This window comes from Streptomyces sp. NPDC040545 (genome assembly GCF_055595065.1).
In genome coordinates this window covers 293373-347647 of the sequence record NZ_JBVIWA010000005.1, presented here as the reverse complement: position 1 = coordinate 347647, position 54275 = coordinate 293373, and the positions used below count along the sequence as shown (strand labels likewise).

The following is a 54275-nucleotide window of genomic DNA, read 5'->3' as shown; positions in this document are numbered from 1 at the left end:
CAAAAAAACCAAACCCCCCCCCCCCCCCCCCCCCCCCCCCCCCCCCCTTCCCCCTCCCCCCCCCCCCCCCCCCCCCCCCCCCCCCCCCCCCCCCACCTCACCGATGAATCAGCTGCCTTCGGTGATCTGCGGGGCCGGGTCGGCCTTGTAGTCGGCGGGACCGAGGTTCGCGTCCACGGCCTTCTGCCAGGAGCCGTCCTCGACCATCTTCTTCAGCGCGGCGTTGACCTTGGTCTGCAGGTCCTTGTCGCCCTTCTTCAGACCGATGCCGTAGGGCTCGTCGCTGAGCTTCAGTCCGGCGAGCTTGAACTTGCCCTTGTTCTTCTCCTGAGCGGCGTAGCCGGCCAGGATCGAACCGTCCGTGGTCACCGCGTCGACGGCCTTGTTCTCGAGGCCGGTGAGGCACTCGGAGTAGCCCGGGTACTCACGCAGGTCGGCGTCGGGGGCCAGCTTGGTCTTGACGTTCTGCGCGGAGGTGGAGCCGGTGACCGAGCAGAGCTTCTTCTTGTTCAGGTCCTCGGCCTTGGTGATCCCGGTCTCGTCCGAGCGGACCAGCAGGTCCTGGTGGGCCAGGAAGTACGGGCCGGCGAAGTCGACCCGCGCCTTGCGCTTGTCGTTGATGGTGTACGTCGCGACGACCAGCTTGACGTCGCCGTTCGAGATCAGGTTCTCGCGCTCGGCGCTGACCGCCTGCTTGAACTCGATCTGGTTCGGCTGGTAGCCGAGCTCCTTGGCGACGTAGGTCGCGACGTCGACGTCGAAGCCCGTGAACTTGCCGTCCGGGGTCTTCAGGCCGAGACCGGGCTGGTCGAACTTGATGCCGATGACGATCTTTTCGTTGCTCCCCCCGGTGGTGCCGCCATCGCTCGCCTTGTCGGCGCCACCGCCACAGGCGGTCGCGGTCAGGGAAAGGGCTACGGCTACGGCCGCGGCCGCAGCGGCCTTGGAGATCTTCATGATGAACTTCCCTCGGATGAGACGTTGTTGAACGACGGGCGACGCATACGGCGCACGCACGGCCGACAGGAACGATCCGGCGGTGATCCGCATACGGATGACTACCAGACGGAAACCTCAGTGGTGCAGGATCTTCGACAGGAAGTCCTTCGCCCGATCGCTGCGCGGGTTGCTGAAGAACTGCTCGGGAGTCGCCTCTTCGACGATCTTTCCGTCGGCCATGAAGACGACCCGGTTGGCGGCGGAGCGGGCGAACCCCATCTCGTGCGTCACGACCACCATGGTCATGCCCTCCCGGGCGAGCTGCTGCATGACCTCCAGCACCTCGTTGATCATCTCCGGGTCCAGCGCCGAGGTCGGCTCGTCGAAGAGCATCACCTTCGGCTCCATGGCCAGCGCCCGGGCGATCGCCACACGCTGCTGCTGACCACCGGAGAGCTGCGCCGGGTACTTGTCGGCCTGAGTGCCGACGCCCACCCGCTCCAGCAGGGACAGCGCCTTCGCCTTGGCCGCCGCCTGGTCGGTCTTGCGGACCTTCAGCTGGCCCAGCATGACGTTCTGCAGCACCGTCTTGTGCGCGAAGAGGTTGAACGACTGGAAGACCATGCCGACGTCGGCGCGCAGCCGGGCGAGTTCCTTGCCCTCCGAGGGCAGTTCCTTGCCGTCGAGCGTGATGGTGCCCGAGTCGATGGTCTCCAGGCGGTTGATCGTCCGGCACAGCGTGGACTTGCCCGATCCCGAAGGACCGATCACCACGACCACCTCACCGCGGGCAATGCTCAGATCGATGTCCTGAAGCACGTGCAGCGCGCCGAAGTGCTTGTTGACGTTGCTCAGTACGACCAGGTCGTCTGCGGCACCGGCCGCGTCCTGCACGTCCTTGGTCACTGATACTCCGCTCATCGGCTTCTTGCTCCGTCCTCCTCGGTTGGGAGGACAGTAGTGACGTGACGCGCACAACGTCATCACATCTGAGGGAGAATTGAGGATAACGATCCGGCCTCTTCCGGATACGCTCCGTGCGCACCACCGATGTGATCGATCATGGACGCGTACCGGGTGCATAACGGAAGGCGCGCCGGGGCGGGACCCCCTTGACGTGGGACTCCGCATGGGCGTGGATGCATGGTGGCCCTACGTGCGGCCCTGCGTGTGACCATGCGTGGTGAAGCCCGAGCGAGACAAGAGGAGAGGGGGACGGCATGAGACTGCTGCTCGTCGAGGACGACGATCACGTCGCGGCAGCCCTGTCCGCGATCCTCGCCCGCCACGGCTTCCAGGTCACCCACGCCCGCAACGGCGAAGAGGCCCTGCAGGCGCTCCTGGCCGCCGGCGCCCCGGCCTCCCCCCAGCCCTACGGTGTGATCCTGCTCGACCTCGGCCTGCCCGACCAGGACGGCTACGAGGTGTGCGGCAAGATCCGCAAGCGCACCGCCACACCCGTGATCATGGTGACGGCGCGGGCCGACGTACGCTCCCGCATCCACGGCCTGAACATGGGCGCCGACGACTACGTGGTCAAGCCCTACGACACCGGCGAGCTCCTCGCCCGGATCCACGCCGTCGCCCGGCGCACCGGAGCCGCCGACGAGGCCGCCGCCCCCGGCACCGGTACGCCCGCGACCGTCCGCCTCGGCCCCGTCAGCATCGAGCTGCCCACCCGCCGGGTCAGCGTGGACGGCGCCGACGTACCCCTCACCCGCAAGGAGTTCGACCTGCTGGCCCTGCTCGCGCAGCGGCCCGGCGTCGTCTTCCGCCGCGAGCAGATCATCAGCGAGGTGTGGCGCACGAGCTGGGAGGGGACCGGGCGCACCCTGGAGGTCCACGTCGCCTCGCTGCGCTCCAAGCTGCGCATGCCCGCCCTCATCGAGACCGTCCGAGGGGTGGGCTACCGGCTCGTCGCCCCGGCCGCTCCCTAGGGGCCCCCTGCCGTGCGTGCCCGTCTGCTCCCGCTGCTCGTCATCCTGATGGCGGGCACGCTGCTCGCCCTCGGCTTCCCGCTCGCGGTGAGCCTGGCCGCCGGCCAGCAGCAGCGGGTGGTGGTCGACCGGATCGACGACAGCGCCCGCTTCGCCGCCCTCGCGCAGTTCTTCATCGATGCCGAGGGCTCGGGATCCGCCACCGGAGCCGAAGAGCGCCGCGATGCCCTCGGGCTCGAACTCGCCCGCTACCAGACCCTGTACGGAATCCGCGTCGGCATCTTCCACCGCAACTACAACGCCCTGGCCCGGTCCCCGGGGTGGTGGCAGCTCCCGGAATCGGCCGAGGGCCGCCGGGCCTTCGCGGAGGCGCTGGCCGGCCGGCGCAGCCATGATCCCCCGCAGGTGTGGCCCTGGCAGACCGACGGCAAACTGCTCGTCGTCTCCCCGGTCGTCCTCGACGGCGACGTGGTCGCGGTCGTCGCCACCGAATCGCCGACCGACCAGATGCGCGCCCGCATCCTGAAGGGCTGGCTGCTGATCGCGGGCGGGCTCGCCGCCGCCATGCTGGTCGCCTTCGGTGCCGCCCTCAAGCTCACCAGCTGGGTGCTCAAGCCCGTGCAGACCCTGGACGCGGCCGCCCACGGCATCGCCACCGGACGGATGAACTCGCGCGTCGCGGCCGCCGGCGGGCCGCCGGAACTCCAGCGCCTGGCCCACTCGTTCAACGAGATGGCCGACAACGTCGAAGAGGTCCTGGAACAGCAGCGGGCGTTCGTCGCCGACGCCTCCCACCAGCTGCGCAACCCGCTCGCGGCGCTGCTCCTGCGGATCGAGCTGCTCGCCCTGGAGCTGCCCGAGGGGAACGAGGAGATCGCCTCCGTGCGCGCCGAGGGCAAGCGCCTGACCCAGGTCCTGGACGACCTGCTGGACCTGGCGCTGGCCGAGCACGCCTCCGCCGAGATCAGCCTCACCGACGTCGGGGCCCTGGCGGCCGAGCGGGTCGCCGCGTGGCGCCCGTACGCCGAGGAGAAGGGCGTACGGCTCACCGAGACGGGCCGGACCGCCATCACCGGCTGGGCCGACCCCATCGCCCTGTCCAGCGCGCTCGACGCGGTCATCGACAACGCCCTCAAATTCACCCCCACGGGTGAGGAGGTCGAAGTCTCCGTCTCCAGCGAGGGGCGCTCCGTCCGGGTGGTCGTCGCCGACCGCGGTCCCGGCCTCACCGAGGACGAGCTGCTCCGCGTCGGCGACCGGTTCTGGCGCAGCGGCCGCCACCAGAACGTCAAGGGCTCCGGGCTCGGCCTGTCGATCTCCCGTGCCCTGCTCGCCGCGGGCGGCGGGACCCTCTCCTACGAGAAGAACCCGCCGCACGGGCTGCGGGTGACGGTGGCCGTCCCGCGCACCGACCCCCACGGCGCCTGACCCCCACGGCGGCCGACCCCCACGGCGGCCGACCCCGGGCCTGGTGGGTCCGGCTACCAGACGAGGGTGGTGCGGGCCGCCTCCGACACCGCGTACAGCTCGTCGACGGCCCGGACCTCGAAGGCGGCTGCCCGCTCCCGCCCGGCGCGCGGGACGGCGGGCAGGTACAGGGCGGTGCCGCAGGTGCCCCCGAGGAAGCGCCGGGTGCCGTCGGGGAGGACCCGCCACACCTCGTAGTGGCGCGGCCGCCCGCCGGGACCGGCCGCCGCCCGCCAGGACAGGCGCAGCCAGGCCCGGTCGCCCTGCCGGGACGAGGCGTCCACGACCGGCGCGGTGGGCGGGGCCGGGCGCCGGGTGCGGGTCTCGTCGCGCACCGACACGGCGCCGATCCGCCACACCACAGGCTTCTTCCCGAGCGCGGTGATCCGTACCGCCAGGCCGTACGCGGTCCTGCCCGCCAGCGACGCCAGCCCGGCCCGTGTCGTGCGCCAGCCCTGCCCGGCGTCCCGGGTCCCGGCCGGCAGCCACGTGTACGGGACCGGCTCGCCGGGGCCCGACGGCTCGCTCACGGCCACGCCGACCTCCACCGCGATCTGTGCCGGGACCTCTGCCGGGACCGGTTCCGGTCCGGTGGCGTGCACCAGCTCCAGGACCGACCTGCGGGTCAGCGGCAGCCGTGTGGAATGCAGCCCGATGATCACGGGCGCGGTCGGCGCGCCTTCGACGAGGAGGCTGGAGCCGCCGCGCCAGGCGTCCGCGAAGTCCAGGGTGACCGAGGGGCGCGCCCCGGCGGTGTCCACCGCCCAGCGGCGGCCGGGGAGCCGGTCCTGGAGCCCGAGGTGGTTCCAGGGCGCGTCCGAGACGACCCTGCCGCCGTCGTACCAGCGCAGCCCGTGCCCGGTGTTGAAGGAGCAGGCGAAGGGGAGCCCGGTGACGGTCGACCGGTCGGCGACGACCGTCGCGGGGGCCCGCCAGCGGGACCCGGACCCGGATTCGGGTGCGGGCCGGGCCGGGTCCAGGGACTCGCCCGTCCAGAACCGGTCGTCGGCGCGGTGGAAGGCCCCGGGGGAGCGGTCGGTGAGGTGGTTGCGGGTCCACTCGGGCCGGTAGAAGCCGTAGCTGACGACGTGGTCCCGCCCGCGCGGGACGAACGCGTCCCAGTCGACGGCGGAGTCCCAGCCGCGGGACTCGGTGTCCACCGCGGCCCACAGCTCGTGGCGGGAGCGGCCGAGGCGGCCGGCGAGCGTGCCCGAGGCGGCCAGGGTGTCCGGGGTCCAGCGGAAGTCCACGAACATCGTGTCCGAGACCTTCCCGGCCCGGTCCTCGAAGAACTCCTGGTTGAGCGCGTTGAGGGCGCCCTGCCAGCCCACCCGGCCGGTGCTGTTCATGGCGTCGTACCAGGTGATGCGCAGACCGTGGGGCTCGCCGGCCGCCCGCAGGGCGCGCAGGAACTCCCGCATCCGGGTGGCGAGCGCACTGTCCCCGCCGTCGGTCTCGGCGTTCACGAACCAGCCGTCGAAGCCGCAGGTCCGCGCCACCTGGACGAGCTTGTCGGCGATCGGGAAGCGGCCGAGGGAGTCCTGGCGCACCAGGTCGCGGGTCCACCGGAGGTCGCCGCCGTAGGCGACGGGCGGCAGGAACACGTTGCCCAGCACCCGGACCCCGTTGCGGTGGGCGGCGTCGACCACGGGCGCGTTCGGCGCGAGCACGATGCCCTCGCCGGCGGAGCCGCCCCAGAAGACCAGCTCGTCGATGTACGCCCAGTGCGTGAGCGCGTAGTGGTCGGCGGTCGGGGAGCCCTGGGACGGGTTCCCCGCCGTGGGCCCGAAGGAGACCAGGGAGGAGATACGGGCCTGGCCGGCGCGGGCGTCCCGGTTCGCCGGGACCGGGGTGAACCGTTCCGCCAGGGGCACGGTCGAGGTGTTGTGGGCGAGATCGGGGTCGCTCTCGGGGGTCCACCGGCTGAGCGAGCGCCACACGATCCCGGGGCCGGGGGTCCCCGACGGGAGGGAGTCCGGGAACCAGTACGAGGCGTACGGGGCCAGGCCGGCCGGGGCCGGTGCCGGCGTTCCCACGGGTGAGGGGGCGGGCGCGGCGGCGGCCCGGGCGCGGCCCGCCAGGCCCAGCAGCGCGGCGGCCCCGGCCCCGGCGGCCAGCACCCTGCGCCGGGTCGGCCGTACCGGGGCGGGCGGCGTGCGGGGATCGACGCCGTTGTCGGTCTCGGGCATGCGGGGCTCCTCACGAAGAGATCGGTGGATCGAAGGATCGGGGGATCACTCGGTCAGGTCAGGTCAGGTCACGCCGGGTCAGGTCAGGTCACGCCGGGTCTGGGCCGGTCAGGGCAGGTCGGATCACGTCACGTCACGTCACGTCGCGTACGCGCAGCACGTCGGTGATGCCGCGCGCGGCCAGATGGGCGGGGTCCGCGGCACGTTCCGCCAGGACCACCGCAGGGCGCACCCCCTGGGCCGTCAGCGAGGCCCAGGCTTCGAAGAACGCGCCGCCCGGGGCGCACACCGAGCGTCCCGGAGCCCCCGCCGCCCCGCCGGTGTCAGCGCCCGCGACCCCGTCCGCACCCGCATCCGCGCCGACGTCCACGGCGAGCGCGGTGGACCGCGGGGCCGGGCGGTGCGCGCGGCCCCGCCACCGCGCGGCGATCCGGGAGACGGCGGCGCCGGCCTGCTTGGTCCGGCGGTCGTTGGTGAGCAGGCCGAGGCCGTACTCCAGCTCCGGGAAGTCCGCGAGCTCCCGGGACACGTCGTGCGAACACCACCAGGTCACGCCCCACAGGTCCGGGCAGTCCAGAGCGTTCGTGACGGTGGCCTCGGTGAAGTGCGCCGCGTGCTCGGGCGGGATCAGCGGCGCCGGGGCGCCGACCTCCTGGAGCCACACCGGGCGGTGCGGGTCCAGGGCCCAGGCCTTGGACAGCTCGATCAGGTACGCGGCGTGGTGCTCGGTCGCCGTCCCCCTCCGGCCGTGGCGCTGCGCGGTGCCGTTGAACACCCAGGAGTGCACGGCGGTGGCCCCGCCCAGCCGGGCCGCCTGGGCCGCGGTGAAGGGGTGCCCGTCCTGGTACCAGGCCGCGTCGTACTCGGCATGCAGATGCAGCCGCCCCGGGGCGCCCTCCTCGCAGGCGGCGAGCATCCGCTCCAGCCAGCGGGCGGCCTGGTCCGGGGTGATCCGGTCGGGATCGGGGTGCGGGGCCCCGGAGAACTGGTTGATCTCGTTGCCGACCGTCATGCCCAGGAAGTTCGGCCGGTCGGCGAGGGCTGCGGCCAGCGTGCGCAGATACTCCACCTGCCCGGCGACCACCTCCGGGTCGGTGAAGATGCTGCGCCGGTGCCAGGTCCGGGTCCAGGCGGGCAGGAAGTCGAAACTCGACAAGTGCCCCTGCAGGCCGTCCACGTTGACGTCGAGCCCGTGCTCGGCGGCCGCGTCGGCGAGCGCGACGAGCTGCTCGACGGCGCGCGGCCGGATCAGCGTCCGGTTCGGCTGGAAGACCGGCCACAGGGGGAAGACGCGGATGTGGTCCAGCCCGAGCGCGGCGATCGAATCGAGATCGGCCCGCACCTCGGCGAGGTCGAAGTCCAGCCAGTGGTGGAACCAGCCGCGGGCCGGCGTGTAGTTGGCACCGAAGCGGAGCGCGTCATCGGGCACAGGGCGTCCTGGAGTTCTGGAGTACGCGAGTACTGGCGGAATTCACCGGATGCGGCACAACCTGCCGGTGCGGGTGAGGAAAGTCAACAGGGCACCCGTGGGTGTACTTATGCGCTTCAGCCCGGTTGACACAAGGGTTCTGCGCAGAAGAGCCTGAGGAAACTAATGCGCTTTAGTTGTGGTTGACGGCAAGGAACTGCGTGGAAATGGACAGTGGTATCAGCGGTATTTCGGTCACGGCGGCCGTCACCTTGGCCAGGGCTGTGCTGCGCGCGCTGCGGAGCCGCGGCCGCGGCCGCGACCTCACCGGGTTCCGGGACCCGCCGGCTCCGGCGTGCGCCGGGTCACCGGTGGAACTCGCCCGGGCCGTCGCAGCCTCGGGCCGCCTGGAGGCCGCCGGGCAGCCGGCCGGGGTGGCCGGGCGCGAAGCTCCGTACACGTATGTGATGACGTGTCACGGAGTCCCGTCCGCCGCTCGACAGCCCTCCCGGAAACCAATGGATCGTCATAAAAGCGGCCTGTCAGGGCAGGATCGCGTACGGTCCGGCCATTGCCGTCCGTATTCCGCCATGTGACGCACCCGAAGGACGAATGAGGCAGGCCATGGCCCGCAGACCCACGATCAAGGACATCGCCCGGCAGGCCGGTGTGTCGGAGAGCGCCGTCTCCTTCGCGCTCAACGACCGGCCGGGCGTCTCGCAGGACACCCGGGCCCGGATCCGCCGTGTCGCCGAGGAACTCGGCTGGCAGCCCAACAGCGCGGCCCGGGCCCTGTCCGGCGAACGCTCCGGAGCCGTCGGCCTGGTCCTCGCCCGGCCCGCGCACACGCTCGGCGTCGAGTCCTTCTTCCTCCAGCTCGTCTCCGGCATCCAGGAGGTCCTCTCCGGCGCCCGCACGGCCCTGCTGTTCCAGGTCGTCGAGGACATCGACGCCGAGTGCGCCGTCTACCGCCGCTGGTGGGCCGAGCGACGGGTCGACGGCGTCCTCGTCGTCGACCCGCGTACGAGCGACCCGCGACCGGCGCTCCTGGAAGGACTGGCCCTGCCCGCGGTCACCATCGGCGAGGCCCTGTCCTCGGCCGGCGGCCCCGGTGACGGGAGCGGGAGCTGGGGCGGGGGCGTCGACGGGGGCGGGCGAGGCCCCTCCACGGCTCCTGCCCCGGCTCCCTCCGCGACCCTGTCCTCGGTCCGGGCCGACGACGCCGGCGCCATGGCCCAGGTCCTCGAGCACCTGTACGGGCTGGGCCACCGCCGGATCGTGCACGTCGCCGGGCTCCCCGGCCTCGCCCACACCGTCCGCCGGATGGAGTCCCTGCGGGCCGAGGCCGCACGTCGCGGCCTCGGCCCCGACCAGGTGCGCTCGGTGGTCACCGACTACTCCGACGCCGAGGGCGCGGCGGCCACCCGACGGCTCCTCGCCGAGCCGGATCCGCCCACGGCGCTCGTCTACGACAACGACGTGATGGCGGTCGCCGGGAGCGCGGTCGCCGCCGGGCTGGGCATCCCCGTCCCGGGCCGGCTGTCGATCGTGGCCTGGGACGACTCCGCGCTCTGCCGGGTCACCCATCCCAGGCTCACCGCGCTCGTACGGGACACCGCCGGCTTCGGCCGGCTGGCAGCCGAGGAACTCCTGGCCGTCCTCGCGGGCAGCCCGCCCGGGGTGCGGATCAGCGAGCGGCCGAGGCTGGAGCCTCGCGAGAGCACGGCGCCGCCCCCGGCGCATACTTAATCCTGAAACCTTCCTGGAGCCGCCACCGTGATCATTCCCAGCGCCCCGTTCCCCTCACCGCGGGCCGCCGCAGCGGCCTCCGGGCCGACGGTGGCGATCGACATCGGGGGTACGAAGATCGCCGGTGCGCTGGTGCACCCCGACGGCACGATGACGGCCACCACCCGCCGCCCGACCCCGCGCGGGGCGGACGCCGACGGAGTCATGGCGGCGGTCGCCGAGGTCGTCGCCGACCTCTCCGCGTCGCCGCTGTGGGCCTCGGCGGTCCGCTGCGGGATCGGCAGCGCCGGGCCGGTGGACACCTCCCGGGGCACGGTCAGCCCGGTCAACATCGGGGCCTGGCGGGAGTTCCCGGTCCAGGAGCGCGTCGTGGCGGAGCTCGCGGCACGCGGGGCCGACCTGCCGACCGTGCTGGCCGGTGACGGGGTGGCGATGACCGCCGCCGAGCACTGGCTGGGCGCGGCCCGGGGCCACGCGAACGCCCTGTGCATGGTGGTCTCCACGGGCGTGGGCGGCGGGCTGATCCTGAACAACCAGCTCCACCCGGGCCCCACGGGCAACGCGGGACACATCGGCCACATCAGCGTGGCCTTCGACGGCGAACCGTGCGCGTGCGGCGGCCACGGGTGCGTCGAGTCGATCGCCTCCGGTACGGCGATCGCCCGCTGGGCGCTGGACCAGGGATGGACACCGTCGGAGCCGGACGACGGGTCGCACAAGGCAGGCGGCGGAGGCGATGCCACGGCGGCGGGCGTGGCCGCTGCCGCGGCCGGGGGTGACCCGATCGCCCTGGCCGCCTTCGACCGGGCGGGCCGCGCCCTGGCCGCCGCCATCGCGGCCACCGCGACCCTCGTGGAGACGGACATCGCTGTCATCGGCGGCGGGGTGGCCACCGCCGGCGACACCCTCTTCGCCCCGATCCGCAGCCACCTCGCCGCCTACGCCACGCTCTCGTTCGTCAAGGACGTCCAGGTGGTGCCGGCGATGCTGGGCACCCATGCCGGGCTGATCGGCGCGGCCGCGGCGGCGACCATGCTGCTGCCTTCGGCGCCGTCCTCTTCGTGACCTTCAGGACCCGCCAGACCCGCCAGACCCGCCGGACCCGCCGGACCCGCCGGACCCGTAGGACCTTCAGGACGCTCGGAACCCCCGGGAGCCTCAGGGCTTGACGGACCGGTAGTACCGGCGCGCGCCCTCGTGCAGGTCCAGCGGGTCGGTATAGATCGCCGTCCGCAGGTCCACGAGCTGCGCCGCATGCACCTGGCGCCCGACGAGGTCGCGGCTGAGGATCACCGTCCGCGTCAGCTGCTCGGTGAGCTGGGGGTCGGTCCCCGCCGTGGTCACCAGCAGGTTCGGCACGGCCAGGGTCGACACCGAGCTGGTGTTGCGCGCCCGCGCGTAGGCGTCCTGCGGCATCACGGCCGTCCGGTAGTAGCGCCCCGGGCTGCCGGTCTCCTGCAGCTGTTCCACCAGGTCGCCGAGTGGCACGAGCCGGATGTCGAAACGCTCCGACAGCTCGCGCACGGCGTTCGTCGGCAGGCCGCCGGACCAGAAGAACGCGTCGATGCGGCCGGCCTCCAGTTCGCCCGGCATGGTGTCGATGCCGATGGACACCGACGTGATGTCCAGCACCGGGTCGATCTTGGTCGCCCTCAGCAGCCGTTCCGAGACCAGCCGCACGCCGGACCCCGGCTGGCCGATCGCCACCCGCTTGCCGCGCAGGTCGCGGGCCGACTGCACCGGTGAGTCGGCCGGGACCACCAGCTGCACGTAGTCGTCGTAGAGCCGCGCCACCCCGCGCAGCCGGTCCGCGCCCGGCTTCTTGTCGAGCTGGTACTTGGCGACCGCGTCCGCCGTCGCCACCGTGAAGTCCGCCTCACCGGTGGCCAGCCGCTTCAGGTTCTCCTGCGAGCCCTCGCTCGTCTCCAGGTGTACGTCCATCCCCGGCATGTCCCGGCCGAGCGCCTGCTGCAGGAGCTGCCCGTACCGGTGGTAGACCCCGGTCCGCGCGCCCGTGCTGAAGGTCAGCTCGCCCTGGAGTTCCGGCTGCCCGAAGGGCTTCAGCCACCACGTCAGGACGCCGAGCACGGCGAGTACGGCCACCAGGACCCGCAGGGCGTGGCGCCTGCTGATCCGGGGCGGTACGAGAGGCATGGCCGCGATCCTGCCACCCGTCCGCCGTCCTGTCACGGCGCGGGCCGTCCGGGAGCTCCCGAGCGGAGCCTTCCCAGCAGCTTGCGCGCGGCCGGCCCGGCCGGTCCGTCCGTGCGCCAGGCCAGCGCGACCTTCCCGGACAGCCCCGGCTCGGTGATCCGCAGCGCGCACAGTCCGCCGCTGCCGCTGCCGCTGCCGCTGCCGCTGCCGCTGCCGCTGCCGCCGCCGGTGGCGGTGGCGGTGGCGTTGCCCACGCCGGTCCGTGGGCCCGCTCCCGACTCCGCCCCGGACGGCACCACCGCCACCCCCAGGCCCCGCGCGGCCAGCCGGACCAGCACGGCGGGCGCCGCCGCCTCGAAGTCCACCCGCGGCGCGAAGCCCGCCTGCGCGCACGCCCGCTCCAGCACCCCGCGCAGCCCCGTCCCCCGCGGCAGGCTGATCAGGGCCCGCCCGCGCAGGGCGGTCAGCGGGATCCCGCCGTCCACGGCGGCCGCCACCAGCGGATCGTCCGCCCGCACCGCCGCGACCAGCGGTTCGTCGAGCACCACCTGGCAGGAGACGCCCGGCGGCGGCTCCCCCGCGAGGCCGACCACCGCCAGGTCCAGCTCCCCGCGCAGCAGCGCGGCCAGCATCCGCTCGGAGGTGTCCTCGGAGAGCGCGATCTCCACCCCGGGGTGCTCGTCGTGGAAGGCCCCGAGCACCTCCACCACGTCGAACCCGTCCACCACCGCCCCTGCCGCCCCCGGGACCAGCCCCAGGGCCACCCGTCCGCGCAGCAGGCCGGAGAGCTCCTCGGCCGTCCGCCGCACGCCCTCCACCGCCGCCAGCGCGGCCCGCGCGTACGAGAGCACCGCCCGGCCCGCCTCCGTCGGGGTCACCCGCCGCCCGGACCGGTCGAGCAGCCGCTGCCCGAGCTCGCGTTCCAGCTGCGCGACCTGAGCGCTCACCCCGGGCTGTGACACGTGCAGCCGTGCCCCGGCCCGAGTGAAGCCGCCCTCTTCCACCACGGCCACGAAGTAGCGCAGCTGAGCCAGTTCCATAAGCACGGATTCTAGATCGCAGAATGAACCGCTCTTGGACTTATGCCCGGCGCCCCTCGACCCTGAAGCCATGAGCCGATCAGCGCCCCGACCCACGCCCCGACCCACGCCCGAACCCACGCCCCGACCCGCTCCGAGCCCCGCGCCCCGGACCGCGTCCCGCTCCACCTCTCCCGCCTCCGTGCGCCGCCGTACGATCGCCGCGGCCGTCGCCGACGAACGCCGCGCGCTGGCCGACGTACTGGACGCCCTCAGCCCGGACCGGTGGGACGCCCCCTCGCTCTGCGCCGGCTGGCGCGTCCGCGAGGTCGCCGCCCACCTGTCCCTCGGCTTCCGCACCACCCTCCCCGGTTTCGCCGCCGAACTGCTGCGGGCCCGCGGCAGCCTGCACCGGATGACCGACCGCACGGCCCGCCGCGACGCCGCCGCCTTCACGACGCGCGAGCTCGGGGCGCTGCTCCGCGAGAACGCAGGCCACCCCTGGAAACCGCCGGCCGCCGGCCCCACCGGAGCCCTCGCCCACGACGTGGTCCACGGCCTCGACATCACCGTCGCCCTCGGCCACCCGCGCCGCGTCCCCGAGGACCGGCTGCGGCTCCTCCTCGACGCGGTGACCCCCCGGTCCCTGCGCTTCTTCGGTGCGGACCTGACCGGCGTCCAACTGCGCGCGCAGGACCTGGACTGGTGTCTCGGCGAAGGAACTCCGGTGTACGGAGAAGCCCAGGACCTGCTACTCCTCCTCTTCGGCCGCCGCCTTCCCCCGGGTCGGCTGAACGGGGGACCGGAGGGCCACCGGGTACCGCCTACCCTTGTTGCATGACCAGCAGCGACCGGAGCCAGGCAGTGGACGTGAAGCGAAGCTACGAGGTGCGCACCTACGGGTGCCAGATGAACGTGCACGACTCGGAGCGGCTCTCCGGTCTGCTGGAGGACGCCGGCTACGTCCGGGCGCCGGAGGGCGCCGACGGTGACGCCGACGTCGTGGTCTTCAACACCTGCGCGGTCCGCGAGAACGCCGACAACAAGCTGTACGGCAACCTCGGCCGGCTGGCCCCGATGAAGACGAAGCGCCCCGGCATGCAGATCGCCGTCGGCGGCTGCCTCGCGCAGAAGGACCGCGACACCATCGTCAAGCGGGCCCCCTGGGTCGACGTCGTCTTCGGTACGCACAACATCGGCAAGCTGCCCGTGCTGCTGGAGCGCGCCCGCATCCAGGAGGAGGCGCAGGTCGAGATCGCCGAGTCGCTGGAGGCCTTCCCCTCCACGCTCCCGACCCGCCGCGAGTCCGCGTACGCGGCCTGGGTCTCGATCTCCGTCGGCTGCAACAACACCTGCACCTTCTGCATCGTCCCGGCCCTGCGCGGCAAGGAGGAGGACCGCCGGCCCGGCGACATCCTCGCCGAGGTGGAGGCCCTGGTCGCCGAGGGCGTCTCGGAGATCACCCTGCTCGGCCAGAACGTGAACGCCTACGGTTCGGACCTGGGTGACCGCGAGGCCTTCAGCAAGCTGCTGCGCGCCTGCGGCCAGATCGAGGGCCTGGAGCGGGTCCGTTTCACCTCCCCGCACCCGCGCGACTTCACGGACGACGTGATCGCGGCGATGGCCGAGACCCCCAACGTGATGCCGCAGCTGCACATGCCGATGCAGTCCGGATCGGACACGATCCTGAAGGCGATGCGCCGCTCGTACCGGCAGGAGCGGTTCCTCGGCATCATCGAGAAGGTCCGCGCCGCGATCCCGCACGCCGCGATCTCCACCGACATCATCGTGGGCTTCCCCGGCGAGACGGAGGAGGACTTCCAGCAGACGATGCACGCGGTGCGCGAGGCCCGTTTCGCGAACGCCTTCACCTTCCAGTACTCCAAGCGGCCCGGCACCCCCGCCGCCGACATGGACGGGCAGATCCCCAAGGAAGTGGTCCAGGAGCGGTACATGCGCCTGGTCGCCCTCCAGGAGGAGATCTCCTGGGACGAGAACAAGAAGCAGGTCGGCCGCACGCTGGAGGTCATGGTCGCCGAGGGCGAGGGCCGCAAGGACGGCGCCACGCACCGCCTCTCCGGCCGCGCGCCCGACAACCGCCTGGTCCACTTCACGAAGCCGGAGGCGGAGGTCCGCCCGGGTGACGTGGTCACCGTGGACATCACCTACGCGGCCCCGCACCACCTGCTGGCCGAGGGCCCGACGCTGACCGTGCGCCGGACGCGCGCCGGCGACGCTTGGGAGAAGCGCAACGCCGCCCCCGCCCAGCCGGCGGGCGTCATGCTCGGCATCCCGACGCTGGGCGTCCCGGCGCCCCTGCCGACCGTCACCTCCGGCTGCTCGGTGCCCGCCTCCTCCTGAGCGACACGGGTCCCGCGCCTGCGGCTAGGCTGCGGATCATGCTCGTAGCCGCTGCCGTCTGTCCCGCCCCGCCGCTGCTCGTGCCGGAGGTCGCCGCGGGGGCCGCCGCCGAACTCGGCGACGCCCGCTCCGCCTGCTCCGACGCGCTGGCGGTGCTGGCCGCGTCCCGGCCCGACCTGCTGGTCGTGGTCGGGGCCGCAGCCGAGGGCGGCGCGTACGACCAGGGCACCCCGGGCGGCTTCGCCGGCTTCGGGGTGGACCTGACCGTCACCCTGGGCCCCGACCTGGGCGAACCGCCGAGCGGCCACGCCACCGGGACCGTCCTCCCGGCTTCCCTCGCGGTGGCCGGCTGGCTGCTCGGCCAGGCCCGCTGGGCGGCCGCCCCGGTCGCCGGAGTGGCGGTCGCCGCGGACCTCGCCCCGAGCGGCTGCGGCCTCCTCGGCGCGGACCTGGGCGGTTCCGCCGAACGCGTGGCCATGCTGGTCCTCGGGGACGGCAGCGCCTGCCGCACCCTCAAGGCCCCCGGCTACCTCGACGAGCGGGCCGCCGCCTTCGATGCCGCCGCCGCCCGCGCGCTGGGCGCCGCCGACGTGGCCGCGCTCGCCGGGATCGACGCCGCTCTCGCGGCCGAGCTCCAGGCCGCCGGACGGGCCCCCTGGCAGGTGCTGGCCGGCGCCGCCGAGGGCGCGGAGCTGGAAGGGCGCCTGCTGTACGAGGACGCACCGTACGGCGTGGGGTACTTCGTCGCCGCCTGGTCGTAGCCGCGCGGCGGCCGCGGCCGAGCCGACAGGGGCCGACAAGACACCCCCTGGGCTCCTGGAACGGCGAAGGGGGGGGGGGGGGGGGGGGGGGGGGGGGGGGCCCCCCCCCCCCCCCCCCCCCCCCCCGCGCCCCTTTCCCGGACCGCGTCAGGAGGCGGCCGGCGGCGTCGGCCCGCCAGGAGCGTCCTTGTGCGCGATCTTCCCCAGGGCGTCCTTCGCCTTGCCCGTCCCGCTCGTGATCTGGCCGCTGTACTTGCCCTTGGTCTTGGAGTCCACGGCCTTGGCCACCTTGTCCAGACTCTCGCCGATCCTGCCCTCGTGCTGCTGGGCGAGATCGCCGACCTTGTCCTTCGCCGGACCGAGCTTGGCCTTCAGATTGTCCAGCAGGCCCATGGGTCACCTTCCGTCGGCGGTCGCTACGTGCGGGCGCCCTCGCCGGTCTCGCTGTCCGCGGCCACCGGGGCCGCCAGCTGCTTCGGAATCTCCACGACTCCCGGCTCCGGAGACTTCTCGGCAACAGGCTCGGCCTCCTCGGCCGCACCGGACTCCGCCGTCAGGTCCTCCGCCGCGACCTCCTCGGTCACAACCTCGTCCTTACGGCGAAAAAACCGATCAAAAACGCCCATGTCTACTCCCGTAACGTTACTCGTGTGAGTGAAGTTCCGCGTCGACCGGACCGGCCTGCGCCGGGCGTACGCAGGGCGCATGTCCGGCCGGAACCTCGCCAGGGCAACGACCCCGGCCTCACCCCGTCACGTAACTCGATCGGGTACATGCCGTGGGGTTTGCGAGACTGGTGCGGTGAGGAAAGCAGCCCCCGCCCCGCGGGTCATCGCCGTCGTAGGTCCCACCGCGGCAGGAAAGTCCGACCTGGGTGTAGCCCTGGCCCGCCATTTCGACGGCGAAGTCGTCAACGCCGACTCCATGCAGCTGTACCGGGGGATGGACATCGGCACCGCCAAGCTGACGACCGAGGAGCGCGGCGGTGTCCCGCACCACCTCCTCGACATCTGGGACGTCACCGACACCGCCAACGTCGCCGACTACCAGCGGCTGGCCCGCCTGGAGATCGACAAACTGCTCGCCGAGGGCCGCACCCCCGTCCTCGTCGGCGGATCCGGCCTGTACGTCCGCGGCGCCCTGGACGTCATGGAGTTCCCCGGCACCGACCCCGAGGTGCGGGCCCGTCTGGAGGAAGAGGTCACGCTCCGTGGCCCCGGCGCCCTGCACGCCCGCCTCGCCGCGGCCGACCCGGCCGCCGCGCAGGCCATCCTGCCCAGCAACGGCCGCCGCATCGTCCGCGCCCTCGAAGTGATCGAGATCACCGGCCGCCCCTTCACCGCCAACCTGCCCGGCCACGACTCCGTCTACGACACCGTGCAGATCGGGGTCGACGTGGCCCGCCCAGAGCTCGACGAGCGGATCGCCCTGCGGGTCGACCGGATGTGGGAGGCCGGGCTGGTGGACGAGGTCCGTGCGCTGGAGGCCCGCGGGCTGCGCGACGGAATCACCGCCTCCAGGGCGCTCGGCTACCAGCAGGTACTGGCCGCGCTCGCCGGTGAGTGCACCGAGGACGAGGCCCGGGCCGAGACCGTCCGGGCGACCAAGCGGTTCGCCCGCCGCCAGGACTCCTGGTTCCGCCGCGACCCGCGCGTGCACTGGCTCAGCGGGGCCGTCGCCGACCGGGGGGAACTCCCCGGACTCGCGCAGTCGTTGGTCGAACGAGCGGTCACAGCCTGATCACGTGATGGCATCGGGACGCCTCACGCGCCAGTAGTGGGGCCAGCGGCGTGCCATCATCAAACTCCAGCGGGTGCGATCACCTGCGATGAACGGCGGCGTACTGAGTCCGAGTGGGGAGGGCGCGTGGCGATGGAGGCCGGCCCTCGCGACACCGGGCAGGACGACACCCGGAGGGAAGCGGATCCGATGCTTCTGGACGGGACGGACGGGACGGACGGGCCCACAGGGCTCGGGCTGCCCGCCGATCCGGCGCGACTGACCCCGGACGGCCCGGACACCCCGGACTCCGCCGAGGCGGAGGCCGCGGCCGGACCCGAGTTCGAGGTCGAACTGCGCCCGCAGCGCCGCCTGCGCCTGTGGCAGATCGCCCCGATCGCGATGCTCGCCGCCACCGGTTCGCTGATGTTCGCCTTCCCGCTCGCCTTCGAGTTCGGCGACGGCGGCGCGGTGGTCGCCATGCTCGGCTTCCTGATCAGCTGCTGCGCCGGAGGCTGGGGAATGATGGCCGCCCGACGGGTCGGCTACACGTGGCCCGGTCTCCCGGCCCGGGGGAGCGGCCGCCGCCCGGACTGGCGCATGGCCGCGCTGTACGCCGTCGTCGCACTGGCCGTCGTAGGTCTCGCCGTGTACCGGGTCGCCCGGCTCCGCTGAGCGCCGCCCGGCCGCTTCCGCCTCCGGCCGGTTCCGCCTCCCCGGCCGGTTCCGCCCCTCGGACGGTTCCGCCCCTCGGACGGTCCGGCGCCTCTGAGCTGGGGCTCGGTACCATGGGCGGGTGACGCAGACCACCCTCTCCTTCCTCAAGGGCCACGGCACCGAGAACGACTTCGTGATCGTCCCGGACCCGGACAACGCCATCGAGCTGCCCGCGTCCGCCGTCGCCAAGCTGTGCGACCGGCGTGCCGGGATCGGCGCGGACGGCGTCCTGCACGTCGTCCGGTCCGCCGCGCACCCCGAGGCCGCGCACCTGGCCGACGAGGCGGAGTGGTTCATGGACTACCGCAACAGTGACGGCTCCATCGCCGAGATGTGCGGCAACGGCGTGCGCGTCTTCGCCCGCTACCTCCGGTACGCCGGACACGTCGAGCCCGGCGACCTCGCCGTCGCCACGCGCGGCGGCGTCAAGCGCGTGCACCTCGACAAGGGGGGCGACGTCACCGTCTCCATGGGCCGCGCCGAGCTGCCCGAGGGCGAGGTCACGGTCAGCGTCGACGCCCGGAGCTGGACCGCGCGGAACGTGAACATGGGGAACCCCCACGCGGTGGCCTTCGTCGAGAGCCTCGACCACGCCGGGAACCTCTACACCGCCCCCGCGTTCACCCCGGCTTCCGCCTACCCCGCCGGGGTCAACGTCGAGTTCGTCGTCGACCGCGGCCCCCGGCACGTCGCCATGCGCGTCCACGAGCGCGGCTCCGGCGAGACCCGCTCCTGCGGCACCGGCGCCTGCGCCGTCGCCGTGGCCGCCATCCGCCGCGACGGCGCCGACCCGGCCGCCACCGGCGAACCGGTCGCGTACACCGTCGACCTCCCCGGCGGAACCCTGATCATCACCGAACACCCCGACGGACAGATCGACATGACCGGACCGGCCGTGATCGTGGCTGCGGGGGAGTTCGACGGGACCTGGCTCACCGAAACGGCTTTCGGCTGAAGCTTCCCTCTAACGGGTGATCCGTTTCACGCTGAGCGAGAGGTGGACTGCGCCACGTGGTGGGGTCGGTAACATCAGGCACCGGCCCTGAGGGCTCACCCCATGCCCACCACCGCCGGTCGAAGCCGCCGGAGGTGCCCATGAGTGCAGAGGCCACGAACCCCGAAGCACACCCCGAAGCGCGCCCTGAGCTCCGCAGACGGGGGCGGACCAGGCTCGATCTGCGCAGGCTCGGGCGCGCGGCCCTGCTCGGGCCGACGTCACGAGACCGGCTTCCGGACGCGATCGGCCACGTGGCCGAGGCACACCGCGCCCACCACCCGGACGCCGATTTGTCCATTCTGCGCCGCGCGTATCTCCTCGCGGAGACCTCGCACCGCGGTCAGATGCGAAAAAGTGGTGAGCCGTACATCACACATCCACTCGCCGTCACCCTGATCCTCGCCGAACTCGGCGCCGAGACCACCACCTTGACGGCCTCTCTGCTCCACGACACCGTCGAGGACACCGACGTGACCCTCGATCAGGTCCGGGCGGAGTTCGGCGACGAGGTGTGCTTCATCGTCGACGGCGTCACCAAGGTGGAGAAGATCGACTACGGCGCCGCCGCCGAACCCGAGACCTTCCGCAAGATGCTCGTCGCCACCGGCAACGACGTCCGCGTCATGTCCATCAAACTCGCCGACCGGCTGCACAACATGCGCACCCTGGGCGTGATGCGCCCCGAGAAGCAGGCCCGCATCGCCAAGGTCACCCGCGACGTCCTCATCCCGCTGGCCGAACGGCTCGGCGTGCAGGCCCTCAAGACCGAGCTGGAAGACCTCGTCTTCGCGATCCTGCACCCCGAGGAGTACGAGAGCACCCGCGCGCTCATCGCCGCCCACGCCGGGGAACGCGACCCGCTGCCCGCCATCGCCGACTCCGTACGCGGCGTCCTGCGCGACGCGGGCATCACCGCCGAAGTGCAGGTCCGGCCGCGGCACTTCGTCTCCGTGCACCGCATCGCCCGCACCCGCGGCGAACTGCGCGGCTCCGACTTCGGCCGCGTCCTCGTCCTCGTCGGTGAGAACGCCGACTGTTACGCCGTGCTCGGCGAGATGCACACCTGCTTCACCCCGGTCGTCTCGGAGTTCAAGGACTTCATCGCCGCCCCGAAGTTCAACCTCTACCAGTCGCTGCACACCGCCGTCGCCACCCCCGAGGGCTACGTGGCCGAGGTCATCGTGCGGACCCGGCAGATGCACCGCGTCGCCGAGGCCGGCGTGGTCGCCCTCGGCAATCCGTACGCCACCGCGACCCCCGACGCCGCCGCCACCGACCCGGACGAGGAGCGCGTGGACCCCACGCGGCCCGGCTGGCTGTCCCGGCTGCTCGACTGGCAGCAGTCCGCGCCCGACCCCGATACCTTCTGGACCGTGCTCCGGGCGGAGCTGGCCCAGGACCGGGAGATCACCGTGTTCCGGGACGACGGCAGCGCCACCGGCACTATCAGCCTGCCGGCCGGGGCCAGCTGTATCGACGCCGCCTACGCGCAGCACGGCGAGGCGGCCCACGGCTGTATCGGCGCCCGCGTCAACGGGCGCCTCACCTCCCTGTCCTCACCGCTGTCCGACGGGGACACCGTCCAGCTGCTGCTCGCCCAGGACGCCTCCTCCGGACCCGCCCCCGAGTGGCTGGACCACGCCCGGACCCCCGCGGCCCGGATCGCCATCAGCAGCTGGCTCGAAGCCCACCCCGACCGGGCCATGGCCACGACCTCGGCCGCCCGGGCACCGCTGTCCGTGGTCGGGGCCCGGGGCGGCGGGGGCAACGCGGTCGCCGATCTGCCGGACGCCCCCGTGCGACTGGCGGGGTGCTGCACCCCGGTGCCGCCGGACGCCGTCGCCGGCTTCCTGGTCCGCGGCGGGGCCGTCACCGTGCACCGCATCCACTGCGCGGCGGTGGCGCAGATGCGGGCGGTGGGGCGCACCTCCGTCGCCGTGCACTGGCGGGCCACGGCGGACGTCCGGGTCACCCTCCTCGCTGAATCGTTCGGCCGCCCGCATCTGCTGGCCGATCTGACCGAAGCCATCGCCCGCGAGGGGGTCGAGGTGGTCTCCGCGACGGTGGAACCGCCGGTCGAACAGCGCGTCCGGCACAGCTACACCCTGCAGCTGCCCGACGCGGCCGGGCTGCCCGCACTGATGCGGGCGATGCGGGACGTGCCGGGCGTGTACGACGTCAGCCGCGTGTAGCCGCCGGCCGGGCGCGGGTGCGTACGGAGGCCGGTGGCGACGTAGGCCGGAACGACGCCGGAAGGCCCCGTTCGGGTGGACTCGTCGCGCGTCGTGCGCGGCCGTGCGGCGGGCGCTGGTAAGCGGTGGTGGATGCAGCTCTCCTCCCCGCGCCTGCGCGCCACCCTGCTCGCCGCGGCCTCCCTCACCCTCGTCGCCGCCGTCCTGCCCCCGCCGAAGCCGCTGGGCATCGGCGACCGGCTCTTCCCGGAGCTCGGGAACCCCGGGTACGACGTGCTCTCGTACGACCTGTCCTTCGCCTACAAGGACAACCTGAGCCCGCTCGACGCGGTCACCGTCATCGACGCCCGCGCCCTGGAGCGGCTGGAGCGCATCAATCTGGACTTCACCCACGGCAAGGTGGCGTCCGCCGAGATCAACGGGGAGCCGGCGCGGTTCGAGAGCGTGGCGGAGGACCTGGTCCTCACGCCCGCGCGCCCGGTGGCGGACAACATGCCGCTGCACATCACCATCCGGCACACCAGCGATCCGCGCGGCCGCGGCGACGGCGGCTGGGTGCCCACGGAGGACGGCCTGGCCATGGCCAACCAGGCGGACGCCGCGCACCGCGTCTTCCCCTGCAACGACCACCCCGCCGACAAGGCGGTCTTCACCTTCCGGATCACCGCCCCGGCCGGCCTCACGGCCGTCGCGAACGGTGAACCGGTGGCCCCCGCCGTACGGCTCGGCCCCACGACGACCTGGACGTACCGGACCCGGCACCCGATGGCCACCGAGCTGGCCCAGGTCTCTGTGGGCCGCTCCGAGGTCGTGCACGGCACCGGACCGCACGGGCTGCCGCTGCGCGACGTGGTGCCCGCCCAGGACCGCAAGCGGCTGGACCCCTGGCTCAAGAAGACCGCGGGCCACATCGAGTGGATGGAGGAGCGGGTCGGCCGCTACCCCTTCGAGAACTACGGGGTGCTGATCGCACGCGCCACGACCGGCTTCGAGCTGGAGACGCAGACCCTCTCGCTCTTCGAGAGCAGCCTGTTCGCGGGCGAGGGCTACCCCGACTGGTACGTCGAGTCCGTCATGGTCCACGAGCTCGCCCACCAGTGGTTCGGCGACAGCGTCACCCCACGCACCTGGTCCGACCTGTGGCTCAACGAGGGACACGCCACCTGGTACGAGGCCCTGTACGCGGACGGCCTCGGCAAGTACTCCCTGGAGCGGCGCATGCGCGAGGCGTACCAGCGCTCCGACCAGTGGCGGGCGGCGGGCGGCCCGCCGGCCGCCCCGAAGGCCGCCGCACCCGGCGAGAAGATCGGGCTCTTCCGGCCGGTGGTGTACGACGGGTCCGCACTGATCCTCTACGCCCTGCGGCAGGAGATCGGCACCGAGGCCTTCGAGAAGACCGAGCGGCGCTGGGTCGCGGAGAACCGGGACGGGATCGCGGGGACGGCCGACTTCGTACGCCTGGCCTCGCAGGAAGCGGGCCGCGACCTCACGGCCTTCCTGGAGCCCTGGCTGTACGGGTCCACGACCCCGCCGATGCCGGGGCACCCGGAATGGAGCGGCAAGGCGGCCTCCGGCAGGGCCGCGGCCGACGGGAGCGCCCGATAAAGGGTGTGACCGCTGAGGAACGGGCATGTCACCATCGACGGGGCCGCGCGGGGAATCCCCCGGCCGTGTGACACGTTGGACGTGACAGTTAACGTGACACTGCTATTCGAATCGACGTAAGGATCCAATGACCTCCTCTTCTTCCCCTTCCCAGGACGCGCGGGACGCACAGGACGTGCGGGACTCGCAGAGCTTCACCGAGAGCCTTCGGGCCGATGCCCTGATGGAAGAGGACGTCGCCTGGAGCCACGAGGTCGACGGAGACCGGGACGGCGAGCAGTTCGAACGCTCCGAGCGCGCGGCCCTGCGCCGCGTGGCCGGCCTCTCCACCGAGCTGGAAGACGTCACCGAGGTCGAGTACCGGCAGCTGCGCCTGGAGCGCGTCGTACTGGTCGGTGTCTGGACCTCCGGCACGGTGAACGACGCGGAGAACTCCCTCGCGGAGCTCGCCGCCCTCGCGGAGACGGCGGGTGCCCTCGTACTCGACGGTGTGATCCAGCGCCGTGACAAGCCGGACCCCGCCACCTTCATCGGTTCGGGCAAGGCGCGCGAGCTGCGTGACATCGTCATGGAGAGCGGCGCCGACACCGTCGTGTGCGACGGTGAGCTCAGCCCCGGCCAGCTCATCGCCCTCGAAGACGTCGTCAAGGTCAAGGTGGTCGACCGGACCGCGCTGATCCTCGACATCTTCGCCCAGCACGCCAAGTCCCGAGAGGGCAAGGCGCAGGTCGCACTCGCGCAGATGCAGTACATGCTGCCGCGACTGCGCGGCTGGGGTGCCTCGCTGTCCCGCCAGATGGGCGGCGGCGGCGGTGGCGGCATGGCCACCCGAGGCCCCGGTGAGACCAAGATCGAGACCGACCGGCGACGGATCCGCGAGAAGATGGCGAAGATGCGCCGGGAGATCGCGGAGATGAAGACCGGCCGTGACATCAAGCGGCAGGAACGGCGCCGCAACAAGGTGCCCTCGGTCGCCATCGCCGGTTACACCAACGCGGGCAAGTCCTCGCTCCTCAACCGCCTCACGGGCGCGGGCGTGCTGGTGGAGAACGCGCTGTTCGCCACCCTCGACCCGACCGTGCGCCGGGCCGAGACGCCGAGCGGCCGGGTCTACACCCTGGCCGACACGGTCGGCTTCGTCCGGCACCTGCCCCACCACCTGGTCGAGGCGTTCCGCTCCACGATGGAGGAGGTCGGGGACTCCGACCTGATCCTGCACATCGTGGACGGTTCGCACCCGGCGCCGGAGGAGCAGCTGGCGGCGGTGCGCGAGGTGATCCGCGAGGTCGGCGCGGTGAACGTGCCCGAGATCGTCGTGATCAACAAGGCGGACGCCGCAGATCCGCTCGTGCTGCAGCGGCTGCTGCGGATCGAGCGGCACTCCATCGCCGTTTCGGCGCGGACGGGCATGGGCATCGAGGAACTCCTCGCGCTCATCGACTCCGAGCTGCCGCGGCCCGAGGTCGAGGTGGAGGCCATGGTGCCGTACACGCGCGGCTCGCTGGTCGCCAAGGCGCACGCCGAGGGCGAGGTGATCTCCGAGGAGCACACCCCGGACGGCACCCTGCTCAAGGCACGGGTCCACCAGGAACTGGCGGCGGACCTGGCGCCCTACGCGCTGGCGAAGCGCTGAGCGTGCCCGACGGCTTGAGAGTCTGACCGCTCGAGAGTTTGACGGCTTGCGAGTTTGACGGCTTGACGGCTGAGGCCCCCCTGCGGTGCAGGGGGGCCTCAGCCGTTCGGTCACGCTCAGGGTCCGGGGCTACTCGATCCGCTCGAACTACTTGAACTTGGCGCTGACGGCGTCGAAGATGCCCTTCGCCTCCGGCCCCAGCCGGGGTCCGGCCAGCCAGCCCGCCTTGGCCGGGCCGATCGAGGTGTTCGACACCAGCGCCGGCTTGCCGTCGGATCCCGCCGTGACCCAGCCGCCACCGGAGGCACCGCCGGTCATGGTGCAGCCGATGCGGTACATCACCGGGTCGTTCGCGCTCAGGGACAGCCGGCCCGGCCTGTCCGTGCACTGGAAGGCGCGCTGGCCGTCGAAGGGAGCCGCCGCCGGGTAGCCCGTCGCCGTGATGCTCGCGACCTTCGGCACGGCCTGCGCGTTGAACTCCACCGGGAGCGCCGAACCGACCGTCTCCTCCAGGGACTTGGTGCTGCCCTTCTCGGGCGCCACGTGCAGCACCGCGAAGTCGTAGGGGGCACCCGCGCCACCGGTCGGACCGCCGGTCGCGATCCACTGGTCGGAGGTCTGCGCCCAGTCGCTCCACCAGACGCCGTACGGGGCCACCGTCTCGCGGGGCGCGCCCTTGAGCTGCGCCGACGGCTTGCCCGCGTTGTTGTAGGACGGGACGAAGGCGATGTTGCGGTACCAGCCGCCGGCCTTGCCCGCGTGGACGCAGTGGCCCGCGGTCCAGACCATGTTGGACTTGCCGGGGTGGGCGGGGTCCTTGATCACGGTCGCCGAGCAGACCATCGAGCCCTCGGGGCCGTCGAAGAACACCTTGCCGGACGCCGGAACGCTCGTGTGGTAGGGCGGGGTGGCCTGCTTGGCCGCCACCGGAGCCGGGGTCGGGTCGGTGACACCCTGGTCCTTGCCCGCGTCGGGGTCGACGGCCGGGCGCTGCGGCTGCTCGGCGTCACGCATGCGGTCCGGGTCCCACAGGCCCTCGATGACCGGGTTGATGTAGTCGCCCGCCTCGCGGAGCCAGTCCTCCTTCTTCCAGTTCTTCCACTCACCCCCCTTCCACTTCTCCAGGTCTATTCCGTGCTCCTTGAGCTTGTCCTTGAGCTGGTCCGGGATCTTGATCCCCTCCTGGCCCGGCAGGCTCGCGGCCACGGTCGGCTTGGCGTCGCCGCCGGCCTCCCCGTCGCCGGGGCCGCAGGCAGCCGCGGTCAGCGCGAGCGTGGCCGCGCACAGAATCGCGGTGACCGGTCGGTTCGGTCGCATGTCGTTCGTCCCCCTGGGAGTTCGAGGAGTGGAGTAGCCCCCCACTATGCCGCTGTCGCCGAGGACGACACAGGCCGGGGCTGTGGTTCCTGGCGCTCTCCCCTTGCGGGACAAGGATCTTGAGTCAACCCGTGATCCCTCGCCGTCACCGTCGTTGGTACGTACGGGGGATGGGGGAGCAGCGTTCATGTTCGAGACGCAATCCGGAAGAGCAATCAGTGCGGGAGGACCGACACTCGTGGCTGTCACCGAGCCGGTCGCGGCGGCGGCCGCGACAGAGATCCCGCCTCAAGTGCCGCCGCAGGGAAGCCGGGGACCGGGTCCGGACGCCGCGAGCGCCCCGAGTGCTGCGAGCGCCCCGAGTGTCGCGGACGGGCCGAGTGTCGCGGACGGGCCGAGTGTCGCGGACGGGCCGGGCGGCCCGGGCGTGAGCGGTGGGCCGGGGGGTCCCGCCGCCCCCGAAGGCATCCTGCGCAGACAGGCACAGCGGGAGTCCGCCGCCCGGACGTACGCTCGCTCGCTGCCCATCGTCCCGGTGCGGGCCCGTGGGCTGACCATCGAGGGCGCCGACGGGCGGCGTTACCTCGACTGCCTCTCCGGTGCCGGCTCGCTCGCCCTCGGGCACAACCACCCGGTGGTGCTCGAAGCCATCCGCGGCGTCCTCGACTCGGGCGCCCCGCTGCACGTGCTGGACCTCGCGACCCCCGTCAAGGACGCCTTCACCACCGAGCTGTTCGCCAACCTGCCGCCCGCGCTGGCCGCCGACGCGCGCATCCAGTTCTGCGGCCCGGCCGGTACGGACGCCGTGGAGGCCGCCCTCAAACTGGTGCGCACCGCGACCGGACGCCCCGGGCTGCTCGCCTTCACCGGGGCCTACCACGGGATGACCGCCGGGGCCCTGGACGCGTCGGGGGGTGCCCCCGGGGTACGGGTGACCCGGCTGCCGTACCCGCAGGACCTGCGCTGCCCGTTCGGCGTCGGCGGCCCCGAGGGAGCCGAACTCTCCGCGCGCTGGACGGAGAACCTGCTGGACGACCCGAAGGGCGGGGTGCCCGCCCCCGCCGGCATGATCGTCGAACCCGTGCAGGGAGAGGGCGGGGTGATCCCCGCCCCGGACCCCTGGCTGCGCCGGATGCGCGAGATCACCACGGCGCGCGGGATCCCGCTGATCGCCGACGAGGTGCAGACGGGCGTCGGCCGGACCGGTGCCTTCTGGGGAGTCGACCACGCCGGGGTCGTGCCCGACGTCATGGTCCTCTCCAAGGCGATCGGCGGCAGCCTCCCGCTCGCCGTGATCGTGTACCGGGCGGGCCTGGACGTCTGGGCCCCCGGAGCGCATGCCGGCACCTTCCGCGGCAACCAGCTCGCCATGGCCGCCGGCGCCGCCACGCTCGCCTTCGTCCGCGAGAACCGGCTCGCCGAGCGCGCCGCAGCCCTGGGGGGACGGATGCTGGCAGCCCTGCACGGCCTGGCCTGCAGCCATCCCTGCATCGGAGAGGTACGCGGCCGGGGCCTGATGATCGGCGTCGAACTCGTCGACCCCGACACCGGGGCTGCCGCACCGTCCCTCGCCGCCGCCGTCCGCCAGGAGTGCCTGGACCGCGGCCTGATCGTCGAGCTCGGCGGCCGTCACGGCGCCGTGGTGCGCCTCCTTCCCCCGCTGACCCTGACCGACGAGCAGGCCGCGGCGGTCCTCGACCGCCTGGCCGACGCCATCCCGGCCGCCGCCCGCCGGACCCACTGACCCGCACCCCGAGGACCCGCGATGCCAGACCCGCACCAGTCCACCCCCATCACGGAGACCCAGCCGCTGTCTTGCGACCGGCCGGCCCCACCGCCGGGACCGGCCCAGGCGCAGCCGCGGCCGCTCCCGGACCACGAGGCGGCCGTCGCCCCGGGGCAGCCGTCACCGCCGCCCGGCACCGCGGCGCCGCTACGGGAGGCCGCGGAGCCGCCGCACCCGACGCCCCGGCTCGACGTGCCCGAGGCGCAGGGCCCGGGTTCCGCGGTCAGCCCGCCGACCCGGTCCGCATCCGCGGAGGAGGCATCGACCCCGACCCCGACCCCACCCCCGGCCGGAATGCCGCCCCACGCCGACGGCGCCACGGCCGAGCAGCCGCAGCCGGGCCCGGCGGGGGCACCCGGAGCACCGGCCGAGCAACTCCCCCCGGCAGCCACGGCCACCACCGGGACCGGTGCCGGGGCTACGGCCACGGTGCCGCGGCAGAAGGACGGCACACCCCGGCCCCGTTCCGGATGGACGAGCCCCCTGCGGCTGGAGCCGACCACCCTGCCCGACCTCCTGAACCACCCCGACCCGGCCGTCGCCGCCGAGGCCGCGGCGGTGGAGAACCTGCTCCGCTGCTGGGTCCGCGAATCCGGTCTCGGCCGTCCCGACGGCCCCGCCGGTACCCCCCTGCGTATCCCCCTTCCCGCTTCCGGCACCGCCCTGCTCGTCCCTGTCCGCCACTGGTCCCATGCCGGCTGGCACCGATTCGGTGCGGTCCGGCTCGAAGGCACGACCGCTGCCGCGCCCTCCCTCGACGCCGTCACCATCGCCGCGCTCATCGCCCGTGAGGGCACGAGCGGTGGCCGAGGCGCCGCCGACCTCGTCGGCCGGGTCGCCGACTCGGTGCGCCGTACCGCCGAATTCATCGCCGACCGGCGGGAACGCCCCTTGGCCCCGGCCCCCGTAGGCGGTGACCGATTCCTCACCGCCGAACAGGCGCTCCTCCTCGGTCACCCCCTCCAGCCGGACCCGAAGAGCCGCGAAGGACTCTCCGAGGCCGAGGTACGCCGCTACTCACCCGAACTCCACGGCTCCTTCCCCCTGCACTGGTTCGCGGTCGAACCCGCGGCTCTCGCGAGCGAATCGGCCTGGACCGAGAGCGGCCGCCCCGTCTCCGCCCCACAGCTCCTCGGCCGGCTCGCCCCCGGGCTCCCACTGCCCCACGGCACCACCCCCCTTCCCCTACACCCCTGGCAGGCCCGCGACCTGCTCCAGCGCCCCGCCGTCACCGCCCTCCGTGACGCGGGACTTCTGCACGACCTGGGCGCGCACGGCGAGCCCTGGTACCCCACCTCCTCCGTCCGCACCGTCCACCGCCCGGGCGCCCCCGCGATGCTCAAGCTCTCCCTGGGCCTGCGCATCACCAACTCCCGCCGCGAGAACCTCCGCAAGGAACTCCACCGCGGCGTCGAGGTGCACCGGCTGCTCCGCACCGGCCTCGCCGAGCAGTGGCAGGCGTCCCACCCCGCCTTCGACATCGTCCGCGACCCCGCCTGGGTCGCCGTGGACGCCCCGGACGGCACCCCCGTGCCCGGACTCGACGCCCTGCTGCGCCACAACCCCTTCCGTTCGGGCGACGACCCCGTCTGTATCGCCGCACTCACCGCTCCCCGCCCGTGGCCCGGCCGGACCACCATGAGCTCCCGCCTCGCCGAGCTCGTCACCGGGCTCGCCACCGCCACCGGCCACACCACGTCCGCCGTCGCCGCCGAGTGGTTCCTGCGCTACCTCGACCACGTGGTGCTGCCGGTCCTCGCCTTCGACGCGCTCGCCGGTATCGCCCTCGAAGCGCACCAGCAGAACACCCTGGTGCTCCTCGACCCGGCCGGCTGGCCGATCGGCGGCCGCTACCGCGACAACCAGGGCTACTACTTCCGCGAATCGCGCCGCGCGGAACTGGAGCACCGGCTCCCCGGCATCGGAAGCGCCAGCGACACCTTCGTCTCCGACGCCGTCACCGACGAACGCTTCGCCTACTACCTCGGCATCAACAACGTGCTCGGCCTCATCGGTGCCTTCGGATCCCAGCGGCTCGCGGACGAGCGGGTCCTCCTCGCCGCCTTCCGCCGCTTCCTCGCCAAGGCCGCGGGCCTCGGCCCGCTCCCCGCACGGCTGCTCGACTCGCCCACCCTGCGCTGCAAGGCGAACCTGCTCACCCGCCTGGGCGGTCTCGACGAGCTGGTCGGCCCCGTCGACACCCAGTCCGTCTACGTCACCATCACCAACCCCCTTCACGATTGACGCGTCGGCGCCGACGCGGAGAAGAGCCCCCGATGCCCTCCACCGACACCTCAGCCCCAGCTCCGGCCGCCGGATCCGTCCACAGCCCCCGCACCGCCACCGGCGTCCTCGAAGTTGCCGGCCGAAGGCGCGAAGAACGCCTCGACGCACAGCTGTTGCCTCTGCTCGCGGAGGCCGACCTGCTCGATTCCCCCGCCATCTGGGGCAGCGTCACCACACCCGCCGGAGCCTTCCGCCTCGAACCCGTGCGGCCACGCCGTGACCTGGAGCTCCTCACCGGCTGGATGAACGACCCCGAGGTGGCCACCTACTGGGAGCTCGCGGGCCCCGCAGCGGTCACCGCCGACCACCTCCGGGCCCAGCTCGACGGCGACGGCCGCAGCATCCCCTGCCTCGGCCTCCTCGACGGCACGCCGATGAGCTACTGGGAGATCTACCGGGCCGACCTCGACCCGCTCTCCGGGCACTACCCGGCGCGCCCCCACGACACGGGTATCCACCTGCTCATCGGAGACGGCACGAACCGCGGCAGGGGACTGGGAACAGCTCTGCTGCGCGCCGTCGCCGACCTGGTCCTCGGCAACCGCCCCCGCTGCACACGCGTCGTCGCGGAACCGGACATCCGCAACACCCCCTCCGTATCAGCCTTCCTGAACTCCGGTTTCCGCTGCTCCGCGGAAATCGACCTTCCCGAGAAGCGGGCCGCCCTGATGATCCGGGAGCGGGTGCTGCGCAATCTCCTCTGAGTGCCGCCCCGCACACCCCGACCGTCGTCGGCAGCTTCGCACCTCTCCCTTCGATAACTCTGCGTAGTCAAGCAAAGTTCCCGACCTCCGAGGAGTCACGTGCCGAACTTCCCCGCGGCCCCCGACGCGCCCGACCCCACCGTGCCACCGTCGCCCCAGCACCCCTGCACGCCGCCCGAACTCAACCGTGCGACCTGGGACTTAGCCGCCCGCCGGCTGCTCGCCAAGATGCTCGGCGAGTTCGCCTACGAGGAGATCATTCGCCCCGTCCCCGCACCGGCCGCCGCCGGGGACGCCTGGACCCTGACCCTCGACGACGGAAGCAGCCTCGGCTTCCGCGCCCGCCGGCGCTCGTACGGCAGCTGGCACGTCACCCCGGACACGATCACCCTGACCCCACCGGCACCGGCACCGGCACCGACCTCACCGCCCTCACCGACCATGCCGGGCGACCTCGGGAGCCCGACCGCCTTCGGGGACCCGTACGCCTTCCTCATCCAGGCCCGCACCCTCCTCGGCCTCGACGGACCCACCCTCGGTCACCTCGTCCGCGAGCTCAGCGCCACCCTCACCGCCGACGCCCGGCTCGACCACACCGCACTCACCGCCGATGCCCTCGCCGACCTCGATTATGCCGCCCTCGAAGGCCACCAGACCGGCCACCCCTGGCTCGTCCCCAACAAGGGCCGCATCGGACTCTCCGCCTCCGACACCGCCGCCTGGGCCCCCGAGGCCCGCACCCGCCAGCGGCTGCCCTGGCTCGCCGCCCACACCTCGCTCGCCGAGTACCGCGGGACCGCCGGCCTGGAGGACCCCGCCCGCCTCTACACCGCCGAGCTCGACCCCGTCACCCGGGCCTCCTTCGACCGGTCCCTGCGCGGCCGCGGCCTCGACCCGCTCCACTACCTCTACCTCCCGGTCCACCCCTGGCAGTGGGACGAGGTCGTCCTCCCCCTCTTCGCCCCGGCCCTCGCCACCGGCGCCCTGGTACCCCTCCCCGCCGACCCCGACGTGCGTCTCCCGCAGCAGTCCGTCCGCACCTTCCTCAACCTCAGCCGGCCCGACCGGCACAGCGTCAAACTCCCGCTCTCCGTCTTCAACACCATGGTCTGGCGCGGACTGCCCGGCGACCTCGCGCTCGCGGCCCCCGCCGTCACCGCCTGGATCCACTCCCTCCGCGACGGCGACCCCTTCCTCCGCGACGAGTGCCGGGTCGTCCTGCTCGGCGAGGTCGCCTCCGTCACCGTCCGCCACCCCGTCTACGACGTGCTCCCCGAGGTGCCGTACCAGTACAAGGAGCTCCTCGGCGCGATCTGGCGCGAGCCTCTGACCGGCCTGCTGGCACCCGGCGAGCGCGCCCGCACGCTCGCCTCCCTCCTCCACACCGACCCGCGCGGCCGGTCCTTCACCGCCGAGCTCGTCGCCCGGTCCGGACTGACCCCCACCGGCTGGCTGCAGCGCCTCTTCGCCGCCCTCCTGCCCCCGCTGCTCCGCTTCCTCTACCGCTACGGCACCGTTTTCTCCCCGCACGGCGAGAACGCCATCGTGATCTTCGACGAGCAGGACGTCCCGGTCCGGCTCGCGGTCAAGGACTTCGTGGACGACGTCAACATCACCGACGAGCCGCTCCCCGAGCTGGAGTCCCTGCCCGACGAGGTCCGAGCGGTCCTGCTCACCGAGCCCGCCGACTTCCTGCCCCAGTTCATCCACTCCGGGCTGTTCGTCGGCGTCTTCCGCTACCTCTCGGCCCTGTGCGAGGAGGGCCTCGGCGTCCCGGAGAGCGAGTTCTGGTCCCTCGTACGGGCGGAGATCCTGCGGCACCAGACCCGCTTTCCGGAGCTCAAGGACCGCTACGAGCTCTTCGACCTGCTCGGCGAACGCATCGGACGGCTCTGCCTCAACCGGAACCGGCTCTACGAGGACGGCTACCGCGACCGCCCCGACCGCCCGCACGCCGTCCAGCACGGAACCGTACCCAACCCTCTGTACCGGCCATGATTGCTCGGCGGTGTGCTCGCTGTCAGTGCGGCCCCGTAGGGTTGGCAGTGCTATGACGACACCCTCCCTCACCGACCTGCTGCACGCCGCCGTCTCCGCCGTCGGCGGCACGGAGCGCCCCGGCCAGGTGGCCATGGCCGAAGCCGTCGCCGAAGCGATCGACGACAACTCCCACCGGCTGATCCAGGCCGGTACCGGTACCGGTAAGTCCCTCGGCTATCTGGTTCCGGCCCTCGCGCACGGCGAGCGCGTGGTCGTCGCCACGGCGACCCTCGCCCTCCAGCGGCAGCTCGTCGAACGCGATCTGCCACGGACGGTGGAGGCACTGCACCCGCAGCTGCGCCGCCGCCCTCAGTTCGCCATGCTCAAGGGCCGGTCCAATTACCTGTGCCTGCACCGTCTGCACGAGGGCGCTCCGCAGGACGAGGAGGACGGCCTCTTCGACCAGTTCGAGGCGGCCGCGCCCACCAGCAAGCTCGGTCAGGACCTGCTGCGCATGCGCGACTGGGCCGACGAGACCGAGACCGGCGACCGCGACGACCTGATCCCGGGTGTCTCGGACAAGGCCTGGTCGCAGATCTCCGTCTCCTCCCGCGAATGCCTGGGTGCGACGAAGTGCGCGTACGGCGCCGAGTGCTTCGCGGAGGCCGCCCGGGAGCGGGCCAAGCTCGCGGACGTGGTCGTCACCAACCACGCCCTGCTCGCCATCGACGCCATCGAAGGCGCCCCCGTGCTGCCGCAGCACGAGGTGCTGATCGTGGACGAGGCCCATGAGCTGGTCTCCCGGGTGACCGGGGTCGCCACCGGCGAGCTCACCCCGGGCCAGGTCAACCGGGCCGTGAAGCGTGCCGCCAAGCTGGTCGACGAGAAGACCGCGGACTCCCTGCAGACCGCCTCCGAAACCTTCGAGCGGGTCATGGAGCTGGCGCTCCCGGGCCGGCTGGAGCAGATCCCCGAGGACCTCGGCTACGCGCTGATGTCCCTGCGGGACTCCGCGCGCAATGTGATCTCGGCGATCGGCGCGACCCGGGACAAGTCCGTCCACGACGAGGACGCGGTGCGCAAGCAGGCGCTGGCCGCGGTGGAGAGCATCCACGGGGTGGCGGAGCGGATCACCAACGGCTCCGAATACGACGTGGTCTGGTACGAGCGCCACGACCGCTTCGGCGCCACCCTCCGGGTCGCGCCCCTGTCGGTGTCCGGCTTGCTGCGCGAGAAGCTGTTCGAGGACCGCTCCGTGGTCCTGACCTCCGCCACGCTCAAGCTGGGCGGCGACTTCAACGGAGTCGCGGCCTCCCTGGGGCTGTCCCCCGAGGGGGTCGAGGGCGATGACGTACCCGTCTGGCGCGGCCTCGACGTCGGCTCGCCCTTCGACTACCCCAAGCAGGGCATCCTCTACGTCGCCAAGCACCTGGCCACGCCGGGCCGCGAGGGGACCCGCGGCGACATGATGGACGAGCTCGCCGAGCTGATCGAGGCGGCCGGCGGCCGCACCCTCGGTCTCTTCTCCTCCATGCGCGGTGCCAAGGCGGCCGCCGAAGAGCTGCGCGGCCGGCTCGACAACCCGATCCTGCTCCAGGGCGAGGAAACCCTCGGCGAGCTGATCAAGTCCTTCGCCGCCGACCCGAAGACCTGCCTGTTCGGGACGCTGTCGCTCTGGCAGGGCGTGGACGTGCCCGGTCCCAGCTGCCAGCTCGTGGTCATGGACCGGATCCCCTTCCCGCGCCCCGACGACCCGCTGATGAGCGCCCGCCAGAAGTCGGTCGAGGAGCACGGCGGCAACGGCTTCATGGCCGTGGCCGCCACGCATGCCGCACTTCTGATGGCGCAGGGCGCTGGCCGTCTCGTACGGGCCTCGGGTGACCGGGGGGTCGTCGCGGTCCTGGACCCCCGGCTGGCGACGGCCCGGTACGGGAGCTTCCTGCGGGCCACGCTCCCGGACTTCTGGTACACCACGGACCGCAATCAGGCCCGCCGCTCGCTCGCCGCGATCGACGCTGCCGCTCAGGCTGACGGCAAGTAGTTCTCGGGGGCACGAGCGGCGTCGAGCCGCACGGAACAGAACAACCCCCGGAACCGGCGCAGTGGGTCCCGGGGGCTGTATGGGGGCGGCGGGGGTCAGACCCGACGCAGTACTGCGACGACCTTGCCGAGGATCGTCGCCTCGTCGCCGGGGATCGGCTGGTAGGCGGCGTTGTGCGGAAGGAGCCAGACGTGGCCGTCCTCGCGCTTGAAGCGCTTGACCGTGGCCTCGCCGTCGAGCATCGCGGCGACGATGTCACCGTTCTCCGCGACCGGCTGACGACGGACCGTGACCCAGTCGCCGTCACAGATGGCGGCCTCGATCATCGAGTCGCCGACGACCTTGAGCACGAAGAGCTCGCCGTCGCCGACCAGCTGGCGGGGAAGCGGGAAGACGTCCTCGACCGACTCCTCGGCGAGGATCGGGCCGCCGGCCGCGATCCGGCCGACCAGGGGAACGTAGGAGGCGGCGGGCTTGCCGGTGGTGTCGGTGGGCTGCGAGCTCGGCTGGTCGGATCCGCGCACCTCGTAGGCCCGGGGGCGGTGCGGGTCACGGCGCAGGAAGCCCTTGCGCTCCAGAGCCATCAGCTGGTGGGCGACCGACGAGGTGCTGGACAGGCCGACCGCCTGGCCGATCTCCCGCATCGACGGCGGGTAACCCCGCCGCTGCACGGAGTCGCGAATGACCTCGATGACCCTCCGCTGCCGGTCCGTGAGCCCTGAGCTGTCGGCGCGGATGCCTGGAGGTCGACCTGGCAGCGAGCGTGCGGGTCGTACTACGGGTTCCGCATCCGGGTTCAGGTTTGCGTCGTTCATGGCATGCACCGGCTCGAGTCGGCTCTGGGAGCGGTTCTGGGCAGTGATGGCGGCACTGTCTGCGGTGGTGGTCACGTCGGCCCCTCTCGAAATGTTCTCCCTAGCTGGACAACGGTAGTAGCTTTCGAAAGGTTGCGCCAAACACACGTTCGAGTGAAAAATCGCAGATCGCCCTGTGTGGATATATCAAGGGGTGTATGGACGATCGGTTCGCCGAACGCGGGTTCGGCTCGGCATCCGCCGCTTACGGTACCCTTCCCGGTCGGATCGCCGCCTTTCGGGCCTGCGTCCAGTGTGGCATCGGAAGACCCCGTGTCCGCCCATCGGACGCCGCGACACGCGGAGCCGCGTAAATCCGCCACAACCCAAGATCTAGTGGTTGGATGAGCGCTGCCACCCAGAGGTTGTGGTCCTCGGGTCTTCCGAGGGCCGCGTCATCGCATATGCTGGTGGCTGCTTCACGAGCCCCCGACGGAGTCCGCCTCCGTCTTTCGGGGGCCTCCGTGGGGTGATTCGGTCGTGCCAAATGGGAGGGTGAGGGAACCATGCACTGCCCCTTCTGCAGGCACCCCGACAGCCGTGTCGTCGACAGTCGCACCACGGACGACGGCACATCGATCCGCAGGCGCCGCCAGTGCCCCGACTGCTCCCGTCGATTCACGACGGTGGAGACGGCCTCGCTGATGGTGATCAAGCGCAGCGGAGTGACGGAACCCTTCAGCCGCACCAAGGTCATCTCCGGCGTGCGCAAGGCGTGCCAGGGGCGGCCGGTCACCGAGGACGCCCTCGCCAAGCTCGGCCAGCGGGTCGAGGAGGCGCTGCGCGCCACCGGGAGTGCCGAGCTGACCACCCATGACGTGGGTCTGGCCATACTCGGCCCGTTGCAGGAGCTCGACCTGGTCGCGTACCTGCGCTTCGCCTCCGTTTACAAAGCTTTCGACACCCTTGAAGACTTCGAGACCGCCATCGCGGAACTCCGCGTGCCGCGGTCTCATCCTGAAGAGTGCGAGTGCGGTGGGACCGCCCAGGTCCCCGTGCCCGCCTCCGCCGCCGACTGACCGGACCACCCGTGCCGGGGCGCTCACGCGCCGTGGCACGGCCGGTCGGCCAGGCGAAGAGACGCAGATACAAGACACAGCACCGTGCCGCGGAATATCGATGGCACTTTAGGGCGTTTTTGCCCGCATATGGGAGGAAGCGGCATGACAGAGACGGCGAGCGGCTCGGCACGTGGTTCCCGCGCCAAGGGGACCAAGGCTGCCAAGGGCGGCCTGCGTATCGAGCGCATCCACACCACCCCGGGCGTGCACCCCTACGACGAGGTGAGCTGGGAGCGCCGTGACGTCGTCATGACCAACTGGCGCGACGGCTCGGTCAACTTCGAGCAGCGTGGTGTCGAGTTCCCCGACTTCTGGTCGGTGAACGCGGTCAACATCGTCACCAGCAAGTACTTCCGCGGCGCGGTCGGCACCCCGCAGCGGGAGACCGGTCTCAAGCAGCTGATCGACCGGATCGTGAAGACCTACACGAAGGCCGGCGAGGACTTCGACTACTTCTCGTCGCCCGCCGACGCGGAGATCTTCGAGCACGAGCTGACCTACGCGCTCCTGCACCAGATCTTCAGCTTCAACTCCCCGGTGTGGTTCAACGTCGGTACGCCCCAGCCGCAGCAGGTCTCCGCCTGCTTCATCCTGGCCGTCGACGACTCCATGGAGTCGATCCTCGACTGGTACAAGGAAGAGGGCATGATCTTCAAGGGCGGCTCCGGCGCCGGCCTGAACCTCTCCCGCATCCGCTCCTCCAAGGAGCTCCTCTCCTCCGGCGGCAACGCCTCCGGCCCGGTCTCCTTCATGCGCGGCGCCGACGCGTCCGCAGGAACGATCAAGTCGGGCGGCGCCACCCGCCGCGCGGCCAAGATGGTCGTCCTGGACGTGGACCACCCGGACGTCGAGGCCTTCATCGAGACCAAGGTGAAGGAGGAGGAGAAGATCCGCGCCCTGCGCGACGCGGGCTTCGACATGGACCTGGGCGGCGACGACATCACGTCCGTCCAGTACCAGAACGCCAACAACTCCGTCCGCGTGAACGACGAGTTCATGACGGCCGTCGAGAACGGCACCGAGTTCGGCCTGCGTGCCCGTATGACCGGTGAGGTCATCGAGAAGGTCGACGCCAAGGCGCTCTTCCGCAAGCTCGCCGAGGCCGCGTGGGCCTGCGCCGACCCGGGCATCCAGTACGACGGTGTGATCAACAACTGGCACACCTGCCCCGAGTCCGGCCGGATCACCGCGTCGAACCCGTGCAGCGAGTACATGCACCTGGACAACACGTCCTGCAACCTCGCCTCGCTCAACCTGATGAAGTTCCTGAACGACGACGGCAAGGGCAACCAGTCCTTCGACGCCGAGCGCTTCGCCAAGGTCGTCGAACTCGTCATCACCGCGATGGACATCTCCATCTGCTTCGCGGACTTCCCGACGCAGAAGATCGGCGACAACACCCGCGCCTTCCGCCAGCTGGGCATCGGCTACGCCAACCTCGGCGCCCTGCTGATGGCCACCGGCCACGCGTACGACTCCGACGGCGGCCGCACCCTCGCCGCGTCGATCACCTCGCTGATGACCGGTACCGCGTACAAGCGCTCCGCCGAGCTGGCCGCCATCGTCGGCCCGTACGACGGCTACGCCCGCAACGCCGAGTCCCACAAGCGCGTCATGAAGCAGCACGCCGACGCCAACGCCGTCGCGCCGCGCACCGACGACCTGGACAACAGCATCTGGGCCGCGGCCACCGAGGCCTGGCAGGACGTTCTGCGCCTCGGCGAGAAGAACGGCTTCCGCAACTCCCAGGCCTCCGTCCTTGCGCCGACCGGCACCATCGGCCTCGCGATGTCCTGCGACACCACCGGTGTCGAGCCGGACCTGGCCCTGGTCAAGTTCAAGAAGCTCGTCGGCGGCGGCTCGATGCAGATCGTCAACGGCACCGTTCCGCAGGCCCTGCGCCGCCTGGGTTACCAGGAGGAGCAGATCGAGGCGATCGTCTCCCACATCGCCGAGCACGGTGTGGTCGTCGACGCCCCGGGTCTGAAGACCGAGCACTACTCGGTGTTCGACTGCGCCATGGGCGAGCGCTCCATCTCCGCGATGGGCCACGTCCGCATGATGGCCGCGATCCAGCCCTGGATCTCCGGCGCGATCTCGAAGACGGTCAACATGCCGGAGACGGCGACCGTCGAGGAGATCGAGGAGATCTACTTCGAGGCGTGGAAGATGGGCGTCAAGGCGCTCGCGATCTACCGCGACAACTGCAAGGTGGGCCAGCCCCTCTCCGCCAAGAAGAAGGAGGCGGAGAAGGAAGAGGTCACCGTCAAGACGGAGGAGACCATCCGCGCCGCCGTCGAGAAGGTCATCGAGTACCGCCCCGTCCGCAAGCGCCTCCCCAAGGGCCGCCCGGGCATCACCACCTCCTTCACGGTCGGTGGCGCCGAGGGCTACATGACGGCGAACTCCTACCCGGACGACGGCCTGGGCGAGGTCTTCCTGAAGATGTCCAAGCAGGGCTCGACCCTCGCGGGCATGATGGACGCCTTCTCGATCGCCGTCTCGGTCGGTCTGCAGTACGGCGTTCCGCTGGAGACCTACGTCTCGAAGTTCACGAACATGCGCTTCGAGCCGGCCGGCATGACGGACGACCCGGACGTGCGGATGGCGCAGTCGATCGTCGACTACATCTTCCGCCGCCTGGCGCTGGACTTCCTGCCCTTCGAGACCCGCTCGGCCCTCGGCATCCACACCGCCGAGGAGCGCCAGCGTCACCTGGACACCGGTTCCTACGAGCCGCTCGACGACGAGCTGGACACCGAGTCCCTGACGCAGGCGACTCCGCTGGCCGCGGTCCCGTCGGCCCCGAAGCCGGTCGCGGCCGTCCCCGTCCCGGCCCCGAAGACGGCGCACAGCAATGCCGAACTGGTCGAGATGCAGCTCGGCGTCTCCGCCGACGCCCCGCTCTGCTTCTCCTGCGGTACGAAGATGCAGCGAGCCGGCTCCTGCTACATCTGCGAGGGCTGCGGCTCGACGAGCGGCTGCAGCTGATCATGACGCCCTGCGGGGCGTGAGGTAGCGGTTCAGGTGGGGTGTTCGCGGTGACGCGGACACCCCACCGCGCATTTCACCAACGCTGGGTCGCCTCCGGTGCACACGCGGCCGAGCCGGTCGGGCCCGGCAGGGCCGGCCGTGCGGCTACTCGGCGTTTTCGGCCGCCGCGATGGCCCGCTTCAGAGTCCGGCGGGCCTGTGCCAGCTCCTCCGCGCGCCGGTCGAGCTGGGTGAGCTGTGCGCGCAGCTTGTCCAGCACTCCCGGGCACGGGCGCAGCGAGCCGTCCGTGAGGGCGCAGGGCAGCACCTGCCGGATCAGGCTGGTGGACAGCCCGGCCGCCAGCAGGGCGCGGATCTGACCGACCGTCCGCTCGGCGGCGTCGTCGTACTCGCGGTATCCGTTGGCCCGACGGGTCGATGTGAGAAGGCCGACGCGTTCGTAGTACCGGAGCAGACGCTCGCTCGTCCCGGTCCGTTTGGCCAGCAGGCCGATCAGCATTGCTTCTCCCCGGAGCTTGACCTTGCCATCGTGTCAACGTTGAACGATGGGACCCGGCGGCAGCATTCCGCTGCCTACACCGGTCCTGACCAGGAGAATCCGTTGATCATCGATGCGCACAGCCATGTCCACGACCCTGTGCACCGTCACATCGCCCTGCTGGACGAGGCAGGAGTGGACCGCGCGGTGCTCTTCAGCACTCGGCCCCACCCCGAGCGGGCCACCGATCTGGCTTCCTTCCGGCGCGAGATGAGTGTGCTGGACGAGACGGTCGGCGGACGTGCCGGCGGTCCGGACGGCCACCGGGCCGCGGGGGAGGAACTCGCGGCGGCGTGTGCGGCGCACCCCGATCGCTTCATCGGCTTCGGCAAGGTCCGGCTGGATCAGCCGGCCGAGCAGATCGAGGCGGATGTCGAGCGGGACGTCATCGGCCGGGGCTTCCGGGGTATCGGTGAGCTGACCCCGCCGCCGGGTCGGGCGGACCGGATCGAGCCGGTCCTGCGAGCGGCCGCCGATCACGGTGGGCTGCCGGTGGTCGTGCACGGGTTCACACCGACCACGGCGGGAGACCTGGCCACTCTGGCCGGACTTGCGCGCAAACACCCGTCCGTCCCCCTGGTGATCAGCCAACTCGGCGGACCGAACTGGCTGACGGCCATAGAGCTGGCCCGGGAGACCCCGAACCTGTACCTGGAACTGTCGACGGCCGGCGTCGTCTTCGCGGTGCGGCTGGCGATCGACGAGGTGCCCGACCGCACCTTGTTCGGTTCGGACGCGCCGTACGGCGATCCGTTCCTCGCTCGGGCCACCGTCGAACGCGTCACGAGGCCGGGCATGCTGCGCGATCGCGTTCTGGGTGGCACCCTCGCGGAACTGCTCGGTCTTTGACCACCGGTACCGCGGGCACGGGTCAGTGGGGGATGCGGCGGGACGGACGGGTGTTTCGGCGTCGGCAAGGCGGTCGAAAAGTGGGTTGGAGTGCAGGGCCGTCATGGTGATCATTGAGTGGGGCGTGTGTGACAGCGCCTGCGGATTTCACGGCAGTGCGGTGGCCGACGAGGCGGGGGAACGGGGAGATGGTCAGTCATGTGGAGCGGTGACGAGCTGGACCTGGACGCGTATCTGGACCGGATCGGATATCAGGGGGACCGAGGGCCGTCCGGGGAACTCCGGCCGGACCTCCGCACGTTGTACGCAGTGCACCGCGCCCATACCGCCGCCATCACCTTCGAGAGCCTGGACGTCCTGCTCGGCCGCCCCGTCGCGCTGGACCTCAAGTCGATCGAGGACAAGCTCGTGCACGGCCGCCGCGGCGGCTACTGCTACGAGCAGAACTCGCTGCTGGCCGCCGCTCTGGAGCGGATCGGCTTCGAGGTCTCCGGGCGTGGTGCCCGCACCCGCACCCGCGGGGACTCCGTCCTCGCGGTGACACACGCCGTCCTCGTCGTCACCGTCGAGGGTGAACCGTGGCTGTGCGACGCCGGGTTCGGGTTCCAGGGGCCCCGGGAGCCGGTGCTGCTGGGACGGCCGGGCGCCGAGGTGCGGCAGGGCGAGTGGACGTACCGCGTCCGCGAGGAGGAGGACGGCGTCCTCGTGCTGTGCCTGCTGCGCGGCGACACCTGGCGGGACCTGTACGCCTTCTCCCCGCAGCGCTACCACCCCGTCGACTACGTCGTACTCAACCACTACAGCTCAAGCCACCCCACCTCCTCCTTCATGGGGCGGCTGATCGTCCAGCGCCCGGGCGACGGCGTCCGCCAGGCGCTCGTCGGGCGGGAACTGACCCGGCTGCACCCCGACGGCCGGGCCGAGCAGGAGATCGTCGGCCCGGACGGGCTGCTCGCCGTGCTCGACCGGGAGTTCGGGCTTCGGCTGCCCGATCGGGACGCGGCGGAACTGGTGCGGATCCACCGCGCCGAGGACTGACCGGGGCCGCGCCTGGCCCGTACGATGGCGCAGTGCTGGTCAAGTGGATTCGCTGCACGGTGACGGACCGACGCGGGTTCGAGCGCGGTCAGCGAAAATGGGCGGGGCTGCCGGGTGAGCCGGGATTCCGGGGGCAGGGCGGCGGCTGGAGCCGGGGCCGGCAGGGGGTCGCGCATGTCTTCGCGTTCTGGGAGAGCCGGTCCTTCTACGACTCCTTCATGGCCCGCTCGCACGACCGGCTGGCCGCCTCCCAGAACGGCACCTACACCGATCTGCGGGTCACCCTCTTCGACCACCGCTTCGACGTGAAGACCGGCTTCGAGCCGCGCTTCACCGATGCCGACGTCGTACGGGTCGCGCACACGCGGGTCCGGGAGGGCCGGGTCGACCACTTCGCCCTCATGCAGGAGAAGGTGTGGAACCCGGCGATGGCGGGCTCGCCCGGCATGGTCCGCGGCCTCTTCGGGGAGGCCCCGGGCCGGGAGTTCCTGGTGCTCTCGATGTGGCACGCCGCCGCCGAGCACGGCAAGTACCGCCAGGAGCGGGTCGAGCGGCTCTCCCTGCGCGCCCAGATCCAGGCCGATGTCGAGGCCCTCACCGGCGATGTCGTCGACCTCGAACCCTCCTGGACGGTATGACCGTACGACGATCGCCGGGGACCGGTCGGCGTGGCCGGTCTGCGGGCCGCCCGGTCGCCGAATAGGCTCGTGGAATGGTTCGACCACGGCGCATCGTCCTTGTCCGGCATGGGGAATCGGAAGGGAACGCCGACGACTCCGTGTACGAGCGGGCGCCCGACCACGCCCTGCGGCTGACCCCTACCGGGCGCGAGCAGGCGTCGGCGGCAGGCGTCCGGCTGCGCGAGCTCTTCGGCGACGAGACGATCAGCGCGTACGTCTCCCCCTACCGCCGCACCCTGCAGACCTTCCGGGAGCTCCGGCTGGACCCGACGCGGGTGCGGATGCGCGAGGAGCCGCGCCTGCGCGAGCAGGACTGGGGAAACTGGCAGGACCAGAACGACGTACGGCTGCAGAAGGCGTACCGGGACGCGTACGGCCACTTCTTCTACCGGTTCGCGCAGGGCGAGTCGGGGGCCGACGTGTACGACAGGGTCGGGTCCTTCCTGGAAAGTCTCTACCGCAGTTTCGAGGCCCCCGACCATCCCGAGAACGTGCTGCTGGTGACGCACGGGCTGACGATGCGGCTGTTCTGCATGCGCTGGTTTCACTGGTCCGTGGCCGAATTCGAGGCCCTGTCCAATCCGGGCAACGGCGAATTCCGGGTGCTCCTGCTCGGCCCGGACGGCCGGTACCGGTTGGACCGCCCGTTTGAGCGGTGGACCACACCCGAGCCTTATGACCTGGACGGCTAGAGTGGCCCGCGATGACGCCTGATTCCACTCCCGAACGGCGCTACGCGCGCGCCATGGCCAGCCTCCGAGGGCTGGCGCTGGGGGACGCCCTCGGCTCCCAGTACTTCGTCCCCGTGAACTACCCGCTGCTCAAACGGCGTGAGCTGCCCACCGGCGCCGAGGCGTGGCAGTGGACCGACGACACCGAGATGGCCTGCTCGGTGGTGGCCGTGCTGGCAGACCACGGGCGGATCGACCAGGACGCGCTCGCGAGTTCCTTCGCCCACCACCACGACTTCGACCGTGGTTACGGGCCGGCGGTGAACCGGATGCTGCGTCTGGTGCGGGAGGGGCAGGACTGGCGCACGCTGGCCGCCGAACTGTTCAACGGGCAGGGCTCGTGGGGCAACGGCGCCGCGATGCGCATCGCACCGCTCGGTGCCTGGTACGCCGACGACCCGGAGCAGGCCACCCACCAGGCGGAGATCTCCGCCTACACCACCCACCAGCACCGCGAGGCCGTGTGCGGGGCGATGGCCGTCGCGGCTGCGGCGGCACTGGCAGCGGGCACCGACGGCCCGCCGAAGGCCGCCGACCTGCTGGACGGGGTGATCGCACTGGTGCCGCGCAGCGCTGTGGGCGCGGGGCTGCGGCGCGCGCGGGACATGCTGGACTACGGCGACGCCACCACGGTCGCGGCGGTCCTGGGCTGCGGACGGCGCACGAGCGCGCACGACACCGTGCCGTTCGCCCTGTGGTCGGCGGCGCGGGCGCTGGACGACTACGAGCGGGCGTTCTGGACCACCGCGCAGGTGGGCGGGGACGTCGACACGACCTGCGCGATCGTCGGCGGGGTGCTGGGCGCGCGTGGTGACGCCGTGCTGCCGGCCGCGTGGCTGGCGCGTACCGAGGCACTGCCGGCCTGGCTGCCCGAGGTCGCGGCGGGCTGACGCCCGTGGACCGATCCGGCGGGAAGCCGGGGAGTCGGTGCGGGCCGGGGCGCATCGGTCTTTCAGGCGTGTGCGGAGCGGTCGAGGCGTCCGGGGCCTCGGGCGCGTCCCTGGCGCGCGCTGAAATGCCTCCCTCCGATTGTCACGGTCCTGCCACAGCACTCTTTTGATCCTGTTCAAAACCGCATCGCACCGGCCTACCCTGTCCGCATCGCCGCCCCGACCTGAACTCCGGGGGCGGCCGACAGGGGAGGGAACCCGATGTCAGAGAAAAACACCGGCGGGGCGGACGAAGCCCGGACGGACGACGCGGTCAACGCAGAGGCCCCGGCCGGGGATTCGCCCGCGAGGCCGGATCCGGCCGACGGCAGACACACCGGCGCGGCCGGCCCACCGGCGGGGGCGCAGGCCGGTCCTCGGCCGACGGCGCAGGCCGGTCCTCGGCCGGGGGCGTGGGCCGGCGCAGCGCCCGGGAACCCCTGGCAGGTGCAGCAACGCTCGGCCGCGCCCTCCTGGGCCACCCTGGTGCGCCCCGCCGAGGCCGCCCCCATCCGGACCGCGACCCTCGTCGCCGTCCTCGCCTCCGGTCTCGCCACGGCGCTGCTGCTCGGCGACGGTATGGGCCCCGGCCTGCTGCTCGCCGTGGTGCCCGCCGTCGTCGCGGCGTACGTCGCCTCCCGCGCGGCCCGCCGCAGCGCCCGCCCCTGGACCGTGGCCTGGGTGATCGGCTGTCTCGCCCTGCTCGCCGTACCGGCCCTGCGCGACTCCGCCTGGCCGGCCACACTGGCGATCCTGTCCGCCGTCCTGCTGGGCGCGCTGGCCCTGCACGGCAGCCGCACCTGGCCGGGCGTCCTGCTCAGCCCGCTCGGCTTCCTCGACGCCGCCGTGTCCGGGATCGGCTGGCTGCTGACCGGGCTGCGCTCACGTGGCGGGGTCAGCAAGGACCGCTGGCTGCCCGTCGCCAAGGCGGCGGGTGTGGCCGTCGTCCTGCTGCTGCTCTTCGGCACGCTGTTCGCCTCCGCCGACGCGGCCTTCGCCGATCTGCTGGGCGACCTGCTGCCCGACGTGTCGGTCGAGGACGGGCCCATCCGGTTCATGCTCTTCCTCCTCGGCACCGTGCTCGCGCTCGCCGCGGCCCGTACCGCCGCGGCCCCGCTGCGCTGGGACCGGATCAAGGTGGCCCCGGGCAAGCCGCGCTCGCGCGTCGAATGGGCCCTTCCGCTCATCCTGCTCAACCTGCTCTTCGCCGGCTTCAACGCCGTCCAGCTGGCCGTCCTGTTCGGCGGCTACGACAAGGTCCTGCGGAGCACCGGCCTCACCTACGCCGAGTACGCCCGCCAGGGCTTCTGGCAGCTGCTCTGGGCCACCCTGCTCACCCTCGCCGTGATCGCGCTCGCCCTGCGCTGGGCCCCGCGCTCCGGAGCGGGCGACCGCCGCTTCGTCCGGGTCGTCCTCGGCGTGCTGTGCGCGCTGACGCTGGTCGTCGTCGCCGCCGCGCTGCGCCGGATGGACCTCTACGTGGAGGCGTACGGGCTGACCAGGCTGCGCGTCTCGGTGGCCGCGATGGAGCTGTGGCTGGGGCTGGTCATCGTGCTGATCATGGCCGCCGGGCTGTTCGGTGGACGCTGGCTGGCCCGCGCGTTCGCGGCCAGCGCGGCCGCGGCCGTCCTGGCCTTCGGCCTGCTCTCCCCGGACGGGATGGTCGCCGAGCGCAACGTGGCCCGCTTCGAGGCGGACGCGAAGATCGACCTCTCTTACTTCCAGTCCCTGTCGGCGGACGCCGTTCCCGCCCTCGACCGGCTGCCCGAGCCGCAGCGGTCCTGCGCCCTGCGCGGGATCAACGACGAGATGGCCAAGGCCGGGGACATCCCCTGGTACGCGATGAGCCTGGGCGAATACCAGGCCCGGCAGATCCTGCGCGAGCGTCCGGTGACCGCCTCGTACGAGGCCTGCTCGCGCCTGGGCGCCTTCGGCAGCCGAGTCGAGTACTAGGCCCTGTCGTCAAAGTCCCGTCGGGCCCGCGACGCCCGGCACCGCACCTCGCTGCGTTGTCGGAGCGCCCGAGTACGTCCAGTACACGGGCGCCCCTCCGCCTTGCGATGCACGGCACCGGACGCCGCGGGCCTTACCGACGCCACTTTGACGACAGGACCTAGGGGCGTCTTGCCGCTCAGGCCGGGCACGGGGATCGTTCCCCGCGCCCGGCCCCGGCCCCGTACGGAAGACCTCGCTCAGGCGGCCGGACCGGCCTTCGCGGCGGCGCCGGCCAGGGCCTCCAGGTCGCTCTTGCGCACCCGGATCACCAGCAGGGCGGTCGCCAGGGCCAGGCCCGCCATGGCGACGGCGGCGTAGAACGCGGTGGAGATGCCGTGGGTGAGGACCAGGTCGCCCCAGGGGTCGGGCAGGAAACCCGTCTCCTTGAAGGCGGCGATCTGTTCGGGGTCCGCCTGCGCCATGAAGGACGGGACCTGCTTCACGGCCTCGTCACGACTGGCCGTGCCGAAGACGGTGACCAGGATGGACAGGCCGAGCGAGCCGCCGACCTGCTGGCTGGCGTTGAGCAGCCCGGAGGCCGCGCCCGCCTCCTTCGGCGCCACGCCGGAGACGGCGGTGAGGGTGAGGGTCACGAAGTTGAGGCCCATGCCGAAGCCGAACAGCAGCATCGGCCCGAGCACTCCGGAGACGTAGGAGCTGTCGGTCCGGATGAAGGTAAGCCAGGCCAGCCCGGTTCCGGTGAGCGCGGACCCGAGGACCATGAAGGGCTTGGGCCCGAAGCGCGGCAGGAAGCGCTGCGAGAGGCCGGCGGCGGTGATGATGGCGACCGTCACGGGCAGGAAGCCGAGTCCGGACTGGATCGGGGAGAAGCCCAGCACGTTCTGCACGAACTGGACGATGAAGAAGAACATGCCGAACATCGCGGCGGCCAGGCCGAGCATGATCACGTAGGTGCCGGTGCGGTTGCGGTCGGCGAACATCCGCAGCGGGATGATCGGCTCGCGGGCCCGCGACTCGATGACGACGAAGAGTCCGAGCAGGACCAGGGCCGCGGCGAACGAGCCGAGGGTGATCGCGTCGCGCCAGCCCTTCTCCGCGGCGCTGATGAACCCGTACACGAGCGAGGCCATACCGCCGGTGGAGGTGAGTGCTCCGGCGATGTCGAAGCGGCCGGGGTGGCGCTCGGACTCGGTGATGTAGAGCGGGGTGAGGACCGCGATCAGCACGCCGATCGGCACGTTGACGAAGAGGACCCAGCGCCAGTCGAGCCACTCGGTCAGCATGCCGCCGGCCAGCAGGCCGATCGCGCCGCCTCCCGCGGAGACGGCGGCGAACACCCCGAACGCCCGGTTCCGCTCGGGGCCTTCGGGGAAGGTCGTGGTGATCAGGGCGAGCGAGGTCGGCGAGGCGATCGCGCCGCCGACCCCCTGCAGGGCGCGGGCCGCGAGCAGCTGCCAGGGCTCCTGGGCGAAGCCGCCGAGGAGGGAAGCCAGGGTGAAGAGCAGGATTCCGGCCAGGAACACGCGGCGTCGGCCCAGGATGTCGCCCGCCCGGCCGCCGAGCAGCAGCAGGCCGCCGAAGGTGAGGGTGTAGGCGCTGAGCACCCACGAGAGGTCGGTGGTGGTGAAGTCGAGGGCGCTCTGGATGTGCGGGAGCGCGATGTTCACGATCGTCGCGTCGAGGACGACCATGAGCTGGCACGCGGCGATGACGGCGAGCGCCACTCCGGGGCGGCCCTCCCGGCGTGCCGCGCCCGGTATCCGGGGTGCGGCGAGTTGAGAGCTTGTCACTGTGGATCCCCCCCAAAGTGAAATAGTGAACGCATTCGTTCACTGCGGGTCCACGGTAGGAGCCGCGCCTTAGTGAACGCAAGCGTTCACTAAGGCTGAAAATATGTGCGCCGAACGCGCAAGCCGGTCGGAGGCGGGGAGATGGTGGGTTCGCGCTGGTCAGCGGCGTCGCCGGGACGCAGGCGGGGTCCGGAACTCGAACGGGCGATTCTCGACGCCGCGTTGGAGCAGCTGAGTACGGTCGGATGGAACGCGCTCACCATGGAGGGTGTCGCGTCCGGCGCGCAGACGGGCAAGGCCGCGCTCTACCGCCGCTGGCCGTCGAAGGCGGACCTGGTGGCCGATGCGCTGCGCAGTGGTCTGCCGCGGATCGGTGACATTCCCGACTGTGGTTCGATCCGCGAGGACCTCTACCTGCTGTGTGTGGGCACGCGGGACGTCATGCACTCGCGCGCCGGTCAGGCTCTGCGGTCAGTGCTTCACGAATGCGATCACATGCATGCCGATCGGTTCCACGGAGTCATCTGGTCCGGTCTGCACGAGCCGGCCCAGCGTCTGATCAGGGAGCTTGTGGAGCGTGGAATCGCGCGGGGCGACGTGCGGCCGGACGCGTCTGGTCCGTTTGTCGTGGATGTCATTCCGGCGATGCTGATGTACCGCGCCAAGGTGTGCGGAAGCGAATGGGAGGACGCGGACATCGCGGCGCTGATCGACGAGGTGATGGTGCCGCTGCTCAGGGTGTGAGACGTGGCGGGGGCGGCGCGGGGCGCGCGGAGCGGGGTTCGCGTCCGATCCCGGGCGGGTCGGACCGGGGCGGGGGTGTGCAGTGGCCCCGGGGCGGCGTAACCTTGCTGGCGCCATGCCGTACGAAGCACCCACCCACACCGTCGAACGCTCCCTCCGTGCAACCACCGGCGCCAAGGTCATCGCCGGGGTCGACGAAGTCGGACGAGGGGCCTGGGCCGGACCCGTCACCGTGTGTGCGGCGATCACCGGCCTGCGCCGGCCGCCCGCCGGGCTCACCGACTCCAAACTGCTCACCCCCAAGCGACGCGACGCCCTGCTCGATGTCCTGGAGGACTGGGTCACCGCGTACGCGCTCGGGCACTCCTCGCCCGAGGAGATCGACGACCTGGGGATGACGGCCGCCCTCCGACTGGCGGCGGTGCGCGCGCTGGACGCGCTGCCGGTGCGCCCCGACGCGGTGATACTCGACGGCAAGCACGACTATCTCGGCCCGCCCTGGCGGGTCCGTACGGTGATCAAGGGCGACCAGTCCTGCATCGCCGTCGCCGCGGCCTCGGTCATAGCCAAGGTCCGCCGCGACCGCATGATGGCCGAACTCGGTGAACGGGGCCGCGGAATCGAGGACTTCGCCTTCGCCGCCAACGCCGGATACCCCTCGCCCGTGCACCGGGCGGCGCTGGAGGAGCTGGGGCCCACCCCCTACCACCGGCTCTCGTGGTCGTACCTCGACGCGCTGCCCCGGTGGCGCCATCTCAAGAAGGTGCGCCGCAGCGAGGAGTCGATGGAGCTGGAAAACGGAGGCCAACTCGGCTTCGATTTCTGATCGCACGCGTGTGCCACCAACCGGTACGTTTCGTACCGGTGTTTGATAGATATCAACTCATGCCTCTCACCCCCGCCATCGCCATCGAGGAGCCTCAGATTCACGAGAGTGCCCAGGGTCCCCGCGTCACGCCGGCCGCGAGCCGCACCGCGCAGACCCCCCGCCCTGTACCTGGTCCGCGTCCCGCCGCCGTACCGCGGCCCGGCCGCCCCGGTCCCGCCAGGCCCGCACCGCCCGCGCAGCGTGCGCCGCAGGCCACCCCCGGACCCGTTCCCGCAGCCCCCACCGCACCGTCCGTCTCCGCGGCGGTGCCGCAGATCCAGCTGATCCCGGCCTCCGCCGAGGGCGCGCTGGACGCGGCCGAAGAGGCCGTCGACCTGCTGCTCGACACCGGGCGCGCGCCCGGCGACATCCTGGTGCTCACCAGTGGCGACCCGCACCCGTGGGCCGCGCACGAGCTGTCCTTCGGCGAGGCCGCGTACTGGGCCCTGCACGACGCCGGGGACGACGTCTTCTACGCGGACGCGGCGCAGGTCCAGCGCGCCGGCCGCCGTCCCGTCGTGGTCTTCGCGGCCAACGGCGGAGCGGTCGACACCATCGCGGGAGCCTTGCCGGTCGCGCTCACCCGGGCGGGTGCGCTGCTGATCGTGTGCGGTGACCCGCAGCAGATCAACTCCGTGCTGGGTGCGGGCGTCTGACGCCCTGTACCCCGGCACGGGCGAGGGGCGGGGCGGGCCATGGGGCCGGCCCCGCTGAAGCCCGCGCCGGGGCCCGGGTCGGAGCCTGAGGCCTGGTCCGCCGTACGCCCGTTCCTGGGTGTACGGCCGTGAGGCATGCCCGCACGCAGGGCGAGCGTGTCGCCGTCGTACGGGTGCCAGCCGCACGGGTGACAGCCCCGCGGCGACAGCAGCACGGGCGCGGGCCGTACCCGTGGGAGTTGCGCCCGGGGCCCTACGGGGGTCAGCGCGCGGCGGTCCGCCGCAGGGCCTCGACCGCGCCGCCCCCGGTGTGCAGGGCCAGCGGAGAGAACTCGGACACGGTGTCGCCCAGGCGCTGCGGCCGCGAGTCGGAGCTCGGACGCCGACCGCCACGGCCCTCGCCCAGCACCTGCCAGCCCCCGTGGGTCAGCGTGATGTACGCGCCGCAGCGCAGGCCGTGCAGGGTGCAGGCGTCCCGCAGTCCCCACATCCACGCGCCGTCCTCCTCGGTCCACCGCTCGTCGCCCTCGCGGCAGTAGAGCAGCACCGCCGTCCGCACCGGGGTCCGTCGGCGCAGGTCGTGCGGGAGGACCCGGCGTAGCCGGGACAGCAGGGCGTTGCGGTACTCCCAGCCGTCGGCCGAGGCCGACCGCTGCACGAAGGAGGCGCTCGCCACGAGCTGCTCCTCCGGGCCGAGGACGGCGATGACCGCGGTCGAGGGCACGGGGCTGTGCCGGGAGTGCAGCCCGCTGACGACCTCGCGCGGATTGCCGAGCAGCGGAATGCCCGCCGCTGTCCATTCCGCGGGTTCCAGCAGTCTGCCGTGCCGGCTTGTGCCGCCGGTGGCTGTTGCCAGGGACGTGGTCGGGGGCGGCGCGAATCCGAAGGTCACGGTCCTCCCTTCGGGTACACGCCCGCGAACGGGCACGGTGGAGTCAGGGCGCGCCGCAGCGCGGCCCAGGAGGGTGCCGAGGAGCCGAGCGGGAGCACCCCAATTCTCGCGTGGCTTCTGAGCGTGCGGCAACGAGCAATTGACGCCGCCGACCGGAATTCGCCGGTATGCCGTTCATATCCTTGCCCCGCCACGCCGAAGATGACGCATTCGGCTAGCCCTGAAGCGCCAGCACCAGCGGGAACACCTCTTTCGCGCCTGCCCGTCGCAGCAGCCGGGCGGCCACCGCGACGGTCCACCCGCTCTCCGTGCGGTCGTCGACGAGCAGCACCGGACCCGCGGACTGCGCCAGCGCATCGGCCAGCGCCGGGGGCACGGCGAGGGATTGGTGGAGACCCCGTACCCGCTGTGCGCTGTTCGAGGACACCGATCCGAACTCCGGTGCCTGGTCCGTGTAGGCGAGCGCACCGAGCAGCGGCATCCGCCCGATCTCCGCGATCCGCGCGGCCAGCGAACCGATCAGCTGGGGGTGGCTGCGCGAGGGCAGGGCGACCACGCCCACCGGCCGCCCCGGTGCGTCCGGCGCCCCCGAGGCCCAGCCGCCGGGCCCCCGGGCCCAGTCCGCGAGCACCGCGACCACGGCCTGCGCGACGTCGTCCGGAACCGGCTGGTCCGGAGCCCCTGGGGCCAGCATCGGTCGCAGCCGGTTGCCCCATCCGATGTCGGACAGCCGGCCCAGCGCCCGGCCCGTCGAGGCCTGCTCCCCGGCGGGGATACGGCCTTTGAGGTCGACGCCGACCGCCGCGAGCCCGGTCGGCCACATCTTGCGCGGCTCCAGCTCCACGCCCGGGCGGCCGAGTTCACCGCGCGCGGTGTCCAGCGCGGTGGTGGAGACCTCCGCGGTGAACCGGGCCCCGGCGCAGTTGTCGCAGCGGCCGCAGGGCGCCGCGTCCTCGTCGTCGAGCTGGCGCCGCAGGAACTCCATCCGGCATCCGGTGGCCGCGGCGTAGTCGCGCATGGCCTGCTGTTCCGTGGCCCGCTGGCGGGCGACCCACGCGTAGCGCTCGGCGTCGTAGGCCCAGGGCTCGCCCGTCGAGGTCCAGCCGCCCTTGACGCGGTGCACGGCGCCGTCGACGTCGAGCACCTTGAGCATGGTCTCCAGCCGGGTGCGGCGCAGATCGACCAGCGGCTCCAAGGCGGGCAGCGACAGCGGCCGGCCGGCCTGGGCCAGGACGTCGAGCGTGCGGCGCACCTGCTCCTCCGGCGGGAAGGCCACCGAGGCGAAGTACTGCCAGATCGCCTCGTCCTCCCGGCCGGGGAGCAGCAGGACCTCCGCGTGCTCCACGCCACGGCCCGCGCGGCCGACCTGCTGGTAGTAGGCGATGGGGGAGGAGGGCGAGCCGAGGTGCACCACGAAGCCCAGGTCGGGCTTGTCGAAGCCCATCCCGAGGGCGGAGGTGGCCACGAGCGCCTTGACCCGGTTCGCCTGGAGGTCGTCCTCGGCCTGTTGGCGGTCGGCGTTCTCCGTCTTGCCGGTGTACGAGGCCACGGTGTGCCCCCGGTGGCGCAGGTAGGCGGTGACCTCCTCGGCGGCCGCCACGGTCAGCGTGTAGATGATCCCGCTGCCGGGCAGGTCCCCGAGGTGGTCGGCGAGCCAGGCCAGCCGGTGCGCCGCGTCGGGCAGGGTCAGCACCGCCAGGCTCAGGCTCTCGCGGTCCAGCGGGCCGCGCAGCACCAGAGCGTCCGTGCCGGCCCCGGTGCCGAGCTGTTCGGCGACGTCGGCGGTCACGCGGGCATTGGCCGTGGCGGTCGTCGCCAGCACCGGGACACCCGGCGGCAGGTCGGCCAGCATGGTGCGCAGCCGGCGGTAGTCGGGGCGGAAGTCGTGACCCCAGTCGGAGATGCAGTGCGCCTCGTCGACCACGAGAAGCCCGGTGGCGGCGGACAGCTTGGGGAGGACCTGGTCGCGGAAATCAGGGTTGTTGAGCCGCTCGGGACTGACCAGCAGGACATCGACCTCACCGGCAGCCACCTCGGCCTGGATGCCCTCCCACTCCTCGGGGTTGGCGGAGTTGATGGTGCGGGCGCGGATCCCGGCCCGGGCCGCGGCCTCGACCTGATTGCGCATCAGCGCGAGGAGCGGCGAGACGATCACGGTGGGGCCGGCGCCGTTCGCCCGCAGCAGGGAGGTGGCGACGAAGTACACCGCGGACTTGCCCCAGCCGGTGCGCTGTACCACCAGCGCCCGCCGCTTGTGCGCCACCAGGGCCTCGATCGCCCGCCACTGGTCCTCGCGCAGCCTGGCGGCACCCGTGGGGTCGCCCACGAGACGGGCTAGTACGGAGTCGGCCGAGGACCTCAGGTCTGCGTTCATACCCCCATGCAACCTGATGCCTCCGACATCGCGCCAATGCCGCTCCGGGCCTGTGGACGGCGGGGGCGTGAGTTATCCACAGGGCTTTCGGGATCGGATCATGCGCGGGACCTTCGTGGCATGACGAACAACCACGAATCACGCACCCCGTCCGACCGGCCCTCCATCAGCCCGGCCGGAACCGCCACCGGACCCCAGATCACCCTGCGCAGCCCGGCCGAACTGGCCGACGCGCTGCCCTACATGCTCGGCTTCCACCCGACCGACTCCCTCGTCATGGTCGCCGTGCACGGCGAAGGCGGGCGCTTCGGCGGCCGGCTCCGCGTCGGTATCCCCAGCTCGCCCGCGGAATGGGAGGACA

At 72.3% G+C, this 54275-nt stretch carries 44 protein-coding genes (1 of these 44 only partly in view); 30 read left to right on the top strand and 14 right to left on the bottom strand.

The annotated features are described in order from the left end of the window. Positions 1–108: 108 nt before the first annotated feature. Positions 109–957: a glutamate ABC transporter substrate-binding protein gene (locus tag ACZ573_RS13920; RefSeq protein ID WP_471303232.1), complete on the bottom strand. Its 849-nt coding sequence runs from the start codon at positions 955–957 to the stop codon at positions 109–111. 117 nt (positions 958–1074) lie between these two features. Beyond that, a complete protein-coding gene (locus tag ACZ573_RS13915) occupies positions 1075–1860 on the bottom strand; it encodes an amino acid ABC transporter ATP-binding protein (RefSeq protein WP_468122968.1) in 786 nt (261 codons plus the stop codon). Between the two features lie 299 nt (positions 1861–2159). On the opposite strand from ACZ573_RS13915, the gene ACZ573_RS13910 reads away from it, so the two are divergent. Beyond that, entirely contained in the window at positions 2160–2876 is a 717-nt protein-coding gene (locus ACZ573_RS13910; protein WP_471303229.1) for a response regulator transcription factor, read from the top strand. Positions 2877–2888: 12 nt separating this feature from the next. Beyond that, a complete protein-coding gene (locus ACZ573_RS13905) occupies positions 2889–4304 on the top strand; it encodes a sensor histidine kinase (RefSeq protein WP_471303227.1) in 1416 nt (471 codons plus the stop codon). A 53-nt stretch (positions 4305–4357) separates the two neighbouring features. On the opposite strand, the gene ACZ573_RS13900 is transcribed toward ACZ573_RS13905, so the two are convergent. Further along, complete coding sequence (locus ACZ573_RS13900; protein ID WP_471303226.1) at positions 4358–6532, bottom strand: endo-beta-N-acetylglucosaminidase; 2175 nt, start codon at positions 6530–6532, stop codon at positions 4358–4360. 133 nt (positions 6533–6665) lie between these two features. After that, positions 6666–7961, bottom strand: coding sequence for a glycoside hydrolase 5 family protein (locus tag ACZ573_RS13895; RefSeq protein WP_471303223.1), 1296 nt, complete (start codon positions 7959–7961; stop codon positions 6666–6668). 603 nt (positions 7962–8564) lie between these two features. Between ACZ573_RS13895 and ACZ573_RS13890 the strand changes: the two genes are divergently transcribed. Continuing rightward, entirely contained in the window at positions 8565–9689 is a 1125-nt protein-coding gene (locus ACZ573_RS13890; protein ID WP_471303221.1) for a LacI family DNA-binding transcriptional regulator, read from the top strand. Between the two features lie 33 nt (positions 9690–9722). Next, positions 9723–10754 (top strand): ROK family protein, encoded by a 1032-nt coding sequence (locus ACZ573_RS13885; protein WP_471303333.1) that lies wholly within the window; start codon positions 9723–9725, stop codon positions 10752–10754. A 93-nt stretch (positions 10755–10847) separates the two neighbouring features. Here the strand turns inward: ACZ573_RS13885 and ACZ573_RS13880 are convergent, their stop codons facing one another. Continuing rightward, positions 10848–11843: a TAXI family TRAP transporter solute-binding subunit gene (locus tag ACZ573_RS13880; protein WP_471303219.1), complete on the bottom strand. Its 996-nt coding sequence runs from the start codon at positions 11841–11843 to the stop codon at positions 10848–10850. 32 nt (positions 11844–11875) lie between these two features. Next, on the bottom strand, positions 11876–12883 hold the full coding sequence (locus ACZ573_RS13875) for a LysR family transcriptional regulator (RefSeq protein ID WP_471303216.1): 1008 nt from the start codon (positions 12881–12883) through the stop codon (positions 11876–11878). 181 nt (positions 12884–13064) lie between these two features. Here ACZ573_RS13875 and ACZ573_RS13870 point away from each other — a divergent pair, with 181 nt between their 5' ends. From ACZ573_RS13870 to ACZ573_RS13860, 3 genes are read left to right on the top strand one after another with little or no spacing between them, the layout of a single operon-like run. Next, positions 13065–13703 (top strand): maleylpyruvate isomerase family mycothiol-dependent enzyme, encoded by a 639-nt coding sequence (locus tag ACZ573_RS13870; RefSeq protein ID WP_471303215.1) that lies wholly within the window; start codon positions 13065–13067, stop codon positions 13701–13703. Next, the gene (gene miaB, locus ACZ573_RS13865; protein WP_471303213.1) at positions 13700–15223 is read left to right on the top strand and encodes a tRNA (N6-isopentenyl adenosine(37)-C2)-methylthiotransferase MiaB; all 1524 of its coding nucleotides are present in this window, start codon (positions 13700–13702) and stop codon (positions 15221–15223) included. Before ACZ573_RS13870 ends, miaB begins: the two co-directional genes overlap by 4 nt. A 38-nt stretch (positions 15224–15261) precedes the next feature. After that, a complete protein-coding gene (locus ACZ573_RS13860; protein WP_471303211.1) occupies positions 15262–15984 on the top strand; it encodes a class III extradiol ring-cleavage dioxygenase family protein in 723 nt (240 codons plus the stop codon). 147 nt (positions 15985–16131) lie between these two features. Here ACZ573_RS13860 and ACZ573_RS13855 read toward each other — a convergent pair whose 3' ends face one another. Together ACZ573_RS13855 and ACZ573_RS13850 are read right to left on the bottom strand one after the other, a co-directional pair. After that, a complete protein-coding gene (locus ACZ573_RS13855) occupies positions 16132–16377 on the bottom strand; it encodes an antitoxin (protein WP_327264792.1) in 246 nt (81 codons plus the stop codon). 23 nt (positions 16378–16400) lie between these two features. Further along, positions 16401–16568 carry a gliding motility protein gene (locus ACZ573_RS13850; RefSeq protein WP_471303208.1) on the bottom strand — a complete coding sequence of 56 codons (168 nt, stop codon included), beginning with the start codon at positions 16566–16568 and terminating at the stop codon, positions 16401–16403. Positions 16569–16785: 217 nt separating this feature from the next. On the opposite strand from ACZ573_RS13850, the gene miaA reads away from it, so the two are divergent. The 6 genes from miaA (at position 16786) to hflX (ending at position 24847) form a co-directional block, all read left to right on the top strand. After that, positions 16786–17724, top strand: a complete 939-nt coding sequence (gene miaA, locus ACZ573_RS13845; RefSeq protein ID WP_382545099.1) for a tRNA (adenosine(37)-N6)-dimethylallyltransferase MiaA — start codon at positions 16786–16788, stop codon at positions 17722–17724. Positions 17725–17856: 132 nt separating this feature from the next. Next, positions 17857–18378: a hypothetical protein gene (locus ACZ573_RS13840; RefSeq protein ID WP_301374443.1), complete on the top strand. Its 522-nt coding sequence runs from the start codon at positions 17857–17859 to the stop codon at positions 18376–18378. 121 nt (positions 18379–18499) lie between these two features. Then, positions 18500–19375 (top strand): diaminopimelate epimerase, encoded by an 876-nt coding sequence (dapF, locus tag ACZ573_RS13835; RefSeq protein ID WP_471303206.1) that lies wholly within the window; start codon positions 18500–18502, stop codon positions 19373–19375. 140 nt (positions 19376–19515) lie between these two features. After that, positions 19516–21609, top strand: coding sequence for a RelA/SpoT family protein (locus ACZ573_RS13830; RefSeq protein ID WP_471303204.1), 2094 nt, complete (start codon positions 19516–19518; stop codon positions 21607–21609). A gap of 132 nt (positions 21610–21741) precedes the next feature. Then, entirely contained in the window at positions 21742–23214 is a 1473-nt protein-coding gene (locus ACZ573_RS13825) for a M1 family metallopeptidase (RefSeq protein WP_471303202.1), read from the top strand. 127 nt (positions 23215–23341) lie between these two features. Continuing rightward, positions 23342–24847 carry a GTPase HflX gene (gene hflX, locus ACZ573_RS13820; protein WP_301365963.1) on the top strand — a complete coding sequence of 502 codons (1506 nt, stop codon included), beginning with the start codon at positions 23342–23344 and terminating at the stop codon, positions 24845–24847. A 147-nt stretch (positions 24848–24994) separates the two neighbouring features. Here hflX and ACZ573_RS13815 read toward each other — a convergent pair whose 3' ends face one another. After that, a complete protein-coding gene (locus ACZ573_RS13815; protein ID WP_471303199.1) occupies positions 24995–26164 on the bottom strand; it encodes a trypsin-like serine peptidase in 1170 nt (389 codons plus the stop codon). A gap of 187 nt (positions 26165–26351) precedes the next feature. Between ACZ573_RS13815 and ACZ573_RS13810 the strand changes: the two genes are divergently transcribed. The 5 genes from ACZ573_RS13810 to ACZ573_RS13790 all read left to right on the top strand — a co-directional run bounded on the left by ACZ573_RS13810 (position 26352) and on the right by ACZ573_RS13790 (position 34961). Then, positions 26352–27908, top strand: a complete 1557-nt coding sequence (locus ACZ573_RS13810; protein WP_471303197.1) for a diaminobutyrate--2-oxoglutarate transaminase family protein — start codon at positions 26352–26354, stop codon at positions 27906–27908. 336 nt (positions 27909–28244) lie between these two features. Beyond that, positions 28245–30194, top strand: a complete 1950-nt coding sequence (locus tag ACZ573_RS13805; RefSeq protein ID WP_471303331.1) for an IucA/IucC family protein — start codon at positions 28245–28247, stop codon at positions 30192–30194. Positions 30195–30226: 32 nt separating this feature from the next. Then, positions 30227–30940, top strand: coding sequence for a GNAT family N-acetyltransferase (locus ACZ573_RS13800; RefSeq protein WP_471303194.1), 714 nt, complete (start codon positions 30227–30229; stop codon positions 30938–30940). A gap of 99 nt (positions 30941–31039) precedes the next feature. Then, positions 31040–32938, top strand: coding sequence for an IucA/IucC family protein (locus tag ACZ573_RS13795; RefSeq protein WP_471303192.1), 1899 nt, complete (start codon positions 31040–31042; stop codon positions 32936–32938). A gap of 52 nt (positions 32939–32990) precedes the next feature. Further along, positions 32991–34961, top strand: a complete 1971-nt coding sequence (locus ACZ573_RS13790; protein WP_471303189.1) for an ATP-dependent DNA helicase — start codon at positions 32991–32993, stop codon at positions 34959–34961. A 95-nt stretch (positions 34962–35056) separates the two neighbouring features. Here the strand turns inward: ACZ573_RS13790 and lexA are convergent, their stop codons facing one another. Then, on the bottom strand, positions 35057–35851 hold the full coding sequence (lexA, locus tag ACZ573_RS13785) for a transcriptional repressor LexA (RefSeq protein ID WP_030713361.1): 795 nt from the start codon (positions 35849–35851) through the stop codon (positions 35057–35059). Positions 35852–36321: 470 nt separating this feature from the next. Here lexA and nrdR point away from each other — a divergent pair, with 470 nt between their 5' ends. Beyond that, a complete protein-coding gene (nrdR, locus tag ACZ573_RS13780) occupies positions 36322–36834 on the top strand; it encodes a transcriptional regulator NrdR (protein ID WP_471303185.1) in 513 nt (170 codons plus the stop codon). A gap of 144 nt (positions 36835–36978) precedes the next feature. After that, positions 36979–39867 carry a vitamin B12-dependent ribonucleotide reductase gene (locus ACZ573_RS13775; protein ID WP_471303182.1) on the top strand — a complete coding sequence of 963 codons (2889 nt, stop codon included), beginning with the start codon at positions 36979–36981 and terminating at the stop codon, positions 39865–39867. A 147-nt stretch (positions 39868–40014) separates the two neighbouring features. Here the strand turns inward: ACZ573_RS13775 and ACZ573_RS13770 are convergent, their stop codons facing one another. Next, the gene (locus tag ACZ573_RS13770) at positions 40015–40368 is read right to left on the bottom strand and encodes a MerR family transcriptional regulator (protein ID WP_471303179.1); all 354 of its coding nucleotides are present in this window, start codon (positions 40366–40368) and stop codon (positions 40015–40017) included. Positions 40369–40470: 102 nt separating this feature from the next. On the opposite strand from ACZ573_RS13770, the gene ACZ573_RS13765 reads away from it, so the two are divergent. The 6 genes from ACZ573_RS13765 to ACZ573_RS13740 all read left to right on the top strand — a co-directional run bounded on the left by ACZ573_RS13765 (position 40471) and on the right by ACZ573_RS13740 (position 46587). Next, complete coding sequence (locus tag ACZ573_RS13765) at positions 40471–41256, top strand: amidohydrolase family protein (protein WP_471303176.1); 786 nt, start codon at positions 40471–40473, stop codon at positions 41254–41256. Between the two features lie 198 nt (positions 41257–41454). Beyond that, positions 41455–42294 carry an arylamine N-acetyltransferase family protein gene (locus ACZ573_RS13760; protein WP_471303173.1) on the top strand — a complete coding sequence of 280 codons (840 nt, stop codon included), beginning with the start codon at positions 41455–41457 and terminating at the stop codon, positions 42292–42294. 32 nt (positions 42295–42326) lie between these two features. Continuing rightward, positions 42327–42932, top strand: a complete 606-nt coding sequence (locus tag ACZ573_RS13755; RefSeq protein WP_030008846.1) for a YdbC family protein — start codon at positions 42327–42329, stop codon at positions 42930–42932. A gap of 74 nt (positions 42933–43006) precedes the next feature. Beyond that, positions 43007–43666 (top strand): histidine phosphatase family protein, encoded by a 660-nt coding sequence (locus ACZ573_RS13750; protein ID WP_471303171.1) that lies wholly within the window; start codon positions 43007–43009, stop codon positions 43664–43666. A gap of 11 nt (positions 43667–43677) precedes the next feature. Beyond that, entirely contained in the window at positions 43678–44595 is a 918-nt protein-coding gene (locus ACZ573_RS13745) for an ADP-ribosylglycohydrolase family protein (protein ID WP_471303169.1), read from the top strand. A 486-nt stretch (positions 44596–45081) separates the two neighbouring features. Further along, on the top strand, positions 45082–46587 hold the full coding sequence (locus tag ACZ573_RS13740; protein ID WP_471303167.1) for a DUF4153 domain-containing protein: 1506 nt from the start codon (positions 45082–45084) through the stop codon (positions 46585–46587). Positions 46588–46826: 239 nt separating this feature from the next. Here the strand turns inward: ACZ573_RS13740 and ACZ573_RS13735 are convergent, their stop codons facing one another. Beyond that, a complete protein-coding gene (locus ACZ573_RS13735; RefSeq protein ID WP_471303164.1) occupies positions 46827–48380 on the bottom strand; it encodes an MFS transporter in 1554 nt (517 codons plus the stop codon). A 141-nt stretch (positions 48381–48521) separates the two neighbouring features. On the opposite strand from ACZ573_RS13735, the gene ACZ573_RS13730 reads away from it, so the two are divergent. The 3 genes from ACZ573_RS13730 to ACZ573_RS13720 all read left to right on the top strand — a co-directional run bounded on the left by ACZ573_RS13730 (position 48522) and on the right by ACZ573_RS13720 (position 50648). Continuing rightward, positions 48522–49124: a TetR/AcrR family transcriptional regulator gene (locus ACZ573_RS13730; protein WP_471303161.1), complete on the top strand. Its 603-nt coding sequence runs from the start codon at positions 48522–48524 to the stop codon at positions 49122–49124. Between the two features lie 115 nt (positions 49125–49239). Further along, a complete protein-coding gene (locus ACZ573_RS13725) occupies positions 49240–49950 on the top strand; it encodes a ribonuclease HII (RefSeq protein WP_471303159.1) in 711 nt (236 codons plus the stop codon). 59 nt (positions 49951–50009) lie between these two features. Beyond that, the gene (locus ACZ573_RS13720) at positions 50010–50648 is read left to right on the top strand and encodes a hypothetical protein (RefSeq protein WP_471303156.1); all 639 of its coding nucleotides are present in this window, start codon (positions 50010–50012) and stop codon (positions 50646–50648) included. A gap of 262 nt (positions 50649–50910) precedes the next feature. Here the strand turns inward: ACZ573_RS13720 and ACZ573_RS13715 are convergent, their stop codons facing one another. Further along, a complete protein-coding gene (locus tag ACZ573_RS13715) occupies positions 50911–51540 on the bottom strand; it encodes a hypothetical protein (RefSeq protein ID WP_471303154.1) in 630 nt (209 codons plus the stop codon). A 214-nt stretch (positions 51541–51754) separates the two neighbouring features. Continuing rightward, entirely contained in the window at positions 51755–53914 is a 2160-nt protein-coding gene (locus ACZ573_RS13710; RefSeq protein ID WP_471303151.1) for a RecQ family ATP-dependent DNA helicase, read from the bottom strand. Positions 53915–54034: 120 nt separating this feature from the next. Between ACZ573_RS13710 and ACZ573_RS13705 the strand changes: the two genes are divergently transcribed. Then, positions 54035–54275: the 5' portion of a DUF4192 domain-containing protein gene (locus tag ACZ573_RS13705; protein ID WP_471303149.1), read on the top strand. The gene runs 1025 nt beyond the window's last position; only the first 241 of its 1266 coding nucleotides appear in the window; it begins with the start codon at positions 54035–54037; its stop codon lies off the right edge, out of view.

Excerpts from the sequence above, each read along its gene's own strand:
- hflX (WP_301365963.1), top strand. The coding sequence starts at position 23,342 with ATGACCTCCTCTTCTTCCCCTTCCCAGGACGCGCGGGACGCACAGGAC.
- ACZ573_RS13810 (WP_471303197.1), top strand. The coding sequence starts at position 26,352 with ATGTTCGAGACGCAATCCGGAAGAGCAATCAGTGCGGGAGGACCGACA.
- ACZ573_RS13805 (WP_471303331.1), top strand. The coding sequence starts at position 28,245 with ATGCCGCCCCACGCCGACGGCGCCACGGCCGAGCAGCCGCAGCCGGGC.
- ACZ573_RS13800 (WP_471303194.1), top strand. The coding sequence starts at position 30,227 with ATGCCCTCCACCGACACCTCAGCCCCAGCTCCGGCCGCCGGATCCGTC.
- ACZ573_RS13825 (WP_471303202.1), top strand. The coding sequence starts at position 21,742 with ATGCAGCTCTCCTCCCCGCGCCTGCGCGCCACCCTGCTCGCCGCGGCC.
- ACZ573_RS13900 (WP_471303226.1), bottom strand. The coding sequence starts at position 6,532 with ATGCCCGAGACCGACAACGGCGTCGATCCCCGCACGCCGCCCGCCCCG.
- ACZ573_RS13855 (WP_327264792.1), bottom strand. The coding sequence starts at position 16,377 with ATGGGCCTGCTGGACAATCTGAAGGCCAAGCTCGGTCCGGCGAAGGAC.
- ACZ573_RS13790 (WP_471303189.1), top strand. The coding sequence starts at position 32,991 with ATGACGACACCCTCCCTCACCGACCTGCTGCACGCCGCCGTCTCCGCC.
- ACZ573_RS13775 (WP_471303182.1), top strand. The coding sequence starts at position 36,979 with ATGACAGAGACGGCGAGCGGCTCGGCACGTGGTTCCCGCGCCAAGGGG.
- ACZ573_RS13770 (WP_471303179.1), bottom strand. The coding sequence starts at position 40,368 with ATGCTGATCGGCCTGCTGGCCAAACGGACCGGGACGAGCGAGCGTCTG.
- ACZ573_RS13710 (WP_471303151.1), bottom strand. The coding sequence starts at position 53,914 with ATGAACGCAGACCTGAGGTCCTCGGCCGACTCCGTACTAGCCCGTCTC.
- nrdR (WP_471303185.1), top strand. The coding sequence starts at position 36,322 with ATGCACTGCCCCTTCTGCAGGCACCCCGACAGCCGTGTCGTCGACAGT.
- ACZ573_RS13880 (WP_471303219.1), bottom strand. The coding sequence starts at position 11,843 with ATGCCTCTCGTACCGCCCCGGATCAGCAGGCGCCACGCCCTGCGGGTC.
- ACZ573_RS13830 (WP_471303204.1), top strand. The coding sequence starts at position 19,516 with ATGAGTGCAGAGGCCACGAACCCCGAAGCACACCCCGAAGCGCGCCCT.
- ACZ573_RS13730 (WP_471303161.1), top strand. The coding sequence starts at position 48,522 with ATGGTGGGTTCGCGCTGGTCAGCGGCGTCGCCGGGACGCAGGCGGGGT.
- ACZ573_RS13725 (WP_471303159.1), top strand. The coding sequence starts at position 49,240 with ATGCCGTACGAAGCACCCACCCACACCGTCGAACGCTCCCTCCGTGCA.
- ACZ573_RS13720 (WP_471303156.1), top strand. The coding sequence starts at position 50,010 with ATGCCTCTCACCCCCGCCATCGCCATCGAGGAGCCTCAGATTCACGAG.
- ACZ573_RS13745 (WP_471303169.1), top strand. The coding sequence starts at position 43,678 with ATGACGCCTGATTCCACTCCCGAACGGCGCTACGCGCGCGCCATGGCC.
- ACZ573_RS13915 (WP_468122968.1), bottom strand. The coding sequence starts at position 1,860 with ATGAGCGGAGTATCAGTGACCAAGGACGTGCAGGACGCGGCCGGTGCC.
- ACZ573_RS13910 (WP_471303229.1), top strand. The coding sequence starts at position 2,160 with ATGAGACTGCTGCTCGTCGAGGACGACGATCACGTCGCGGCAGCCCTG.
- ACZ573_RS13815 (WP_471303199.1), bottom strand. The coding sequence starts at position 26,164 with ATGCGACCGAACCGACCGGTCACCGCGATTCTGTGCGCGGCCACGCTC.
- ACZ573_RS13760 (WP_471303173.1), top strand. The coding sequence starts at position 41,455 with ATGTGGAGCGGTGACGAGCTGGACCTGGACGCGTATCTGGACCGGATC.
- ACZ573_RS13860 (WP_471303211.1), top strand. The coding sequence starts at position 15,262 with ATGCTCGTAGCCGCTGCCGTCTGTCCCGCCCCGCCGCTGCTCGTGCCG.
- ACZ573_RS13750 (WP_471303171.1), top strand. The coding sequence starts at position 43,007 with ATGGTTCGACCACGGCGCATCGTCCTTGTCCGGCATGGGGAATCGGAA.
- ACZ573_RS13875 (WP_471303216.1), bottom strand. The coding sequence starts at position 12,883 with ATGGAACTGGCTCAGCTGCGCTACTTCGTGGCCGTGGTGGAAGAGGGC.
- miaB (WP_471303213.1), top strand. The coding sequence starts at position 13,700 with ATGACCAGCAGCGACCGGAGCCAGGCAGTGGACGTGAAGCGAAGCTAC.
- ACZ573_RS13840 (WP_301374443.1), top strand. The coding sequence starts at position 17,857 with ATGGAGGCCGGCCCTCGCGACACCGGGCAGGACGACACCCGGAGGGAA.
- ACZ573_RS13890 (WP_471303221.1), top strand. The coding sequence starts at position 8,565 with ATGGCCCGCAGACCCACGATCAAGGACATCGCCCGGCAGGCCGGTGTG.
- ACZ573_RS13920 (WP_471303232.1), bottom strand. The coding sequence starts at position 957 with ATGAAGATCTCCAAGGCCGCTGCGGCCGCGGCCGTAGCCGTAGCCCTT.